This window comes from Hahella sp. CCB-MM4, from assembly GCF_002260525.1.
GTDB lineage: Bacteria > Pseudomonadota > Gammaproteobacteria > Pseudomonadales > Oleiphilaceae > Hahella.
The window spans coordinates 173,015-230,685 of record NZ_MRYI01000005.1 but is presented as its reverse complement, the minus strand read 5'-3'; the positions used below and the strand labels follow the sequence as shown (position 1 = coordinate 230,685).

Genomic DNA, 57,671 nt, shown 5'->3' with positions numbered 1-57,671 from the left:
ACCCCTCCCCGGATTGATGCCAAAACTGTGGATTTCTCTGTCATGCAGGCTCAACCTGGGGATTCACCTACTCCTGTTATGTCATTTCTGGGATCTTTGGATATGCATCCACAGCAGGTGCCATGCTATATCACCCGAACCAATACCCAGACCCATGACATTATTCGCAGCGGTATGGACAGGTCCCCAATGTACACCGGAAAAATTGAGGGTGTAGGACCTCGTTACTGTCCTTCGATTGAAGACAAGGTTAATCGCTTTGCGGACAAGGATTCCCATCAGATATTCATTGAGCCGGAAGGTTTGAGTACCCATGAGCTTTATCCTAACGGGATATCCACAAGTCTCCCGTTCGATGTTCAGTTGGACTTGGTGCACTCAATCCCTGGTTTGGAAAATGCGCACATTACCCGTCCTGGATACGCCATCGAGTATGATTACTTCAATCCTCAGGACTTGAAGCACAGCTTGGAAACCAAGTTTGTGCATAATCTGTTCTTCGCAGGTCAGATTAATGGCACCACCGGCTATGAAGAAGCAGCGGCTCAAGGACTATTGGCCGGTATGAATGCGGCTCTTCGGGCACAGGACAAAGAGGTCTGGACACCAAAACGGGATGAAGCATATATCGGCGTGTTGGTGGATGATCTGATTACCATGGGCACCCGCGAGCCTTATCGAATGTTTACCAGTCGTGCGGAATACCGTTTGCTGTTGCGTGAAGACAATGCAGATCTGCGCCTGACCGAAAAAGGCCGCGAACTGGGACTGGTTGATGATGAGCGTTGGACAGCGTTTAGCGAGAAACGTGAAGCGATTACCCGTGAACAACAGCGTCTTAAAAGTACATGGGTGCAGCCTGGTTCCGATAAAGGACAGCAGGCTGAAAAAGTTCTGGGAATGGAGCTGGCACGTGAGTACTCATTGCATGACTTATTGAAGCGGCCTGAGATGGATTGGGCTCGCCTGGGTGAAGTGGACAGTTCGATTAATGAAGTTCCACCGGACGTTGCTGAACAGGTTGAAATTCAGGTCAAATATGCGGGTTACATCGATCGGCAGCAGGATGAGATTGCCCGGATGCGCCGACACGAAAATACAGTATTACCCGCAGATCTGGACTACAGTGTGATTCAGGGTCTATCAAATGAGATTAAACAGAAGCTGTCTGAAGTCAGACCGGAAACTCTGGCTCAGGCTTCCCGAATTCCGGGAGTGACGCCTGCAGCAGTTTCTTTGCTCCTGGTGTATTTGAAAAAGAGAGGCGCTGTGCAGAGGCAAAGTGCCTGATATGGAAAATACTCTAAGAGCATTGCAGAAACAGCAGCTTCAGTCTGGCTTGGGTTCACTTGAGTTAAGCCTGGATGAAAAACAGCAGGAACGCCTGTTGGACTATCTTGAGCTTCTTCATAAATGGAACAAGGCCTATAATTTAACGGCAGTCCGGGATCCGGAATTGCATGTCAGTCGTCATATATTGGATGCTTTGGCGGTGATACCACATATTGAGGGAAAGTATTTTCTGGATGTTGGTACTGGGCCCGGTATTCCTGGTATACCTCTAGCTATTGCCCTGCCGGAAACCCAATGGGTTCTATTGGATAGTAATGGCAAGAAAACCCGATTTTTGACGCAATGCAAGATGTCGCTCGGTTTGTCCAACGTTGAAGTGGTGCAGTCCCGGATTGAACAGTATCGTCCTGCTACAGAGCAGTCCTTTGACGGCATTACTTCACGGGCGTTTGCAACATTGGCTGATATGGTAACGGGTTGCCAGGACTTATTTGGGCCGGAAACCAAGGCCTATGCCCTGAAAGGAGTATCTCCGGTAGAGGAAATTGAAGCGTTGCCGGAAAATTTTATTGTTATTCAAAATCATAGACTGAGTGTTCCGGCTTGTGACGGGGAAAGGCATTTGCTTATCCTTGGTAAAAGTTGAGCAGATTCGGGAACCGACGGGAGAAATTGACTATGGCGCGCACTTTTGCAGTCACCAACCAGAAAGGCGGAGTTGGAAAAACAACCACCTGCGTCAATTTGGCCGCTTCGTTGGCTGCTACCCGTCGTAAAGTTCTACTTATTGATACCGACCCTCAAGGCAATGCCACCATGGGGAGCGGTGTTGATAAAAATGCCTGCGAAAAGACCGTTTATGATCTTTTGACCAAGCGAGCAGAAGCCAAAGAAGTCATCGTGACTTCAGAAGAGGCCGGATACGATGTCATGCCTGCCAATAGTGATGTCACAGCCGCAGAAGTAGAGCTGATGAATGAAATTGGCCGCGAGTACCGCATGCGCAATGCATTGAAATCGGTGCTGGATGATTACGACTATATTTTGATCGACTGTCCCCCCTCCCTGAATATGCTGACAGTGAATGCTCTTGTTGCAGCTGACGGCGTATTGATTCCAATGCAGTGTGAGTATTATGCCCTGGAAGGTTTGGCGGCATTGATGAATACTGTGGAACAAATTCAGGAAACGGTTAACCCGGGCCTGGAAATAGAGGGTTTGCTGCGCACGATGTTTGATCCGCGCAATAGTTTGACCACGGATGTTTCCAGGCAGATCATCGACTACTTCGGTGACAAGGTATACCGCACAATCATTCCACGGAACGTGAGACTAGCTGAAGCCCCATCATATGGAGTACCGGCGTTGAAGTATGATAAATCCTCACGTGGGGCAATTGCATACCTGGCCCTGGCGGGAGAAATCATTCGTAAGAGCAAGACAACCGCTAAAACGACCGTACCCGCCTGACCGGCAATAATAAGAACATCCCCAAACATCCCTGGACTAAACACCGGGATGCGTCAGCAACACATCGGTGTATGTCTCTGGCGATATAAAAGAATAGAAACTACGAAACATTTGGAACTACAACGAAATGAAAAAGAGAGGATTGGGTGATCGCGGACTGAATGCATTGTTAGCCGGTTCAAAGGCTCGCATGCAGGAAGAAGGTTCCGTGTCCCAGGATAAGGTTCTGAAAGAAATGCCTGTGGATATGATCCAGCGTGGTCAATATCAGCCGCGTCGGGATATGGATCCGGAGGCGTTGGAAGAGCTGGCCCAGTCCATCAGGCAACAGGGTGTCATGCAGCCGATTGTGGTGCGTGAGATCAGTAAGAATCGATACGAGATCATCGCAGGCGAGCGTCGTTGGAGAGCCTCCCAGCTTGCCGGGATGGATAAGATCCCGGTCATCATCCGGGATGTTCCCGACGAAGCGGCCATTGCCATGGCTCTGATCGAGAATATCCAACGGGAGAACCTGAACCCGGTTGAGGAAGCTATTGCACTGCAGCGTTTGCAGAGCGAGTTTGAACTAACCCAGTCCCAGGTGGCAGAAGCGGTTGGTAAATCCCGTTCCACAATTACGAATTTGTTGCGGCTCTTATCACTGAAAGATGATGTGAAAACCATGCTGGAGCGTGGTGACATGGAAATGGGTCATGCCAGGGCCTTGTTAACACTGGAACCTGACCTCCAATCTGAGACCGCCCGGGTAATCGTAGGTAAAGGATTGTCTGTTCGCCAAACTGAAGCGTTGGTACGCAGAATTCAAACGGAAAAAGAAAATCCGAAAACTGCTGCCAAAAAGACTGTTGATGCGGATGTTAAGAGATTGCAAGACAAATTGGCTGACAAACTTGGCTCTCCAGTCAAGATTGACTACAACGCCAAGGGAAAGGGAAAACTTGTGATTCAGTACAATTCCCTCGATGAGCTGGATGGAATTTTAGCCCACATTCAGTAATTTTCTCCTCTGGGAAATTGGTTGTGGAATCGAGGATATATCCATATCTGGTGCCAATATTAAAAATTGTCCACAATTTATGCCATAAATAGAAATATCTCCTAAAAAGAAACATTCTTTTCTGGTTGTAAAATAGACAGTTTTACCTATCAGGCAGTTGAATGCGCCCACCCGACACAATATAATCTCCGACGCCTTAAGCTATGGAAGATTTCCTAGCTGCGAGGGCGGGGGTAACTAGGTAGACGTAACTACGTAGTAAAAATAAATAGCAGGCTTTCCTTGCGGGAAAAGTTGGTCCTAAAGTTCTGTGAAGTAATGTCACAGTAACGGAAATATCAAAAAATGGGGATCAACTGAAAGGAAATGCTCGGGACAGAAAACCGTTGGATAGTGCGTTGCACTCACATATAAAGCGGCCGCCGGTTTATCGCGTTGTCATAGCCCAGATGCTGGTGACAGTGATAGCAATGATAGTTGGATGGTCTATAAGCAACGTACACGGTTATTCGGCATTAATGGGTGGTTTGATCTGTGCCCTACCCAATAGCTATTTTGTCTATCGATCCTTCGCCTTTCGGGGAGCTCAGGCTGCCCGGCACATTGTAAAGAATTTCTATAGAGCGGAAGCCGTAAAACTGGGATTGACAGCCTTGCTTTTTGGGTTGGTTTTCAAGTTTGTGCAGCCGCTGGAGCCAGCGAGTTTATTCCTGGCCTTTTTTATTGTGCAGATAGTGCACTGGTTTGCGCCTCTGATCATGGCCGGGACTAAAAGTCCGACGGCTGGCAGCTGATCAAAAGACGTAAATCGTACCGATTTATCAAAAAAATTAAGGTTTGAGATAGTATCATGGCAGCAGGCGAAACCCTTACCGCATCGTCCTATATTCAGCACCACTTACAAAACCTCGTGTTCGGGAAACATCCTGATCATGGTTGGGGTTTTGCACATTCCGCACAAGAAGCCAGCGATATGGGTTTTTGGGCGATTCATGTGGATTCAATGGCCTGGTCCATTGGTCTGGGGGCGCTTTTCCTATGGTTGTTCCGCAAAGCCGCGCTAAAAGCAAGTAGCGGTGTACCCAGCGGACTGCAAAACTTCGTCGAAGTAATGGTGGAGTTTGTGGATAACAGCGTCAAAGAGACCTTCCACGGCAAGAATGTTGTTATCGCACCACTGGCACTCACTATTTTCTGCTGGATATTCCTGATGAACCTGATGGATCTGGTTCCTGTGGATTTCCTTCCGTTTCTCTTTCACGCCGCAGGCGTAAGCTACATGAAAGTCGTTCCCACCACTGACGTGAACGTGACTTTCGGTATGTCTCTTTCCGTTTTCTTCCTGATCATCTACTACAGCGTCAAAATTAAAGGTGTGGGTGGATTCGTTGGCGAATTGACGTTGCAACCGTTTGGTAAATGGATGATTCCTTTCAACCTGTTGTTGGAAGGGGTTGGCATGATCGCCAAGCCGATTTCTCTGGCGCTGCGTCTTTTCGGTAACCTGTACGCAGGCGAGCTGATCTTCATTCTGATTGCGCTATTGCCCTTCTGGGCTCAATGGGCACTGTCGGTACCCTGGGCAATCTTCCACATTCTGGTTATTACACTGCAGGCATTCATTTTCATGATGCTGACCATCGTGTACCTGAGTATGGCGCATGAAGATCACTAAGAAGAAGTAGTTTTACAAAATCAAAATCTTAAATAACTGAAACTAAACCATTAACTTAACTTAAATATTAGGAGTCACAATGGAAACTGTAGTTGGAATGACCGCGATTGCTGTTGCTCTGCTTATCGGTATGGGCGCACTGGGTACTGCGATTGGTTTTGGTCTGCTGGGTGGTAAGTTCCTGGAAGGTGCTGCCCGTCAACCAGAAATGGTCCCCATGCTTCAGGTTAAAATGTTCATCGTTGCAGGTCTGCTCGACGCCGTAACCATGATCGGTGTTGGTATCGCTCTGTTCTTCACGTTCGCTAATCCGTTTGTTAATCAGCTTTAATTAGACCCTGAATAGCAACCAGTCACTTTTAAGACTAATTAGCGAGGGGTGTTAACGTGAACCTTAACCTAACGATGATCGGGCAGGCGATTGCCTTTGCCATCTTCGTCGTGTTCTGCATGAAGTATGTATGGCCTCCGGTCATTCAGGCACTTCGTGAGCGCGAAAAGAAGATTGCAGATGGTTTGCAGGCTGCGGAACGTGCTTCCAAAGATCTGGAGTTGGCGCAGGAAAAAGCCTCTGCCGAACTCAAGGAAGCCAAGCAGCAAGCCCAGGAAATAATTGAACAAGCCAATCGTCGTGCGAATCAGATGGTAGAAGAAGCCAAAGATTCCGCACGTACAGAAGGCGAACGTTTGATTGCTGCAGCGAAAGCTGAAATCGAACAGGAAAAGAACCGCGCCAAGGAAGAGTTGCGTGCCCAGGTGGCAGCGCTGGCTCTGGCTGGAGCGGAGAAAATCCTGGCGACCTCTGTGGATGCACAGGCGCACAGCCAAATGCTAGATAAACTAGCAGCAGAATTATAGGGGTCAGCATTATGGCGGAAAGCATTACATTAGCCCGGCCATATGCCAAAGCTGCTTTTGAATTAGCTCGCGATGCCAACCAATTGAGTGAATGGTCAGAGCAATTGGCTCTTACCGCAGCGTTGGCTGGCGATAAGGATATGGTGAGAGTTCTTGCTCACCCTACCCTGACCAGTGACCAGAAAGCACAGGTCATGATTGACGTGTGCGAAGGCAAACTTTCGGAAGGCCCTCAGAACTTCGTAAAAGTCCTGTCGGAAAACACCCGTTTGGTATTGCTGCCTGAGATCGCTGAATTGTTCGAGCAATTGAAAAGTCAGCAGGAAGCGACGGTGGATGTCACCGTTGAGACAGCTTTCGAACTTAATTCAGAGCAGGAAGAGAAACTTGCTCAATCACTGAAATCAAAATTGTCACGCAATATTAATCTCCAATCCCAGGTTAACTCGGATCTGATTGGTGGTGTCGTTGTGCGTGCCGGTGACATGGTGATTGATGCCTCTGTCCGTGGTCGTCTGGCAAAACTTGCCGAGACAGTCGGTTCCTGATCTAACACAAGGTTTTTGAGGATTAAAGGCATGCAGCAATTGAATCCATCTGAGATCAGCGAAATCATCAAGAAGCGCATTGAAAAGCTCGATATTTCTTCTGAAGCAAAAACAGAAGGTACTATCGTAAGCGTTTCCGACGGTATCGTATTGATCCACGGTCTTGCCGACGTCATGTACGGTGAGATGATTGAATTTGAAGGCGGTGTTTATGGTCTGGCGCTCAACCTTGAGCGTGATTCCGTAGGTGCCGTTGTATTAGGTGACTACAAATCTCTGGCCGAAGGTCAGAAGGTTAAAGTTACCGGTCGTATTCTGGAAGTACCTGTAGGTGAAGCTTTGTTGGGTCGCGTTGTTGACTCACTGGGTAATCCTATCGACGGTAAAGGTGCATTGGATACCAATCTGACCGATCCAATTGAAAAGATCGCTCCTGGGGTTATTGCCCGTCAGTCCGTTGGCCAGCCTCTGCAGACCGGTTATAAATCTGTAGACACCATGGTACCGGTTGGTCGTGGTCAGCGTGAGTTGATCATCGGTGACCGTCAGACGGGTAAAACCGCTCTGGCGATCGACGCCATCATCAACCAGAAAGGTACTGGTGTTAAGTGTATCTACGTTGCTGTTGGTCAGAAGCAGTCTTCTATTGCCAACGTGGTACGCAAGCTGGAAGAACACGGCGCGATGGATCACACCATCGTTGTTGCAGCCGGTGCGGCGGATCCTGCATCCATGCAGTTCCTGGCTCCGTTCTCTGGTTCCACCATGGGTGAATACTTCCGTGACCGCGGTCAGGATGCCCTGATTGTATTCGATGACCTGTCCAAACAGGCTGTTGCATATCGTCAGATCTCCCTGTTGCTGCGTCGTCCACCAGGTCGTGAAGCATACCCAGGTGACGTATTCTATCTGCACTCACGTTTGTTGGAGCGTGCCTCACGGGTTAACGCTGACTACGTAGAGAAATTCACTAATGGTGAAGTGAAAGGGCAGACCGGTTCTCTGACCGCCCTGCCTATCATTGAAACCCAGGCTGGTGACGTTTCTGCATTCGTACCGACCAACGTTATCTCCATTACCGATGGTCAGATCTTCCTGGAAACCAACCTGTTCAACTCCGGTATCCGTCCTGCGATGAACGCAGGTATCTCGGTATCGCGGGTTGGTGGTGCGGCCCAGACCAAGATCATGAAGAAACTTGGTGGTGGTATTCGTCTGGCTCTGGCTCAGTATCGTGAACTGGCAGCATTTGCTCAGTTTGCCTCTGACCTGGACGAAGCAACTCGTAAGCAATTGGAACACGGTCAGCGCGTTACCGAACTGATGAAGCAGAAGCAGTATTCCCCAATGTCCGTTGCGGAAATGGGTATGGTACTGTTCGCTGCGAACGAAGGTTTTATTGACGATGTTCCGGCTAAAGATATTGTGGCGTTTGAAGCGGCACTGTTGTCTTTCGCACGTAGCGAGTTTTCCGATTTGCTGGCCAAGATCAACGAAGCAGGCGATTACAATGATGAAATCGCTGGCGGTTTGAAATCTTGCATTGAGAAATTCAAATCCACTCAAACCTGGTAATCCAGACAGGCCGGTTTTTGCCGGCCTGAATGAACCGGTTTTTGGATGAATTCAATAAAGGCAGAAGAAAATGGCCGTCGGAAAAGAGATTAAAACCCAGATCGCAAGTGTTAAGAGCACGCAGAAAATTACCAGCGCAATGGAACTCGTTGCTGCCAGTAAGATGCGTAAAGCTCAACAACGCATGGCAAAGGGTCGTCCCTATGCCGATCGTATTCGAAGCGTTGTGAGCCATATCGCCACTGCGAACCCGGAATATCGACACCTGTATCTGCAAGAACGTGAAGCGAAGCGAGTCGGCTATATTGTCGTCTCTACCGACCGCGGACTTTGTGGTGGCCTGAACGTCAACGCGTTTCGGGAAACTGCAAGCTCTGTAAAAAAATGGCGTGAGCAAGGTGTGGAAGTTGATTTCTGCGCTGTCGGCAGCAAGGCCATGGCATTTTTCCGTAGCTACGGTGGTAACGTGGTTGCGGCATTGAACCATTTGGGGGATGAACCCTCAGCGGCGAAAATCGTTGGTTCAGTAAAAGTCATGCTGGATGCATATGCCGAAGGCAAAATCGACCGTCTTTACCTGGTACACAACCGCTTTGTAAACACCATGACACAGAAGCCGACTGTGGCTCAGCTGTTACCTCTTCCTCCTTCGGAAGATGATGAAATGCAGCGTCGTCATTGGGATTACATTTACGAGCCGGATGCCAAACAACTACTCGATGGCCTGTTGACCCGTTTTATCGAGTCCCAGGTTTATCAGGCAGTAGTTGAAAACAACGCCTGTGAACAGGCCGCGCGGATGATTGCGATGAAAAGCGCAACTGATAACGCGGGCGAGATTATCGGCGATCTTGAATTGGCATACAACAAAGCTCGTCAGGCAGCTATTACCCAGGAGATTTCTGAAATCGTGGGCGGCGCTGCAGCGGTATAGAGCGCCAACGCTGAAATTTAGGTCGACAGTGTTTCAGACGACCGGTAAACAATCCGGCGTTATGCAGAACAGTTTTAAGATTCAGTGAGGAACTGACAATGAGTAGCGGACAAATAGTGCAAATTATCGGAGCGGTAATCGACGTCGAATTCCCGCGCGATACCGTGCCAAAAGTCTACGACGCTTTGAAAGTGGAAGGTGGGGAAACCACACTGGAAGTCCAGCAACAGCTGGGTGACGGTGTTGTACGTACCATCGCCATGGGTAGTACAGAAGGTCTGCGTCGTGGTCTTCAAGTAGAAAATACCAATGCACCTATTTCTATTCCTGTGGGTACTGAGACCCTGGGACGGATCATGGATGTATTGGGTAACCCAATTGACGAACAGGGCCCTATCGGTGAAAAGGATCGTGCTCCTATCCACCGTGAAGCACCTGGATATGCTGACCAGTCAGCTTCTACCGAGCTGCTGGAAACCGGTATCAAGGTAATCGATCTGGTTTGTCCTTTTGCCAAGGGTGGTAAAGTTGGTCTGTTCGGTGGTGCCGGTGTTGGTAAAACCGTAAACATGATGGAACTTATCAACAACATCGCGAAAGAGCACTCTGGTCTCTCCGTATTCGCCGGTGTTGGTGAGCGGACTCGTGAAGGTAATGACTTCTATTACGAGATGAAAGAGTCCAACGTACTGGACAAGGTAGCGATGGTTTACGGGCAGATGAATGAGCCCCCAGGAAACCGTCTGCGTGTTGCTTTGACCGGTCTGACCATGGCTGAGAAATTCCGTGACGAAGGTCGTGACGTACTGTTGTTCGTTGACAACATCTACCGTTACACCCTGGCTGGTACCGAGGTATCTGCACTGTTGGGTCGTATGCCTTCTGCGGTAGGTTATCAGCCGACTCTGGCTGAGGAAATGGGTGTTCTTCAGGAGCGTATTACTTCTACCCGTACCGGTTCTATCACTTCGGTACAGGCGGTATACGTACCTGCGGATGACTTGACTGACCCATCTCCTGCAACCACGTTCTCTCACTTGGACGCAACTGTTGTATTGAGCCGGGATATCGCTTCTAAAGGTATCTACCCTGCGATCGATCCACTGGATTCTACCAGCCGTCAGCTGGACCCACTGGTTATCGGCCAGGAGCACTATGAAGTGGCTCGTGGTGTGCAGACTGTACTGCAGCGCTATAAAGAGCTGAAAGATATCATCGCGATTCTGGGTATGGACGAACTGTCTGACGAAGACAAGCAAGTTGTATCCCGTGCGCGTAAGATCGAGCGTTTCCTGTCTCAGCCATTCCACGTTGCGGAAGTATTCACCGGTTCTCCCGGTAAGTACGTATCTCTGAAAGACACAATTCGTGGCTTCCAGGGTATCCTGAATGGTGAATACGACGACCTGCCAGAACAAGCGTTCTACATGGTCGGCGGCATCGAAGAAGCGATCGAAAAAGCCAAGAAGTCCAAGTAATATCCGTTAAGGATATTACTTGAGCAAGGCATAGAGGCCTACATATATGGGTATTAGTGTGCATTGCGATATTGTAAGTGCAGAACAGGAAATCTTCTCCGGTCTGGTCGAAATGATCATCGCCGCGGGAAGCGAGGGTGATCTGGGTATTACTCCAGGCCATACTCCTCTCCTGACTGCTCTAAACCCCGGCCCGGTAAGAGTGATCAAACAAGGTGGTGAAGAGGAAGTATTCTTTGTCACCGGCGGCTTCCTGGAAGTTCAGCCAAATATTGTGACCATTCTTTCTGACAGTGCAGAGCGTGCAGCTGATGTTGATGAAGCCGCTGCTATTGAGGCGAAGAAAGAGGCTGAAAAAGCCCTCGCCAACAAAAGCGGTGAATTCGATTATGCTAGTGCTGCAAGCCAGTTGGCTGAAGCTGCTGCCCGTCTGCGGACGATCCAGCAGCTCAAGAAGAAAATTCAGCGCTAAGCCGGTTCCAGATTGCAAAATCCTGAAGGGGAAGCTCCATGCTTCCCCTTTTTTGTTGGTTTCCAGAAAGTCAGCTACATAAAATTCACTCATAAATTAGAGATGAATACTCTGGGATCATCCGAAATTAATAGGAATCATTGCAGTCGAGCCAAATCTGCGAAAACGTTATACTGGCGGTTTTTAACCAGCCCATGTCCATGGAGTCTGATATGAGCTTGCATATCGTTATTCTAGCTGCGGGTCAGGGCACCCGTATGCGTTCTGAGCTTCCTAAGGTGATGCACCGGCTGGCCGGTAAACCTCTGGTTCAGCATGTTATTGATACAGCATCAACCCTTTCCCCCGCAGGCATGCATTTGGTATATGGCCACAAGGGCGAGGTTGTAAAAGAAGGTGTTCAAGGTAGCCACTTGCATTGGGCACATCAGAAAGAACAGCTTGGAACCGGACATGCTGTTGCCCAGGCTCTTCCTGAAATACCGGAAAATAGCCAGGTATTGGTGTTGTATGGTGATGTACCCCTGACATCCAGTGCTACGTTACAGTCATTTTTTCAGTTATCCACAGGCCGGTTGGGGATTCTGACTGTCGAACTGGAAGATGCCACTGGTTATGGGCGGATTGTGCGCAATGATCAGGGCAATGTGGTTGAAATAGTTGAGCAAAAAGACGCCAATGAAGTTCAGCGAAAAATCCGGGAAATCAACACTGGCATCATGTCGATCCCTGCTGGGAAGCTCAAGGAGTGGCTACCAAAACTATCCAATAGTAACGCTCAGGGTGAGTACTACCTGACCGATGTGGTTGCGATGGCGGTAGCGGATGGTACAGAGATAGTTACCAGTGGCCCCGAGTTCCTCCACGAAGTGGAAGGGGTGAATAACCGAATCCAGTTGGCAGCGCTTGAGCGGGCCTATCAACGTCAGATTGCTCATCAACTGATGATCAACGGTGCAACGCTGAGAGATCCGGAGAGAATAGACGTTCGTGGAGAGTTATCCACAGGACAGGATGTGGAAATCGATGTCAATTGCATATTTGAAGGTGAAGTCTCTATAGGTGACCGTGTTTCTATAGGCGCAAATTGCATTATCCGGAATGCGCAAATTGCGGATGACGTGGTGATCGAGGCTAATAGTATTATTGAAGACAGCGTTGTTGGTGAAAGTGCTACGATTGGTCCTTTTGCACGGCTTCGCCCGGGAACCGAACTCGGCCCTAAAGCCAAGATAGGTAACTTTGTGGAAACCAAAAAGGCCAAAATAGGCGAGGGAAGCAAGGTTAACCATTTAAGCTACGTCGGCGATGCCTTCGTAGGGCAGAAAGTAAATGTTGGTGCAGGCACCATTACCTGTAACTATGATGGTGTTAATAAGTTCCAGACGACTATCGGGGACAATGTCTTTGTAGGTTCAAATACCGCCCTGGTAGCGCCTGTTGATATTGCTGAAGGCGCGACCATTGGTGCCGGATCTACGGTTACCAAAAATGTGGATAAAGACCAGTTGGCGATCGCGAGAGGCAAGCAGCGCAATATCGATGGCTGGCAGCGACCTGTGAAAAAATCTTAAACTGTTTTCATTTTAATTTGGTTACCTTTAACTGTAAGTTGCAGTTAATCAGCAGCAGGAAGGAAATTTTATGTGTGGCATAGTCGGTGCAATTGCGCAGCGCGATGTATCTCCCATATTGTTGGAAGGCCTTAAACGGCTGGAGTATCGCGGTTATGACTCTGCGGGAATGGCGGTTCTGGATGATCAGAATACACTTCAGCGGCAACGTGAGGTGGGTAAAGTGGCAGCCCTGGAGGAGGCCATAACCAAGTATCCGTTACCTGGTAAGCTGGGTATTGCTCATACCCGTTGGGCAACGCATGGTCAGCCGACTAAAACCAATGCTCACCCACATATGTCCGGTGGGGACCTGGCGATTGTCCATAACGGCATTATTGAAAACTACGAAACCCTGCGTCAGGAACTCAAGGATCAGGGATACGAGTTCACATCAGAAACTGATACCGAAGTGGTTGCGCATCTGATTCATCGCTGCTTACAAACGACGGCGGATCTGACAGTCGCCGTTAAGGAAGCGATCAAACACCTGCACGGTGCCTATGCGCTGGCGGTCGTTCAGACTTCCAATCCAGATCGAATCGTTGCGGCCAGGCAAGGTAGCCCGTTAGTTGTGGGTGTCGGAATGGGAGAGAATTTCCTTGCTTCTGACCCGTTGGCTCTGCTGCAGGTAACTGATCGTTTCATCTATCTGGAAGAAGGTGATCTGGCGGAACTGTCTCTATCAACGATCACAATCTGGGATAAGTCCAACCAGAAAGTGGAAAGGCCCGTTATTCGCTTCGAGCATGGTATTGATACTGCTGATAAGGGCGAGTTCCGTCATTACATGCTGAAGGAAATATATGAGCAGCCGAAGGTTGTAAAAGCAACACTGGAAGGTCGTATCAGTGGCGACCATATCCTTGAACAGGTATTGGGATCGGAAGCTTCCAACGTTTTCGATGGTGTTGGTTCAGTTCAGATTGTCGCCTGCGGAACCAGCTTCCATTCGGGACTTGTCGCGCGTTATTGGATTGAAGAACTGGTAGGTATCCCCTGTCAGGTGGAAGTCGCCAGTGAGTATCGCTATCGCAAGCATGTTGTACAGTCAGATATGTTGTTTATCACCATTTCCCAATCTGGAGAAACAGCAGATACTCTGGCGGCGTTGCGTCAGGCCAAAGAAGCGGGATTCAAATCAGCCATCTCTATCTGTAACGTACCCGGAAGCTCCCTGGTCCGGGAATCCGACCTGACGGTGATGACCCACGCCGGACCTGAAATTGGAGTGGCATCCACCAAAGCCTTCACCACTCAGTTGGTGGCATTGCTTATTATCACTATTGCTCTGGGCCGTCGCCACGGGCTCGATAAGGAAAAAGAGGCCGAGTTGGTAGAAGCGCTTAAAGCGCTGCCGGATCTGATCCAAAAGGCTCTGGATCTTGATGACATCATTAAAGAGGTCTCGGAAAGGTTCGCAGAAAAACACCATTCATTATTCCTGGGTAGAGGTTCGCTTTATCCTGTGGCAATGGAAGGTGCGCTAAAGCTGAAAGAGATTTCCTATATTCACGCGGAAGCCTACCCGGCTGGCGAACTGAAGCACGGTCCTCTGGCACTGGTGGATAAGGATATGCCGGTAATTACCGTTGCACCTAACAACGAACTGCTGGAAAAGCTGAAGTCTAACCTCCAGGAAGTTCGCGCGCGGGGCGGAGAACTTTACGTGTTTGCTGATGCTGAAGCCGCTATGGAAGAAGACGAAGACGTGCATGTGATCCAGGTACCGGAAGTTCACGATATACTCGCACCGATCGTGTATACCATTCCATTGCAGCTACTGTCATACCATGTGGCAGTTCTCAAAGGGACCGACGTGGACCAGCCTCGTAACCTGGCAAAATCCGTTACGGTCGAGTAGGTATTCCAATTCCAAGATTAAGGATGTTGGTGAACAATAAAGTCGTTAACTCGACAATATAGTCATTAACTAAAACCACCTGAGATAACTTAGAAATAAGTTGGCAAAGGTGGTTTTTTTATGGGAAGGAAGAAATACTGGAATTTGGAAGCTAAGAATGCTCGCTGGATAAAAGAGTGTCGAGGGGTAGGGTTACCATGCCACCTCTTGTTCCATGGCTCGAATGATCCGGGGTACCTGCAGGCCTTCCTACCTTGGCGACGCTGATGTGCAGCCTGCCTTTTTCTACTGGGAATGAAGGATATTTAAAGTGATTAATATAGAGCCCTTTCTTCCTATTGAAAGTACAGCCTTCCGGGCTTTATTTCTTCATGACGGGTAAAAATTCCCATCAGGTTAGTTCGGGTCGTATTTTCAAGTTGCGGAACTTGTAGATTTCAGCCAGATACAATCCCCAATTATCAGCATTATTGAGAGGTGTATTTTTGTCAGGTGCTAATAAGGCCAGACGTTGGCTGGCACGCGCGCCATACGCGATATCAATTGTATCCAGAATGCGATGGCTAAGTTCATGGGCGACACAGCGGAATTTGAACCAAAGCTCGTCATTCGGATCATTCTGGTCAAAGTTCCCGCTGAAGTAGGCCGGTGTTAAGTAGATTCTCAGGCCGCTTTGAACGTTGACGTAACCGCAATTTTCCCTAAATGTTTTGGCGGTTTGCTTGGGTATGACGATTTGCTTATGCCGAGGTGCGTTGTCATTGATTCTATGGATAGCGTTATCATTATGGCGGTGGCCATGATGATTGCCATTTTCAAAGCTTTGATCAAACGGGTTCAGGCCGGTTTTCACCATTGGCTTAACATATCCAATAAATCCCTGGGGATGATTGGGGGCTGAAACAAAGGTCAGACTCGTGCATCTTCGAGTCAGATATTTATGCATGTTGTTCAAGCCTTCCGAAACGGCCTTGATGTTCCCTCGGCCGAACCAATTCTTAATCATCTTGCATTTGGGATTGGACAGGTTCTCTGCAAGGATGGTTTCCAGAAGTCCCAACGCAGTTCTGATTTTCTGCTGCTCAGCAATGTTGAAAGCCGTAGCATTTCCGCTAGTATCGAATCTAAGTGTGTAAGCCATCATGTTTTCCTCATGACAAATAAATTCCAATTTACTGCTTATTTGGATTAGGCGGTGTTGAGCAACACTTACCTTCTTAGTATTCATACTTATTTGCTTCAGCGATCGATAGGGTCGGCCATTCCTGGAATGGGATGGTCGTGACCACCATGGACAAGTCTAGATCTTCCGGGGTAACGGTAATTACAGAGTTTTAGAATAGACCGTGAGTCTGGTATCAAGCTACTTAGTAGTCCTGAATTTTATCCACTCTCACTCTATCTACGATAGTATAACGCGGTAGGTAAGTGGTGATGTCGAGTGAATTGATGAATACAGCATTTCTCACAATAGGGAATATTTCAAATAATCAGGTGATTTAATGTCACAGGAGGGATCCGCCATGCTCAAGAAAATAGCTGCGTTGTTATTGATACATGCGGCGTTATGGATTAGCGGACATGCTTATGCGGACAGCTCTGGCGAACAGAGCCCGTCTATGTCTGATGGCTGTGACAGCCCCGGCGATACCCCCATCGAGCGAAATGGCCAGTTGCACGTCTGTGGTACGAAGCTATGCGACCAACGGAATCAACCTGTGCAATTGCGAGGCATGAGTACCCATGGAATCCAATGGTACGGCTGGGGAAGCTGCCTGACCGACGAATCTTTGGACGTGCTTGCGAATGACTGGAAGGCAGACATATTACGGATTTCACTCTATGTGCAGGAAGACGGTTATGAAACCGATCCTGAGGGATATACGGAACAGGTTTCCCGGTTGATTGACGAAGCAACCCTGCGAGGTATGTATGCATTGGTCGACTGGCATCAACTGGATCCTGGCGATCCTAACGAGAACCTTGAAAATGCACGTGCTTTTTTTACCGACATAGCAAACCGGCACAAAGACAACGTCAACATCATTTATGATGTCGCCAATGAACCCAATGGAGTTTCCTGGTCATCCATTAAGAGTTATGCAGAGAAAATCATTCCTGTTATTCGTAAAATTGACGAAGACGCTCCCATATTTATAGGCACCCATGGGTGGGGGTCTCTCGGTATCTCCGACGGTCGTTCAGCGAGAGATATTGTGAACAACCCAATCAGTTATTCCAACATCATGTATACCTTTCACTTTTATGCGGCCTCTCATCAGGATGAATATCTGCATGAACTGGACTGGGCTTCCGATCGGCTTCCGATATTTGTGACAGAATGGGGGTCTCAAACCTATACCGGAGACGGTGACAATGATTTTGTCATGGCCCAGCGGTATCACGATCTGATGAATGCCAAGCAGATCGGTTGGACCAACTGGAACTACTCCGATGATTTCCGGTCCGGGGCGGTATGGAAGAGCGGTTCCTGTGACAGCAGTTCCTGGACGACCGATCACTTAAAATCCGCGGGTGTATGGGTGCGAGATAAGCTCCGTTATCGATAAAGTTATCCACAAGAATGCATTAGGAGATATAAACAGGACCTATTCCATAAAAGGTAAATGGTTCACCAATAGTTTCTCCGGCTTGCTGTTTAGCTGTTCAAGCCGGACAGGAGCGCTGAACAGGTAGCCTTGCATGTGATAGCAACCAAGTTTCTCCAGCATCTCCAGCTGCTTGGTATTTTCCACCCCTTCAGCGATGACTGACAGATTCATGATCTCTGCCAGAGAGAGAATGGTCTTAACAATTTTCATGTTGATACCGTAGCTGTCGCCACCGGAAATAAAGCTACGATCTATTTTTATCCTGTTGACGGGGAGGTCCTTCAGTCGGCTAAGAGACGAATACCCGGTTCCAAAGTCATCCAGGGCGATACTGATTCCCAATTGGCGCAACTGAAAAAGGTTATTGCTGCAGATACTGAAATCCCGGCTGACAATGGTTTCTGTCAACTCCAGCTCAAGGCTTGATGGTGGGAATCCAGTCTCCTTTAACATCTCCTTAATGTCAGTAACAAAGTCGTTCCGCAGAATTTGTTTGGGGGAAATATTGACCGCCAGGATCATATCCTTATCCAGTAAGTGATTCATATCGGTCATTGCAGAATGTATAACCCAGCAACCTATCTTATTGATAAGACCGATATCTTCTGCAATTTCGATGAATACTTCCGGCGGAATTTCCCGACCATTATGGTTCCATCGGCATAACGCCTCATAACCACAAATTCTGTTTTGTTGGATGTCTATCTGGGGTTGATAGACCAGGTAAAGTTCCTGTCGATCAATGGCTTTTTTGAGCCCCCTTTCCAGGGTATATCTCTCCGAGAGTCTGGAGCCAATATCCTCCGAGTAAAACAAAAACTGACTTTTCCCCTGCTTCTTTGACTGGTACATAGCCATATCGGCAGCTTTTAGTAAGTCTTCGGGAGACTGGGCATCTTTAGGGTATAAAGCAATGCCGATACTGAAGTTTACCGTGACCTCTGTGTTTGCCAACGTATATGGCTCACTTTGGGACTCCAGAATTCTGTGTACAGTCGGCAGAATAGCGCAGGTAGAGTCGCCGGAGTGCAGTAATATCACAAACTCATCACCCCCCAGTCGAGCGACCGTTTCTTCCTGCCGTATTTTTTTAGAAAGTCTTTCACCTACCTTTTTGATTAGTAGGTCACCATTGGCATGTCCGTAGTTGTCGTTAATCGTTTTGAAGTTATCAAAATCAAGAAACAGAACTGCAATCGTTTGATTTTGCCTTTTTGCACCGGCCAGCAACTGCTTCAGTCTGTCTATGGCCAGAATGCGGTTAGGTAATTCAGTCAATGGATCGTAGTAGGCATTAGCGACAATTTCTTGATTGAGCGTTTTGATATCAGATAAACGGCGTGCTCCGTAAATGATGGAGACGATGCTGATCCAGACGACTCCCATAAAGATTTCATCTATTTCCCAACTCTCGTGCAGACGGGTAAAAGTATAGAGTTCTTCCAATAGATCTATTTCAAGGAGAATGGTCGCTGAAGTAAGAATGCTGACTAGCAGAACAGCCGCAAGAATATCCACACGGGCGGACTTGCGGAGCCTTTTTGAAGTGCTTGTTTGGGCCATAGCTTTGTTTTTTCTGGACATGTTCCTACATTCCAAACTGAAAGCTGTATCCGTTGGGCCAATCGAATTGGGGATAAGTGAAGTTATGTTCTCAAGTTAATTAGTACAAACTTGGACAATTTGCCAGCTTTGCAGGCAATGATGTTACTCAAGCCAGCAGCGTTCGTAGTGTTCATCGGTCATCAGAATAGGCCTATCCGGTGACTGAAGTTTATGATGATCAGCTACGAAATCAGGTAATTTCTTTGCTTCCAGGAAGCCCATTGAAGTGGCCAGGTTTTTCCCGGCAGTGATGGCAATCAGATCGTTCGAATCAGATTGGCAGGGAAGTACCATCAATATCCCGGAGAGTATTGACAGTAAAGACGTCCGGAAACTGGAAATCGACGATCTGTTGTTTCGATCCCTTTGACTTAGCTGATCATTAATCAATGCCCCCATATTTGGGTGGACAGGCGTTGTCCAGACCTGGGTTTGATCATTCACTTCATTGAATGCCACATAGGTGGGAGCGGTCTTTTTAAACAGAATTCTTGCCTTCCAACGCTCCCTTACCTGACTTTTTTGATAACTTCTGAGACATTCCTCAGCCAGCTTTCTAATGTCTTGTGCGCGGGACAATCTTTCCTGTGGAATCTTGTCCATCAGGCCTTCGAGTAATGACTGGAATTTTGCCAGTGAACCTGTGAGTTTTGGGGTAGGGCAATTCAAATGGTTCATCAAGAGTGAAACACTGGAGTCACCGTGGAAAGGGGTATGACCCATCAGCATTTCATGGAGGATAATTCCCAGACTGTAAAAATCTGACTCGGCAGTAACAGGAAGACCCTGAGCCTGCTCCGGACTCATATATCTGGGAGTTCCAATAACGGTGCCAATGACGGTGCGGGTATTGTCTTCGTCTAGGGTTTTTACGACGCCGAAGTCTGCAATGGCCGGGGAGCCATCGTAACGAAACAGGATGTTTTCCGGTTTTATATCCCGATGGATACAGCCGTTAACGTGAGCATAATTCAGGGTTTCTGCGAGCGTGATGACGTAGGAAACAGCGGTCTCAGGATCAATTCCCTGTCGGATTTGCCTTTTCATGTCGCCACTGGGTAGATATTCCATTGCCATGAACGGCAATCCGTCGACCACGCCAACATCATAAACGGTCACGATATTTGGGTGATTCAACTTCGCGACCGTGCGACATTCGGTTTCAAAGCGTTTACAGAATTCAGGATCTGATGCGCAGAAAGGTGACATGACTTTCAATGCCACCAGCCGGCCCAGGTTGATGTGTTTAGCCAGAAAGACTGTCGACATGCCGCCCTGACCTAATACACGGTAGACTTCATATCCCGGTACTGTTAACACGATGATAAATCCTTTCGTTGGTCATCCATAACCCGGCATCCAAACAAGGGCAAATAAAGCGAGTTACAACCTGACATATCAGAGGTCGTGTAGTCTAAGGTTTGGGTGAGGGCTTTCCCATAGGCGAAGTGAAACGCGTATTGTAAGAAATTTCCTACATGATAGACACTCGGGTTTTCCCTAGGGTCCCCTGATTGGAATTAGATCCTCCTATCGTCCATCTCTTTAAATTGACTCTTTATCGAATTAGTTGCACCTGAATTGAAATTGGTCTTTATTTATACAATGCGAGAATCGTTCTCATTTATTTCTCGCATTCCTCGCCTGTCTTGGAGTCACCAGGGCGAATCAACCGGCCGAATTCAGATTGCCGCGTCTAAACAATCAACATTTAAAGGGATTTAATATGAAAAGCACGATTGGATATGTTGTTGTCTGTGTTTTAGTTGTTCTTACCCCGATAACCCAGGCAATAGAGAATCTCATTACTGACGAGCAGTTTATATACACTCCCCGGGAAATGCTGACGTTTGATGTTCCAGCGTATTTGAAACGACATGCGCCTCATATGCTTGATCAAGCAGAGGTAATAACCCACTGGTCCGGCTACTACGGTATCAGCCCAAAACTACTGATGACCATCATGGAAATGAAAACCGGGGTTTTGAGCCAGCAGAACCTGAATAACCAGCCCTATCCTTTTGGTGATCTATCTACCAGATCGGGGTTTAGTGCTCAGGTAGAGGACATTGCGAGACGCCTGGCTGACGCATACTACAGCAAGGTGGAGGACGAGAAGGCGAATCTTGTTTTTGTGGGTAGCGACATTGCCTCCGAGAGTCTTGCTCAATTGTTGAATGGAAATGATCAGAACGATTTTGGAGAGACATATCAATCGTTATTCCCAGACCAGCCTATCAGCGCCAGCGCCTCCGGCATTAGAAAGTTCATGGCATACGGTAGTGAACTAGTCCCTCCGGAAAACCTTCTGCAACTTCCATTTCCGGTTGGGCAGGACTGGTATTTCGGTGGCGCCCATACCAATACAGGAAGTGGTAATTATCCCTTATCTTCATTGGATATGAATGATGGAGGTTATTGGGGATCAGATACCTCCAATAAGTGGGCGGTGGCCTCAGCAGCAGGTACTGCGATCAGGCACTCGTCCTGTTTCGTAGAAGTTTTGCATGACGGCGGTTGGTCGACGACCTACTATCATTTGGATAATGTTCAATTCCAGAATCGTCAGGAAGTCGCTCAGAATCAACGTTTGGCTAACTATGCCAATAACCGGTCACAAGCACTGTGCAATGGTGGCAGTTCGACCGGTCCTCATCAGCACTTCAGCGTAAAGTATGACGGAAGTTTCTATCATCTGGATGGTGTGTACCTTTCCGGTTATAAGGTGAAGACTGGGCGCTACAGCTACGACAGTAACTGTAATTACTTTTGGATGAGTAAAAACGGTTCGAAGTACTGTACCAGTAACAAGCTCTATAATCCGGGGACATCCGATCCAGGTACACCGGATGTTGAATTGCAGAATGGCGATGTCATTCGTGATCTCAATGCCGACCAGGGCGATATGAAATATTATGTGCTGGCCGTTCCGGTAGGATCGAGAAATCTTTCTTTTGGTATTTCAGGCGGGTCAGGCGATATGGATATGTATGTCGACAGGAATAACCGGCCAACATTAAACGACTATGACTGCCGTCCATACAAAACCACCCAGGAAGAAACCTGCAGCTATGCGACACCGCAAGGTGGCGATTATTACGTAATGCTGCATGCGTTTTCCGACTATTCCGGAATCACCTTTAAAGTCGGGTATGAGTATGACCCGGAGAAGAACCCGGAATTGGTCAATGGCCAGGTCGAACCAGACCTGTCGGCGAGCAAGGACAATAAAGCCTACTATCACATGGAAGTTCCCGCAGGTGCCAGAGAACTAAAAATTGAGATATCCGGCGGTCAGGGCGATTCTGATATGTATGTGAGCGCCAACAAGCAACCAACACTGAACAGTTGGGATTGTCGTCCATATAAAACCACCCAGCAGGAAGTATGTTCATATGATGAACCGGAGCAGGGTACCTACCATGTGATGCTGCATGCCTTTGAATCGTACTCAGGTATCAGTCTGTCTGCGTCATATAACGACAAACTGACAGGGCAGACAGTAGTGCTCAAGATGGCCCGGTAACGAGTGCTCAAGCTGACCCAGTGAGAGGACTCGGATCGAGCACAGTGAAAAAACAAGGCCTGTTCGATGGAGGACCTAAGGTTCTCCGGACAGGCTTTGTTATAAATCCTTGAAGTACTTATTCAACAACTCGGAAAGCTGACCGTTTCCTTTTAATCGGGTGATTCCGTTATTAACCAATTCCACCAGTCTGGCAGACTGGGGGTGATTACGGGAGATCAAAAAGTGAAAAGGGTCGCCCGAATTTCCGGGGACTTTGGAGTGCGAAAGGTCCGGATCCATCGGAAAATTTTGCCCGATCCAACGAAACCCCATAAAGATCTCAAACCGTGCCAGGAAGTAGTCACAACGTCCTCGATGGGTCATCTTTATGACTTGCTCAAAATTATTGGCACTGGTGTTGATCAGCTCATTGGTGATTCCAAATCCGGCGTAGTTATATCCCAACAATCCACAGCCTTTATAGTTATATAGGTCTGTGACTTTATCCACCCGAAGTCCATTCGGATATTGCATTTTGGAATAAAAATAATGAGGGGTGGTTTCATAGTAGGGGAGCGACAAATGGAATATCAGATCCCGTGAATTGTTGAATGAGGAGCTCATTGCAATTTGGAACTGTTCACCTTTGCTCACCTCAAACATGCAACGTTTCCAGGGAGGGAGAAAGAAGGTTAGCGTATAGCCCTCAGGCTCCAGAATTGCCCGAAGTACGTCCACATCGTAGCCGACTATATTGGAGGTAACCTTACCATCGTCCCGCTGGAAATAGTGATAAGGAGGCCATTCAGCCCCATCTCCACAAATGTTGATATTGGGTAGGTTATCGAGAGCTCTGGAGGCGGAGGGTATTACACTAAGAATTGCAACAACCCCCAGTGCCCAGAGCCTGAAATTGCGGACTTTGGCTTTCATGACGAGCGCCTTCCACTAATCTTTGTAGTGGCTGTTAATTGCTATAGTCGCAGCAAAAGCATTCTTATAAGCCAGTTCCGCCAGGGAGATACTTCTTGTAGATAGTCTCGGCTTCGCCGTTTTCCTGAAGCTGGCGGATGCCCTGGTTTACCTTTTCCAGCAAGTCCTCTGCTCTGGAGGACTTTCTGGAAACCCAAAGATAGAATTTGGTCGGCTCGATACCTGGCACGGGTTCATGGGACAAGTTGGCATCCAGCTGGTATTGACCTATCGCCACTGCGCCGAAAATCGGCTCAATAATGCTTAGAAATATATCGCACCGGCCACTGAGCACCTTGGAAAGCGTTGCCTGCGCATTATCGGTGCCCATGTCTACTTCATCTTTAACCCCGGCTTTTAAATACATCTCATAGTTGTAACCTCTTATGCCACATAATTTATATTGATTGAGGTCTTTTGCCCCACTTAGCTTCACACCTTGGGGGAATTTGGTTTTGGAAAAGAACACCCCTGGGGTGGTGGAATAAATTGCCAGGCTTCGGTGGTAATTCTCCATGCGCTCCGGATTGGACCCGGCATTACTCAGCATTTCATAGCGGGAGCCGCTCTTAACCTCATTGAGGCATCGATTCCAGGGGATCAATTCAACGGTGTATTCGAGTCCGGCAATGGAAAAAATCCGGTCCATCAGATCCTTGGTCGCGCCTGTCAGCTGTTCCTTGTTGATGGTATTGTTGTCGCGTTGGTAGTAGATGTAGGGTGGCCATTCGGCACCGTCGTCACATACTTGGACTGGTTTGGCGATGGCGGAGTTGACAAAAGCAACGGAAAGAATTTGAATCCCTATGATTATTAGTCCCTTGGTTACAATCCCAGGCATAACGACACCTTCTATATTGGATTTAGGGTACTGTTTAACGGAATCTTCTAGTTCTTAGGTATAGCAAACACTGGTTAAAATTCAATCAGAGTGTGAGTATAAATTTACCATCGTGTTTATGCTGATAAGGATATTATTTAGAGCAGAGATGTATCGCGGTGATGGGTAAAAGGCTCAAATAACGCTATGCCAGATAACAGGCTGAAATCATCTAGTAAAAAGGTGTAGAACTTTCCTGTCTATGAAGAGACAGGGAGTGACGCTAAAGACTCTCTTGCTAAGTGCATTGCCGAGAATGATGGAAATTAATCAAGCAATGGTTGTCGTTACGCTCTTTTAAGAAGAACAATTTTGAAGATAGGAATCATCATGGAAATACTCAAGAGAGTCTCCTTAGTTCTGCCTATATTTTTGTTGAGTGCTTTTGCAGAGGCTACCGCACCAGTTGCTGTGGATGACAATGCTACAACGGATCCGGGTCAATCGGTCAAAATCGAATTGTTGGCTAATGATACCGACGCAGAGGGTGATCCAATTTCCATTCAATTTGTCGGCGGCGCTGACAACGGATCTGTGGACTGGGTTGAGGGTTCTTCCTTTGCAACATACACCCCCAATAGCGGCTTTGCTAACGATACGGATACCTTTACCTATACCATCGTATCTATAGATAGCATTACTGAAGCAACCGAAACAGATATCGCAACTGTAACAGTAACTGTTAATGCAATAACGGAAGAACCCTCTTCTCAGACGATAGAAAACGAAGTCACCGGCACCAATAACAAAAAGGTGGCCGGACAGCTGGATCTCGCCTGTGATGATCTAATTGCTGACGAGGGTTCACCAAAAAACCTGAGAGATCGCTGCCTGGCTCTGGCAAAGCTGGCTGAGGAATCTCCGGAGAAACTCAATGACATACTGAGAATGATCTCACCTGAAGAAATGCTCGCATTGAAACGGGTAAGCTCTGAATCTACCAGAATGCAGATGGATAAAGTCAGCCATCGCATGCAACAACGCAAGGTTGGCGGTTCCAACGTTGCATTCTCATTAAACGGCTATGATCTCCCCATCAATGGCGGAGCTGCCGGTGATAGTTCATTTCCTGAGTACGGCGTATTTGCCAGTGCTCATTATTCCGATGTAGAGCGCGATTCCACCTCCTTGGAAGCGGGATACGAGTATTCCGCTACCGGTGTCACCATGGGGGTGGATCGCCGCTTTACGCCAGCGTTGCTAGCTGGGGTAGCTGTCGGCTGGACCAAGCACGACCTTGATTATGACGGTTCTGGTGGTTCAACCAACTCAGATCTATATTCTGTTACCCTCTATACAACCAGCAACTGGCGTGGGCTTAACCTGGATGTTCAGGCAGGAACCGAACGGGGATCATTCGATACCCAGCGCAACATTCAATACGATGAATCCGGCACGACCTTTGATGCAAAGATCAAAGGGAATACAGATGCCGCTCAATACTTCGCCAGCCTGCAGGCGGATTATCCAATATCTCTGGATGCTCTGAGTCTCACACCTTATGTTCGGGCCGACTATATCACCATGGATATCGATGCCTTTGAAGAGACCGGAGGCGAGGGATATGAAATGGCGGTGGATGAACAGACTCTCAAGCAATACACCTTTAAAGCGGGCTTGGATGCATCCTATGCTATCAGCCAGGATTGGGGCGTACTGCTACCATACGTCGGCCTTAGTGTGGTCAATGAAACCAGCAACAATTACGGTTCAGTGTCTTTTGTATTTGTTCAGGATCCTAACCAGCAAAGTTTCGAACTGGGCTCCGAGGGAGAAGAAAACCTGTTCTATCAATTGAGAGTGGGCAGTTCTGCTGTGCTGGCGCGTGGCTGGTCGGTGTTTGGAGACTACAGTCAGATCCTGGGATACGAGAATACCACCGCTTTCCAGGTCAATGTTGGCCTGCGTTACGAGTTGTAGACAACATCCATGTCGTCCGGAGAGCCCTGAATATCAGGCTCTCCCATTCAATGTGTCCAGACGAAGCGCGGATCGGTACCGTGATAGGGTGAATCAGGCTGCATTGATGCACTGATCTGGCCCTTCTTGGTATTGGCCATGAGTTGGGCAAATTGTTCTTTCCCCATATGCATGACATTCTGATGATCTCCACATTCCAGATAGATATCCGGGTGGCTCAGGAGTGATTCATCAAGATAGGTTTCCATCCTGTACGCCGGGCCAATAGCGGGAATGGCGCCAGGTTCGCAATCGTCAAAAATATCGAATAACAGGCTTTCGGAAGCCAGATGAAGTCCTCTTTGGGTCAGTTTTTCCAGTGCTCTGAGTTTCAACTTGTGGTTGGAAGGTATCACTGCCATCAGACAGTGACCGTCATGATCCTGGAGAATGATCGCTTTAGCCATGTTAGCTAGTGGTATCTGTGCAGATATGGCGGTCTGGATCGCCCCTTCACTGTATGGATGATGGACAATGTCGTAGCGAATATTATGTTCGTTCAGAAATGTGCGAACGTGGTAGGCAATAGTCATGATGTTCACCTCCGGCATTCTGAAATCAACCCTTGAACTGCCAAAGCAGGGTTAGGTGTCTGGCCCTATAATTATAGCTGCCCAGCCTTTGAGCGATGATACTTTACGGGTATAAGGGAAGTGTTGAAGTGAGGGAAAGGAGCATAATGAATTTTGTGTGTTAGGTATCGGTGACACAATTATTTGGTACAGGTGACACTATTGTTTGCTACAGGTGATACTGCGGTTTGGCACAGGTGACACATATGGACAATATGTTGAAGTGGGTCGTTTTCATTTTTTTTGGGATCGTTTTCCTGACGATATTTGGCGTATTACGTCGCAAGATTCGAGCGGCCAGACTCGACCAATTTCAATTTCCCCAGGTGTTGTCGCGCAAGGTAAAACAGAAATATCCCCACCTTGATGACCTCCAGTGCTATCAGGTAATGGAAGGCCTGCGGGAGTATTTTCATCTTTGCAATCAATCTCACAGGCGAATGGTCAGTATGCCTTCTCAGGTCGTTGATGTGGCGTGGCATGAGTTTATATTGTTCACCAGAGCCTATGATGCATTCTGCCGACGACATTTGGGTAGATTTTTGCACCATACCCCTGCTGAGGCGATGAAATCCCCAACCCAGGCACAGGAAGGAATCAGGCGTGCGTGGCGATTGTCTTGTGTCCGCGAGAAAATTAACCGTAAAGCACCTGAAAAGCTTCCCTTGCTATTTGCCATAGATAGCAATCTTTCCATTCCTGATGGATTTACTTATGCCATCGACTGCACTACTCCTGGCGCAGAGAAATATTGTGCGGGTCATATTGGCTGCGCGTCGGGTTGTGGAGGTGATAGCGGTTGCGGTGGTGACAGTGGAGGCGACAGCGGTTGTGGCGGTGGCTGTGGCGGCGATTGAAACCATGTCAAAAAACCACGCCTATCAATCCAAGCTATTTTCTTTCCGTTCCACAAAAGCTTTTCTACACTAAATATCCAGACAGCATCAATTTCTGACAATAAAACTGATTCGTCATTGTTATCAGTACCAGCCTGGTAAGCAGTCGGTGACCCTCTGTAACAACAAGGCGGACTTAACATGAAACATCAACCTCTCTGTTCCTGCAGGACATTCAGGGGCATTCGACTTCTCAGTGCTGTTTTCATACTTGTCGGCATGGTAGTTCTACCCTCCGGTGTTCAGGCCGCGACAGGTGTGGCCGACAGCTATACCATCAACTCCAGTGAAGGCTCAGAAACCCTCGTTGTTACGGCCAATGATCGTCTGGAAGTCTCGACACAGGAAGCCATTGATTATATTAAAATTGTCTCCGTCAGTGCTTTATCGGACTCTGGTGCCGGTACGGTCCAGGCTGATCCGGATGATAATTTCTCAGTTAACGTTAACCCCATCGATGGCTACACAGGGATGGTCACTTTTACCTATGTGGTGCGTGACATCAGAGGGGAAAGTTCTCCGACAACTGTCAGCCTGAATATCGTAACCAGTACATCAACATTGGAAGCTGTTGATGATGAGTATGTGAGTAGCGGTGATGTGATCAATCTGTATCCGGCGGAAAACGACATACGCCCGAGTTCCGGCGTTAGCCTGGAAATATTGACTCAACCAGGCATAGGGAAACTGTCTACCACAGGAGTGAGTGGGCTCTATGCATATACTCCTCCAGATGACCTGGGTGATGGAGGTACCACCAGCTTTACCTACCGTCTGGTGTCAGGCAGCTCTACCAGTACGGCAGCGACGGTTACCATTACGCTTGATCCGACTTTGGATCCCATTGCCAACGGCGGAGATGACGATGCTCAAAGCAGTTTAGCCAATGTGTTACAGACCGCCTGTGAAGCCAATAACGAAGGTACATTAGGCCCAACTGATACCGATTTGGCTCAAACCTGTAGTGTGCTCTTAAGTCTTACCGGTTCGGAGCTTGATAGTGCACTCGAAGAAATACTTCTACGACAAATAGGTGCCCAAGCCCGGTCCATGAAAGGCATGGCGGAAGGCCAGATTAAAAGCATCGGAGCTCGTCTGCAGGAATTGCGTACCGGGGTTCCAGGTGTCAGCCTGAGCGGGCTTCGTGCCGATATCAATGGTGAGAATGTCAATCTCGGCGGATTGATAGACGGATATATGCAGGGTGGAAATGCGGGGGAAGAAGGAAGCTCCGGAAGACTGGGAGGATTCATTACCGGAACTCTCAGCTATGGTGACGGTGATGCCAGGAACAAGGAAAACAGTTTTGAAGTGGATGGGCAGGAAATCCTCGCTGGGGTGGACTATCGGTTTACCAACAAGATCGTCATGGGGGCTGCACTGGGTTATAACACATCAGAAACCAAGGAAGATGGCGGTGGTACCGAGCTGGATGTGGATGGTTGGAATCTATCCTTATATGGTAACTACTACCCTACTGACAAATGGTATATCGACTGGTTGCTCGGATATGGCCAGTCATCCATTGAAACCCGGCGTACTATCAGTTTTTCCAGTATCTCGACGGAGGCCCGTGGGGATACCGATGGTGACAGCCTGAGTGGAGCCGTTGGCACGGGCTATACCTATGCCTACCAAGCCTGGTCCTTTGATGCCTATACCAACTTTGAGTATCGTTCGGGAACCGTGGATGGCTATCGGGAAACCAATGATGCGGGTCTGGATCTGAACATATTCGAGACTTCCACTGATACTTTTACCGGACGGTTTGGGGGGCGTGCGAGTAATGCGATCAGTCTCGATTTCGGTGTATTGATACCCCAGTTCGAACTGGAGTACGTCAAGGATTTCAAAAATGAAGCCCCGGTCATAGAAGCTGAACTTGCCCTATTACCACAGGCAGGGACTTTCACCCTGATCAACGAAGATCCTGATAAAAGTTATGTCAACGCCGGACTATCTGTCACCGGCGTATTCAAAAACGGAACCTCCGGATTCCTCCGTTATGGCACCATGCTGGCCAAAGACGATGTATCTTTCGACACTTGGCAATTGGGCGCGCGTATGGAATTTGGCGGGCCATCGCAGGATATTAACCTGTTTCAGACCATGGAGAATCAGGGCATAGGTGCGGGGGCTTTCCTGGGCACAACCGGTGTTGGTGTTGCGGTCACCTTCCCCTTGAGAAACGAAAGTCTGAACTTCCGCGCTTTGGTTGCCACACTTCCCTACGATACCGACAAAAAGCTGGATGATGTGGAATACAACATTGATCTTGATCTGCTGTCTCTCGGATTCCTGCTTGATTGGCATCCTATGGACGGTGGATTCAGGGTGAGTGGTGGTTTCTTCTCACTGCAGCATGATATCACTGGTTCTGCGACACCCACCGAAAATGTCGAAATTGGTAACAGCACCTTTACGCCGGAAGAAGTGGGCACTTTGAACGCTAAACTTGATTACAGCCGGGCCTTTGCGCCCTATATCGGGGTGGGCTGGGGCAATGCGGTCAAACCGGACTCCAAGTTATCCTTCAGCGCGGATTTTGGCGTCATGTTTACTGATAATCCAACGGTTTCACTGGATGCAGACAGTCCTTTGGCGGATTCCAATCCGGCGCTTAGGGCGCAGTTGAATTCTGAAATTGAAGTGGAAGAGGACCGCATCAATCGTGAAGATCTGGAGGATATTAAATACTGGCCTGTGCTGAGTTTTGGTGTGGCCTATCATTTCTAGATTTCAGCCCGGACCCCGCACGCTAGCCGGGGTCCGGCGAATCATCAGTTGAACCTGCACTAGCTGTGTGGACAGTTCCTAGCAGGATTCAACCATTTCACGGGCAGTCTTGTGTTCCCGCCGAATCAGAAGCAGACCGCTTACGACAATCAGGCTTCCTCCGATAATGGCCGGTATTGCCGGCCACTCGTTCCAGATTAAAGCCCCCAGCAACATTCCCCAGATCAGCTGGGAATACTGCATGCTGCTGATGGTGCTGGGCGATCCACGATGAAATGCGGAAAGAACAAAGGCGGTTGCCAGCGCATAGCAGAAGCCTCCACCGGCACTAATCAGGTAGGCCGTACCTGAAAACTCTGTGATAGACCAACCGGGCCATAGTCCTGTAACCAGAACCATAAATGCCATGCCGTAAAATGCGAAGGCGAGGGGATGTTCACGTTCCTTGTGCTTCACAATCATCAGAAAGCTGAAGGATTCGATGATGGCGCTGGCCAGTGCTGCCAGAAGAGCGAAGTGAAAATTGCCGAATGCGGGGGACAGGACAATACAGACACCGGAAAATCCAAGCAGTGCGAGGCTTAACCGATGGAAGTCGAAATGTTCATAGCGGAATAGCATGGCCAGCACGGCGGTGAACAACGGCATCGTCAGGATCAGGGTATAAGCTTCAGCCAACGGGAGCTCTCCATAGCTGTAAAATGCGAGCGCATCGATGATCAGCAAAAGAAATGCCCGTTGTAAATGAAGCGCCGGCTGCCGCGTATACAATATCTGACGTTTGGGCAGGATCCAGACCAGAAGGCCGATCAAAGCAAACAAGCCGTTAAAGAAGATGACTTGAACCAGAGAGTAATCCTGCAGTAACCACTTGATGGATAAATCCATCAGGGTGAAGCTGAAGAAGCCCAGCAAGGCCAGCATAATTGCACTCATAAGAGTTTCCTGAAGCAAATGTATAGCAGAGCTTAAGAGCAGCCCTGGAGAAAAACTGGTTGACGAAAATATGGTGCTGGAACCATCATCATTTGTGAAACGAGTTTATTTAAACAAATAAATTAAAATTCTTTATGTATTTGTCTCATCACCTGATCGGCCATCTGCCTTTCCTGGCAGCCGTGGCGCGCTGTCAAAGCTTCACCCTGGCGGCAGAATCCATGCATGTCTCCCAGGCTGCTGTGAGTTATCAGATTCGACAGCTGGAGCAGAAGCTTGGACTTCTGTTGGTTGTTCGTCAGTCCGGTAGCCGGATACATCTGACGAGTGCCGGTCAAACGCTGGTGGAGGAATATCTGGATTGCGAAAAGCGCCTGCAGTTGACCCTGGAAAACCTTGGCAGTGAGGAGCCGAAAGGTACGTTACATATGACGGTACCTGTGGATTTCGGCAGCGCCATTATGCCTGCCGTCATGGCGAGGCTTGCCAATACTGCGCCTCAGCTAGAGGTTAATTTGCACGTCAGCGATGAAATGGTCGATATGGTTGCGAATCAGTTTGATCTGGCTGTACGTAGCCAACCCGGAGCCACTGGCCTTGAATATCAACCTTTGGTCAGGTCTAGAAAACAATTGGTGGCCAGCCAGGCCTATCTCGACCGCTATGGGATTCCCGGATCCATAGAAGAATTATCCCATCACCGTCTGTTGGTTCGGGGGACGCAGACGTCGTTTAGCTGGCAACAAATGCTGGGACAGGTAGGACTCTCAGAAAAAGATATCCCCAACAAAAGCAGTCTTGGAAATACCTTTGCTCTGGCAGAAGGCGTCAGACAAGGGCTTGGACTAGCGATTCTGCCCAGATTTATCCTGGTATCTGAACTACAGCGTGGAGAAGTGGTTCCGCTGCTGGAAGAATTCAGCCAGCCTCTGATTACAGACTTCTTTCTGGTCCATTTGTCTGCTCCTCAAATTGGACGGTTCGCCAATCTGATTACAACAGCCCTTCAGGAAGTCATCCATACTTCACAGTTTAAAGGGTGTTTCGTCCTGGACTAGGTGCTCCTTACAAAGGACACTTCGGAAGCTGTGGACAGTTTTGCGGGTTTTCTTCAGGGTAATTCGACAATATTGAGCGAACTTCAATGGATGTGGAACTGAACTGGGTCAGCATATCCTGTTGCTCGTTTTTTCCGGCAATGGCGAGCGCGCAGGCTGCCGCGCGAATTGCTTGTGGACAGCCCCGTTGAGCCATTGCATATGACAGATTATTCCAGCCCTGTGGATTGTCAGGATGTTGATTAACCAGCGAGGAAAAAGACTCTACGGCCTGCTCATACTGCTGTTGCTGATAGGCAAGATTGCCCTGGCCAAACTGAATCAAAGCCGCTTGAGGCCAACGAATACGAGCGGCCTCGTAACCCTTTTGGGCGGCTTCCAGCTGGTCGGTAACGACCAAGTCCTCCAGGCTTTTAACATACCCGGGAACATCAGCTGTCGCCGGTGTATTCTCGGCGGTTAATACCACAACCGCCCAGGGTTGTGGATAACTCCAGCTGCGCTCGAACGTACCGAAGTTCATGGTTTGGCGGAATTCAGTTCCTGACCGCAATATTATCTCGGCAGCTTCCAGGTCGTACCCTATTACAACCGCATAGTGCCAGGCTGGTGTCCAGGATAAGCCGAGATTCTGTAATACCAACACAGGATGCCCCGCTGATAACTCCAGCAGAATATTTTTCATGTCGGGTTTCAGAGGATAAACGACTCTGCCGAAACTGCGGGCGGTGGCGGTCATCTCCAACTGAAAGCTACCTTGCCGGTCCGGAACATAAACATATTTTGTCAGCTGTTCTGGCCGGGTATCTGCACCGCTGCTGTTCAACATCGTTGCCAGGGAGGCAGGTCCGCAATGGTATTTGGTCTGTGGAAAAAAAGGGGTATCCGAAAGCTCGACTGCCATTGGCAGATCTGCTGGAGGATTTTGAAGCAGGGAATTGGATTGGGGATAAAGTGCGCAACCAGAGACCCACAAACTACACAGTAAACAGCTTAGTTGCAGGACTCTGGTCAATAGCATGACTAATCAGACAGCGTTATCTGATGGGTTTGATAACCGGGAATATATTGGTTGTGCCCAACAGATCCAGAACGATCAGGATCACGAATATCAATAAGATGACTCCGACAACTCCTGCTCCGGCAGGCATGTCATTCATTTGCTGGTTAAACTGAGCCAGCTCCTCCTGGGTCATATGATTGATTCGCTTCTCCACGTCATCAGGACTGACTCCCATAGACAACAGAATGTCTTTGGCTTCGTCTGTCTGAGTCAGTTGTAGCAGCTGTTCACGATCATATTGCAGCTGTTCACTTTGCAGTTGGGATTCGGTACTGATCATGGCTGCCCGTGATACTGAACTCTGAAGGCCCAGAAGTAGGGTGAATATAGCCAGAACCACTGAAACCGGCCGTTTCAATCTGTGTATAAAATCCATGATGTTTACCCCTGTGATTTAAGATGTTTTTAATTGCATACGCACCTGTATACAGAAGCCTCCTGGTCTAGATACTGAGTCCGATTCATCAATTACCTGTGCGTCACAGGGGGAAGAATCCCCCTGTTTAAGACTAGCAGATTTTTATCGGGTGAAATCCCGTATCAGCTGTCGCCGTTTTGTGCCTGCTCTTCAGGAGAAGTCACCATACCAAGGGTATCGCTCTTTTCTTCTGGAATAACCACTTCAACACGACGGTTCTGATGACGCCCCTGTTCTGTGGCGTTATCCGCTACCGGGTCAGTTTCACCGTGAGCCACTTCCGAAATTTCGATGGGGTGATCGACCAGACCTTTCAATGCTTCAGCCGTGTTATAGGCGCGTTTGGCAGACAGCTTCTGGTTGTAGTTGTCGGTGCCTACAGCGTCTGCATGTCCGTGAATTTCTATCCGGTTAATCATCAGATCATTCAGATAGGTGGCCCAGGCTTGAAGGTCTGCTTTCTCGGCATCACTCAGGTCTGCAGAGTCAAATGCGAATTCGATCCTGGCGGAAGGTGCTGGTGGTGGGGTGAATACTTCTGGCTCTTCAACCACCGGCTCTGGCTCTACAGGAGCGACGACTACCGGCTCTGGAGTTTGCTCAACCGGTGCTGGTTCAGGATTCTGGTTGGAGGCACAGGCTGAAACCAACATGACGGAAGCGACCAGTGCTGCGTTGCGTGTCAAAGTTAACATAGGAATCTCCTTGGTATTCGCTATTTCTGTTGTTTATGGATGACTACCGGCCTGATTCAACTGGATGAAGAATCCAGTTCGACCAGGTTGTGTACTTCTTTAACGCTTTTAATATTTTGGGCAATGTAAAAGGCAAGGTCTTTTTGTGCTTCAGTGGCAACCTCACCCTTCAGTTCTACAACTCCTTTATGAGTGGAGACGCTGATATCCAATGGGTTTAAATGTGGACTGGCCAGGTAGCGGGCCTTAATCGTTGTGGTGATTAAGGCGTCTCTCACGGAACTAGAGGTGTCAGGTGCGACTGTCTCTGGGGATTCTGTCTCTTTGGGGGCAACCGTTAGCTGGTTATCCACTTCCTCAATTCCCGACACTGAAAGGGCGACCTCTTTTGCCAGTTGTTTTTCAACGTTGCTCGAGACCGTACCACTCAAGATAGCCTTGGAGCCTTTCACCACAACATCGATGGTGCTGGCGGATAGTGAGTCGGTCATCAGGTAACGGGTTTCAATGACACCTTCCCGCCAGCCTTCTACAAACATGTCTTCAACGCTTTCGTTTTTTACACTTTGCATGCCGCCGGTATCAGCAGCGGCTTCAGCGGTGGTGCCCGTAGGCTGATCACCGAGTTCTTCCGAATAAGCTGTAAATGAGCAAAATACGCTTGAAATGGAGAGCAAAATTGCAACCAGTGTCCATTTCAGGTATTCGCTGGGCTCTACAATATTCATTGCTAACCTCCTTACTCTTTCCAACACTCTTTCCAACATAAACTCGTACTTGCCAACGTAAACTCGTGGTTTGAAGGTGACTTAAACGTTGGCGTTTTTCGCAGGATTAATGCCGGCTTTATCCATGCCGGATTGGCCACTATGCGCTGTTCTGCGGGACTTTGGTGCAGCAATTAATGCCGCTGTAAACAATGCCAGCAGTGTGAACAGGAAGCTTAGAGTCGATTTCATGTGGTCTCTCCTTTTACATAACCAAACACGGTTCTCATGACTTCTTCAGGACAGTCGTGACCTTCATTGAAGTAATCTATGTCAAAACCTATGCCAGTAATAAATAATCCTTTTAAAACATATGGATATGGGCTTTTGCACAGTGACACTGAGGTAGTTCTCTCAGGTGTATGTTGCATATGTGCAACGGAGTAAAAATTGGGCAATTTTAAAATTCGTTAACTTTCAAAGAGTTAATGTGTTGCAAAAATGAAACCATGGTACAGCGCTTTTGAAATCGGTAAGGTGAGAAAAGAATGTGGATAAGTAATGTCTGATCAGGTTATCAATGAAATCAGTTCTTAATTCCATGCCTCTTGCACGTCAGTGGGCATTGGGAACATTGTTGGCAGGTTTACCGCTAATTGCGGCAGTCGCGTATGCAATCTGGTCCATGGAGCAGCATAACCGGAAGCAGCAGGAGCTTGTGGAAACCGCTGTTGTGGTGAATCGGCAGTTGGTGGGACTGCAGGATCAGGTGAAGGAACTGGAGCGTTCGGCACGACAGTTTGCGGTGCTGAGAGATGAGCGGTTTGGTGCCATCTACCAGGAGAAATACAACAATCTGCGAGACCTGGTATTGACCTTCAAAAGTGCGGCGGCTTCCGAGCAGTTACAGCAGAGCCTGGATCGTCTGTTACTGCTTTTGCGGTCATCCAAATTGGAACCACTGGCACAGGAGCCGTCCCAGGCAAAAGCACTGGGCCAACTGACGGAAACCTTTAATCAGGCAACAGATATTCTTTCCAGGATCAGTGACCTCACCCATACATTGGTCAGTGAGGGGCTGCAAAGTCAAAAGGATGCCTTTGAGAATACCCAGTGGTATCTGGCTTTACTGGGTTTGTTGGCGCTCCCTGCTTCCATTACGTTTCAGTTCTTTTGGACCTATATGATCGCCAAACCCATGAACCGGCTGTCCACGATTATCGGCCAGATCGGTCGTGGTGATCTGGAGCACTCAACCTCAATGGAAGGCCCTCAGGAACTTAAAATTCTGGGTGAACGACTGGATTGGTTGAGGGTGACTCTGAAGACAATTGAAAGCCAGAAAAATACGTTTCTACGGCATGTGACCCATGAGTTGAAAACTCCTTTGGCCGCAATGTTTGAGGCCAGTGCGCTCCTGCAGGAGGAGGTTCCGGGGCCTTTGACAGATGAACAGCGCAGTGTGGTGGCAATACTTTCTGAAAATGCGGCCAGACTTCAGGATATGATCCATCAGTTGCTGAACTTCAACAGCGTGCGGCTTGCTGCTGGTGGTAATACTGAAATGGTGGCGTTGGGACCTCTGTTACAGCAAGTCAGGCAGAATTATGACACGCTGATCCGCTCGCGGCAGCTGGAGGTTCTGCTCGAGGGAGAAGACCTGGATGTTGAAACAGACGCCATGCTGTTACAGATGGTGGCGGCTAACTTGCTGAGTAACGCGTTGCACTTTTCCCCGACGGGAGGAAGGGTCAGTGTGCGTTGGGGACGAAATCAGCAACACTGGTGGATGGAAATCGCGGATCAGGGGCCCGGAATTCCGCCTCAGGAGCGGGATAAGATATTTGCCCCGTTTTATCAGGGAACCAATAAACGTGAGGGATCTACCAAGGGAAGCGGCCTTGGATTGGCCATTGTAGGCGAGTGCGTCAATCAGTTGGATGGTGCGATTGAAATACAGGACCATGAACCCTGCGGTACTCGAATCAGAATTGCCTTTTAGCAGTGGATAACCGGCCAGAGTAATGGTTCGTTGGCCCTAATTGTGCATAAACATCGGCTTTGGGCTAATCAGGGGAGCAGAAGGTATCCAGGTATCGATGTCTCCCGCTTGAGGAACTGACTTGCCAAGCCCAGATCGGAATGAAGGTTAAATGATAGAAAATTTATTGAATATTCATCGGAATAGAAGGCTATGGATGGCCAAAATATGTTTACTGACCGGGCTGTTGATGACTCTCAGTGCCTGTCAGGTGACGAGGACGAAAGTATCCCTTGAGCCTTCGTCACAGCCATTGCTGGCCAGAAATCATAATCCTGATACGGATACGATACTGGCCTATCGTGATCGCTGGTGCGGCGTCTCTGATAAGGCGCGCCATCAGGCAATGGAAAACTTTGATCAGGATACGGTTCCCAGTCGCTTTGAACAATTGCTGATTGCCAGTTGTGAACCGGAACTCTATCCAGGAAAGATGGCGATTGCCGTCAAGAGCTTACAGCAGGAAGGAAGAGAAATGCCCACTTCAGTGGAAAACTTCACCTCCCTATTGGCAGTTTTTTCTGAGAGCCAGCAATTTCATCTGAATGAAATCGGCAAGTTGCAGAAGAAACTCGATCAGACCATACAGGCGATCAGTGATATCGAAGAAGGTATCAGTCAACGTAAGGAGGAGGTTAAGCCATGACAGAGACTGCACAATACGCGGATGTTCTGGTCGTGGATGACGATACGGGATTGCTACAGCTAATGTCCATGAGGCTGAAAGCTCTGGGATACAGCAATCGGCAGGTGACCAGCGGAGAGGAAGCGTTGGTGGAAATCCGTCGCAAGCCCCCGGCAGTGGTGATTTCCGATCTGCGCATGGAAGAAATGGATGGGCTGGGCTTACTGGACCAGATTCAGAAGCAACACCCGGGGCTGCCTGTCATCATGCTGACAGCGCATGGTTCCATCCGGGATGCGGTGGTAGCGACCCAGAAGGGGGCTTTTGCATTTCTGACCAAGCCTGTGGATCGCGAGGAATTGCGCGCTACTCTGGAAAAAGCTGTGGCATCCCAGAAGGGTGTTGAATCCGCAGGAAGCGGACTACCGGGATTTATTACCCGTAGTAGCAAAATGTTCCAGATTCTGGAACAGGCAAGACTGGTCGCCCAAAGCGATGTGAATGTAATGATTCAGGGCGAGAGTGGAACCGGGAAGGAAGTGTTGGCCAAAGCCATACACGAATTCAGTGCACGGCACAGTAAGCCTTTTATTGCCATCAACTGTGGGGCGATTCCGGAAGAGTTACTTGAGTCTGAGCTGTTCGGCCACGTCAAGGGGGCCTTTACCGGCGCTAGCCGGGACCATAAAGGTTTATTCCTGGCGGCTGAAGGAGGGACCCTGTTCCTGGATGAAATTGGTGATATGCCGATTCATCTGCAGGTGAAGCTGCTGAGGGTGTTGCAGGAGCGTCAGATCAAGCCGGTAGGTTCCACGGAATATGTGGACGTGAATATCAGGGTGATTTCCGCAACGCACAAAAATCTGCTCGAAATGATCGAGGAAAACTGTTTCCGGGAAGATCTTTATTACCGTCTTAACGTGGTGAATTTTGAGCTTCCCGCACTTCGTGAGCGAAGGGAAGACGTGCCTTTGCTGCTCAACCACTTTCTTGAGCAACTGGGGCAGCGATACAACCAGTCTGCCAAACGTGTAGCGCCGGAGGCGCTGGAGTGTCTGTTGGCATATCCCTGGCCAGGTAATGTTCGGGAATTGATGAACTTCAGTGAAAAATGTCATGCGTTGTCCGCCAGCCAGGTAATCTCCCGGGAGCTGGTATCACAAACCCTGCCGCAAAAGCAGAAGGTTCAGGATACACAGGTCAGTTTGTCCGAAGCCAAACGTCGATTTGAGCGTGAGTATGTAGAGCGTCTGCTCAATCAAGCCAGTGGGAGTATTCCCGAGGCGGCGCGACTGGCCGACCGGAATCGATCAGATTTCTTCAAGATCGTGAAAAAGCATGGGATTGATCCCGAACTGTATAAAAATAAGTCTGATGTCTCCTGATTTGGGATACCAACCACCATGATGACGATTACCACGCCGGCATTGCTGTTTCCGGCGATTTCTCTTTTGTTGCTGGCATACACCAATCGGTTTCTGGTCTTGGCACAGTTGATTCGGTCGCTTTACCGTCAACTTAATGAAACCAAAGAACACCACATGAAGGAGCAGATTCTTCATTTACGCAAACGCATAGTGCTGATTCGCTGGATGCAGACCATGGGTGTACTGGCATTTATCTGTTGTACCCTGAGTATGGGAACTCTCATGCTGGAATGGGAAATCGCAGGAGGCTGGTTATTGGGCATCAGCCTTGCCCTGCTATTTATCTCTCTGGTCATCAGTCTGGTAGAAATCCATATTTCGGGGATCGCACTGAGTATCCAGTTGAATAATCTGGAAGAGTTTTAGCACTGGGTCAGTTGTACCCTTGCAGATTCCGTCTTTCAGCTTAGGTTAAGGTTGACCGGCTATGCTGTGATCAGTAAGGCCAAAGCTTGATATATGGTTCCCCTCCATTTTTTTGTTTGGAAAAGAGAGGGGAGCCTGGAAAGGAGGATTGAGCTAGGAATAGAAGCTTTGAGTCTGGAATAGAGGAAGGATGGACGTGTTCAAAATCAACTTACAACGCCGTATTTCAAATCCGCTCATATGGTTAATACTGGGCTGCCTCTCTATATGTCCCGGCGCTTCCCAGGCTGTGGATAACCTTCCGATCCAACCGGAAAAGTTGAGATCCGCTGACCTTCAATATCAGGCCAGAAAGCTGTTTATTACTGCCAATACTCGCGTTCAGTTATCCTGGCAGAGCCTTCCCCAGGCACGCGAAAATCTTCTTGGCGTTGCCGATTTGATGCCGTTGCAACCCGACTCCGAAAAAGTGGCCTTAACCCAAATTGAAACCAGTGTGCTGGGCAGGAATACCCAGATTGATGCCTGGATGAATCCGAATGGCGGTATTTTACAGATAAGTTCCCTGCGTACCGGCCGTAAAGAGCGCTACCGGCGCTATCGTTATCTGCAGGATCAGGTGTATTCCATCAAACGTTTTCCTTCCAACAATCAGGAATCACAACAGGATTGGAGCCACTGGAGCAAAATTGGGGAAGACTATTATTCATTGCCGGGTGACAAACCCTCCGTCCCCTTGATGGAACCAGAGGGGCTGTTTTATCTGCTGAATATACTGGACTGGTCAAAAGTGGATTCTCAGCACAGGCTTTACCTGTTTGACCCTGACGGAATTGTGGAACTTACCCTGAAGTTTCTCGGGGATTCCCAGACCGAAGTGGATTATCAGCAAAAGTTACCGGATGGGTCTGCGCAACGTATCAAGGGAAAGGTAGCGACGCAGGAAATTTTGATGTCGGCGTCCCCATGGAAAGGAACAGGTCAGGCGGAAAATTTTGATTTTCTTGGTTTCAAGGGAACGGTCAGGCTGTTTGTTGATCCACAGAAGCAGGTAGTTGTGCTGATGAGGGGCGACATCGACGTCATCGGTGAAGTCGATGTCAGATTAAAGAACGCGGACTTCAAGTAGCCGGGACCCTATAGCGGATAACTTTGGAGAGTAACATGAAGGTAATAGCTGGCTGTTGCTTAACAATATTCATGATCCTGGGCGGCTGTGCCGGTCCCAAAGTCCTTGTCGATTATCAGCCGGGAACGAGTTTTCAGGGCCTGGACCGTTACGCGATAAATTTGAATGACGACACGACGTCATCCATGTCGCTGACGGATGAGCGGGTAAAAAATGCCGTTATGCTGTTCATGAGAAACAAGGGTTATACCCTGGTAGAGCCGACTGAGGCGGAAATTATCACTAGCTGGCATATCAAGAAAGATAAGGAAATCCGGCGTGAAGGCTTCAGCTATGGGATTGGTTATGGAATCGCCAGCGGTCACACCGGTGTGGGTATATCCATGCAAACCAGGCCTCCTGCCACAGAAGTGATACGTGGACGTTTGGTGTTGGAAATGATCGATCCTGCGACTTCCAGAGTGATATGGAGCGCGGAATCCACCGAACAGTTAAGTGAAGATGAAACACCCTCTGCAAGGGAAGCTGAAATTCGCCGTATTGTGGGGGAAATGTTGAAAGAGTTTCCACAGGCTTCCTGAGGCGATGTATTTCAAACTTGTGCTTCCAAAAGAGGAACATGGGTGAAGAACAGGAGCATAGGCGAAGAAAAGTGAAATAGGCGAAGAAAAGTGAAATAGGTGAAGAGAAGGGGAATAGATGAACAAGGGGGAATATATGCAGACTCTACCAAAGCTGATATTCATTAGTCTGACCTGTCTTCTCGTTACGGCGTGCGCCGGCGTTCAAGTACGGCAGGACTACGCCCCGGATTACGACTTTTCTTCTGTTAACACCTATGCCTGGGATACGGGGATGAATACGTCGGCCGGCACCTCCCAACCTGTTCCTCTGCAGACGCAACGAATTCATGCGGCGATTAAGCGTGCCTTGTCCGATCGGGGGCTTGTGGAATCAGACTCCAATCCCGATGTGAAGATTAAATCCAGCTACCGTATTGAGCAGCGAACCGAGTACCGTAGCTATCCTTCGCTGGGATTCTGGCATCGGGATCCCTTTGACCATGAGATAGTGTCTCACGATTATGAAGTGGGAATTCTGTCGGTGCAGATGGTCGATCCTTCCAGTAACAGAGTCATCTGGCAGTCTGAGGCCATTGAGCGGGTGGACAGTTACATGACCCCGGAAGAGCGAGATGAATCTGTCAGGCTGTCAATTCAGGCGATATTTAAAACATTTCCACCGTCAGGCGAGAAAAATTAGGGGATACAAAAATAGCCAACACAAAAGTTGAATGTTTGTTTCTTTTTGAGCTCTATATAATTTCACATCCATTTTGCTAACAGGCAGAATTTAAATAGACAGGGATGGTCGAGGTTGCTGTATCTGAAACAACCTTCCCGTAAGTTTTTCAGAGTCTCCTTATAATTCGGGGGGAGTAACCATGAGACAGGTGATCAGGGTTTTCTTGATCTTATCGATGATTGCTGTGGCCGGCTGTACCAGCCAGGGGTATCAAGACCCGGAACTGGTGGCATCCACGGAGTGCAGCACTATGTGGAGTGAGTTTCAGCAACGGGTGATTGCTGCCGGTGTGTTTGAAGCTCAGGATTGGCCCCTTCCCAAGTACCCTTTTCTACGTGTCGACCGAAATGCCAGCTACGCTTCCCGCCAGGGTCTTTCTTCCCAACAGCAGTACCGTTGGCTGCTAAAAGCCTACGAGAGAGGGCGTTTTGCCCGGGTGATCGAAAATGGCAAACTGGATCAGCCAATGGAGCTTGAGCCATTGGAAACCTGTCTTCGTCATGCGTTACCGACACTGATTGATAATCAGGATTTCTGGGACTATGTCCGTCAGCATCCGCGTCCGGATGCCTATTCGACTGCCCGCCGCCGGGCAGGTTTATTCCCGTTGTTCCAACCTATCATCAGCTGGCGGGTGGATGTCCTGAATGAAGAACTTTCGAAGGTCTTCCAGCACTATCAGAAAGATGATAGTGCTGTCTGGCAGCGATATGTGCATGGACAAAGGCCTGATTGGGAGCAAATTGTCGATATCTTCGATGAAAGTCAGCACCAGGACGAGCTTGGATTTCCAATATTCAGTGTACCGGAGAGTGATCTGCTTCTGGCTTATTACAGCCCCATCATAGAGCAGGAAAACGGCCATCCTCAGGATCGTATCGGAGCGCCTTACCTGAGTGATGGACATTGGAAAGTGGATGAACAGCCTAACCTTTACACATTAGTAACGGCGACCCGCTGGGAGGGCGAGTGGGTGCCCCAGTTGGTGTATGTCTGGTGGTATGCGGGTCGTCCCAAACGACATCCCTTTGATATTCTCGGCGGTGAACTGGATGGTTTGATGTGGCGGGTCACATTGAACTGGAAAGGCGAGGCGCTCTTTTACGATTCGGTACATCCATGTGGTTGTTATAACAAGTGGTTTCCAGCCCAGGAAGATATTCACTTTGAAGGCAGCCCCAAATCTGAAGAGGCGCTTGCCGTTTTCCCTGTGCAGTCTCCCGGACCTGATTACCGGCCTGTGGTGCGATTGAATAGCCGACAACACTATGTGGTTGGCTTAGAGTTTGAGAAGGGGCCTCAGATCAAGCCGGGGCAGGGTTACCAATTAATACCTTATGACAACCTGCGTCTGGAGCCGGCAGGTGAAGATTATCTGTTCGGACCGGACGGACTGGTTCCGGGCACAGAGCGGTTGGAGCGCTGGTTTATCTGGAACATGGGAGTTGTGGCCGCCGGTTCCATGCGCCAATGGGGAAATCATGCCACCGCTTTTGCCAGCCGGCGGCATTTTGATGACCCGGAATTGTTCGAACATTATTTCGTATGGCAGCCTCAAATACCGGAATAGTTATTTTGTTAACAGAACTGCCACTCGATTAATAGAACTGCTACCCGGGCACAAGAACAGCTAATACCTGATCGGCTACTCAGGCAACGGTTCTTTTTCCACGTATTTCCAGGCGGCCATCAGCAGGCTTGCGGTCCAGGGAGTAAAGAGCAGTACATTGGCCAGAATTCTCTGACTGTATCCAGGCCAATCATGTAACCAACCGAATTGCATGATACCGACAAAACACAGCGAGCCGATGACTCCTGTAACAATGGAAAGCGGGACCCATTGAGACAACAGTACACGGTCTGACCAGGTGTCATTGAAATAAGGAGTAAGCGCTGCAGTGACAGCGAGCACCCCTAATACTGAAGCACCGACAATAGAGCCCCAGAACAGCGGGGCCGATTGGTGGGAACTCCAGCTCAGCAGAGGGACAATCAATGCCCATCCCAGGGTAACCTTGAACATTACGGATATTCGTTCGCGGGACGTCAATTGATGATGAGCCTGAAGCCAAAAGATCATCAAAGCGCCGAGAATGATACCTGGACCAAAGCGGGCGATATAGTTAATGAGCGGCCCCGGTTTCATAAGCTCATGGATGACGAAGCAAGCGGTTCCGTCTCCAATGCCACCGATCAGGGCAAGCATGATAGATGTCTGTATATTTGAGAATGGGCTGGCGACTGCTTCTCTGCCGGCTGGGAACGAACGTGCAATCAGCATGTCAAGGCTCCTCCGCAGGTGCATGACGGGAGGACAGAAGAGTTGTCCTCCCGTCATGCATTATACGCCTGCAATGAGAAGCCTGTCTGTGGCCGCTACAAGTTTTTAAGTTCGCGTTTGAGTATCTTGCCTGTGGCTGTCATGGGCAGGGAATCGCGGATTTCGACCACCCGGGGATATTTATAGGCAGCCATACGTTCCTTGCACCAACTGATCAGTTCTTCTTCTGTCAGGCGCGCCCCTTCATTGAGGATGACAAAGGCTTTTACTTCTTCGCCGTATTGGTCGTCAGCGATACCGACCACGGCAACCAATGAAATGGCCGGGTGCTCCAGAATGGTTTCCTCCAATTCCCGGGGATAGACGTTGTACCCTCCCCGTATGATCATGTCTTTTACCCGATCGACGACAAAAATGTAGCCTTCATCGTCCATATAACCGATATCTCCGCTATGGAACCAGCCGTTGCGAATGGCATCTGCGGTCGCATCGGGGCGGTTAAGGTAGCCTTTCATGACATTGTGGCCGCGAATCGTAATTTCGCCTTTTTCTCCCCTGGGTAATTCCTCGCCATTGTGGTCTACGATTTTGATATCCACCCCCCAGATGGGTAGCCCTATGGATCCGGGTTTACGTGGTTTGTCCAGCAGATTGAAAGACGCCACCGGTGAGGTTTCCGACAATCCGTAGCCTTCCAGAATGGGAACATGAAATTTCGCTTCAAATCCTTTAAGAATCTCCAGCGGCAGTGAAGAGCCACCCGCGCCGCACAGGCGCAGGGTTAAGCGTATTTTCTCGACTTGCTCTTCACTCAGTTCCACATTGTGCAGCAGCGCCCAATACATGGTGGGCACTCCACAGAAAACAGTGATCTCTTCTGTCAGCATCGCTTGTACCACTGCCTGAGGATCGAAGCGGGGTATCAGGACCATCTTATTGCCGTTATAGAGGCTGCCGCACATTTGCACCGTTTGACCAAAGGTATGAAAGAGCGGCAGTACGACCAGCTGATTGTCATCGGTCCGGGCGTTACTCAAGCGGGCAAACTGGACGACGTTCAGGAAGATATTGGCGTGGGTGAGTTCCGCTCCCTTGGGCTTGCCGGTGGTACCGGATGTATACAGGACAACAACGGTATCGTCCGCTTGGGTGACCACATCCAGTGGAGTAGGAGGGGATTCAAGCAATGTGGAGAAATGGCCCACTGAGCCGGAATCTACCAGATTGGCTCCGCTGTCGATCAGCCAGAAGTGCTGGCAGTCCGGCGTGTTGTTGAACGCCTCCCAGCCTCTTGGGCCGAAAGGCAGCTCCTGATTGCCTTCGAAACAGATATAGCCTTTGGCTTCGGAATCTTTCAGATGGTAGATGATCTCCTGGGCACTGAGCAGAATATTCAGTGGTACGACGACTGCACCGGCTTTGACTATACCGAAATAGACCAATGGAAAATAATGCAGATTGGGGCAACTAAGGGCAATACGGTCACCGGGCTGGATGCCGGCGGTAATCAATCCATTGGCGATTTGATTAGTCATGTCACGAAGCTGGGCGAAGGTCAGGCGAACATCTCCGCAGACGACGGCTTCCTTGTCCGGGAGATTCTTGGCACTCTCTTCTAATATCGTGGCAAGGTTAAGCATCGATGGACTCCTTTCATTATTATCTTTATGTGGCGCTCCGCTGGGAGCGGTCAGAATTACAAATACTCGCTTTGTCCAGGATATGGAAGAGTGAAAGGTAAAATTCACGATAGATTGGCGAAAATCGCCAATCTTATAAATCGCACGCGATGAAGTGTTATCACACGGGCCTGAGAGAGGTGGGAAAAAGCTGTTGGCCCGTGAATGAAAAAGCTCGTAACAGAAAGGCTTGTAACAAATTAAGGCTTGTCACAAATTCGGAAGAAGAGCCAAAGCCCTAAGCCCGTACTGAGAGTCTCCTAACTAAATAAGCTATCCGGTTCGGGCGGCAGTGAGCCTCAGTTGATACTGACGAAGTCGCTGCCACCCCCCCAGAGCAATGGAATTTCCTGCAAGCACCAGGAACAATCCGGTAAAGCTCATCGTGTTCCATTGGTAGTTTTCCACCCAGGACGAAATGGTCAGGGCCACAACGGGAAACATGACAGTGGCATAGGCTGCCTGGTTGGCTCCCAGACGTGCCACCAGACTAAGGTAAGTGGTAAAGCCGATAATGGACCCAGGGATTGCCAGATAGAGCAGACTCCCCAGGTAAACCGGTTCCCGGCTGATTGACCAGGGGGTGCCGGTCACCACAATACAAACCAGCAGAATCAGTGCACCGTAGATCATCGCGTAAGCGTTGGTTGTCCAGGGTTTCAATCCGTTGCGGGTGTGTCGTACGGACACCATATTCCCCAGGGAAAACAGGAATGTGCCGACAGCGCAAAGGCCCAGGCCGAGCAGGGTCTGACGATCAAAACTGTCGCCCAGAATGCTGTCCCAGAACAACATGATGAGTCCTGCCAGACCGAACAGGGTGGCGACGATGACCGCAGGAGCGATCTTCTGTTTCCAGATCAGGCGATTGTTAAAGGCATTAAATAAGGTCGCCAGTGAAAATACGACTGAAATCAACCCGCTGACAATATAGCCGCTGGCGTAATAAAAGCAGATAAAATTAAACGAAAACAGACAGGCTCCCTGTAGGAGAAAAAAACCATGATCCTTTAAGCTGGTGGTCTGTCTCTTATTCAACAGCATCAGGAGTGGTAAGAACAGCATTCCTGCGAGGGCGAATCGATAAAAAATGGATATAAGCACTGGAACTTCGCCTACCTGGAAATGAATGGCCAGCCAGGTCGTTCCCCAGATAAACACAGTGGTAAGGTATAAAGCTAAATTCATCGTTTGGATTCCGTTCAATACAGGATAAAGAGCCCCAATCAGGTAGATTGATCCCGGGAGTTATCAGCGTACTGCGGGAGTCAGGTATATTACGCGCAGGAAATTGCGGAAATTAGCAAAATCTTGCGGTTTTCTTCGAAACGATAGAATTTACCGGGTTGTACAACGCGACGATTCGACATATTTTGGCTCTATGCAAAGAACTCAACTAAACAATGTCAGAGATGCCCTGAATGGCTCAAAAGCCACGCAGTTGGATTACTGTGTCCTGAATCAGGATCTGTCATTGGCCCATTGGAGTAATCAGCGGGACAGAGTCAGCTACCATAAGGTCGGACATCACACGGTAAGCCTTTATTTGACTGGGGGGAATGATACCCACCGGCTGGATATGCCGAGTGCAGGTAAGGGCAGCCCCGGGAAACTTTGCCTGATGCCGGCGACACAGGATTCTGAGTGGGTGGTGGGTGAAGGGCAGGAGTTTGTTCATTTCTACGTTTCTGACGCCGCGCTAAAGTTCTTTGCCCTGGAATCATTTGATATCGACCCCCGTCTGGTCAGACTCCCCGATCTGACATTCGCAGATCATCCGGAACTCGCACGACTCTGCCATTCTGTGATGAATGTTCCCTGGCATGCTGTCAGTGAGCGTTTACATCTCCAGCAGGCATTTTACGGCGTCATGGGGTGTTTGATTCAGGCCTTTGTTCGCCATCAGCCGGTAACTGAAGCACTCAGGGGAGGGTTGAGTCGCCGCCAGCTAACGTCGGTGATGGAATATATTCATGCCCACGCCGGCGAAGAGATACATCTGGAAAAGCTGGCCACTGTCAGCGGCCTGAGTCTTTTCCATTTTGCCCGGATGTTTAAGCAGAGTACCGGTCTGACGCCCCACCAGTATGTCAGTAAAATCCGTGTACGGAAGGGAATGGAAATGCTCCAGAAAGGATATGGCCAGGCATATGTGGCTGCTGCCTGCGGTTTCTCCCACCAGAGCCACTTTGCTGCCCAGTTCAAACGGGAGTACGGCGTGACCCCTGCCAGATTGATACGTGAACTGTGTTGATATGTGAGCTGTATTGATACGTGGGCCATATTGTTACGGGAACTCCTGTTGCTATACGTGAACTACCACTATTACTGGTAGTACGATCTATATTCCATTCTTACAGGTAAAACTCCTTTCTGATCAAAAAAAACACGAACATGTCGTAGCCTCTCCCAATTAATTGGCTTATCCTTACCCTATAAAGGGCAACATTCTTTCATCTATTCTGTATTGGAAATGCGGGTCATGAGAGATGCCGGTAAAGGTTTATCGCTATTACTGATTGAATAAAAAGTTAAAAACTCCCAGGGAAAGATTAGAACTACATAATAATTATTAGGCTCTTGTTGTATTTCTCAGAATCTTCAGAGCCATTCCACCGCAAGTTTTTGGGTTGGGAAATTGATCAAGACCCTGCAAAACGATGGTGAAAGATAGCTTGATTGAATTATTGAGACCAGCCAGTGAAACGGCGCTTGCTATTCCGGGCTCCGCCCTGGAGACAACGTTGGAAGCTGCTCTGGACTACATTCCTGATATGGTCTTTGTTAAGGACCAGAATTTCGTTGTGCGCTTGGTGAACAAGGCATTCTGCGAAAAAACCGGTATTCCCCGTCACGAAATCATCGGAAAAACCGCTGCTGAATTGTTTGATCCCGATATGGCCGAAACCTATCAGAGGACTGACGATGAAATCCTGGCGACCGGTAAATCTGTGCGGGCTGAAGTGTGGGTGGTGCATCGGGGAAGTCGGCGCAAGTGGCTGCTGGATACGATGAAGATGCCTATTTTTGATTCGCAGAATAATTTCCAGGGTATTTTTGCCGTCAGCAGGGATATCACCCAGCAGAAGCAAAGGGAAATGGAGCGTGACTCGTTGATCACCAGTCTCCGGGATACACTGGAGATGCTGCAGAAACAGAGTGAAGCTCTGAAGAAAATCAATGAACAGCTGAATGATATGGCGATTACGGACGCCCTGACCCAGGTCGCCAATCGACGCTTCTTTGATCGCCAGTATGATATTGAGTGGCGCCGCTGCCGCCGGGAAAAGTCACCTTTGGCTTTGTTGCTGATTGATGTTGATCAGTTCAAGATCTATAACGACAATTTCGGGCATACCGCGGGAGATGAGTGCCTGCGCCGGGTGGCAAACGTACTAAGCAAGCAGATCGGCCGACCGGGGGATATCCTGGCTCGTTTCGGGGGAGAGGAGTTTGTGGCCGTGCTGCCCAATACCAAGGATCACCTCGGGGAAATGGCAAAGCGTTGTCTGGAAGCGGTGCAGAAAGAGAAGATACCCCACGCCAAGGCGGCAATTCATCCGGTAGTGACTATCAGCATTGGCGGTATTGTCGGTTATCCCCATCATTTGGATTCACCTCTGGAATTGCTGGATCTGGCGGATCAACACCTTTATCTGGCAAAGCAGCGAGGGCGTAATACCTACACGCTGATGGAAGAGTAGAGTTACTCCGTTATCCCTGGATCAGGATAGGAAAATGGGAAGGATCCTGAAGCGGCCATAGCTAATGCAGCAACAAACATCCCGCTAAATTCCGCGCGACGGAAGCGGAATAAATTCCAGATTATCCCCAGGGATCTCAGGAAACTCGCCGTTCTCCCAACGTTCTCTCGCTTCGTTGATTTTTTCTCGGCTATAAGCAACAAAGTTCCAGTGGATATAGGGGGTTTTATCGAACTTTTCACCTCCCATCATGATCAGGCGCGCACAACTGTTTACTTCTATGCCGGGTTCGGAATCCAGCAATACGAAATCGCCTGGACGATATACTTGTCCGCCAATGGTGATTTCACCGTATTGGATATAAACAGCTGCCTCTAAAGCCGGGTCCGGGTGCTCAATGTTGACCCCACTTTCAGCCAGAATATCCAGATAGAACATCTCGGAAAATGTTTTAACCGGCGCTGAGTGCCCAAAGGCATTTCCAGCGATCAGGCGCATCATCAGGCCTTCTTTCATGATATGGGGGAGCGCTTCTTTTTTGACGTGAGTAAAGCCTGGATCGATATCCGCCTTCTCTTCGGGAAGAGCCACCCAGCACTGGAGTCCGTTCAGGTTATGGTTGTTGGCTCTGACTTCGAGCGTTTCGCGCTCGGAGTGGACAATGCCTTTTCCTGCCGTCATCCAGTTGACATCGCCGGGATAGATTTCCTGGACATTCCCCAGGCTGTCCCGGTGCAGAATGCTGCCTTCAAACAGATAGGTGATCGTCGCCAGGCCAATATGGGGGTGTGGTCTTACATTAACGCCTTTACCTGCAGGGAAGTCGGCCGGCCCCATGTGATCGACAAATATAAATGGCCCCACCATTTTCTTTTCAGCGTGAGGGAGTATGCGTTGAACCGTAAATTCCCCTAGATCCGCTTCCTTGGCTTTTAATAGTGTAGCCATGTTGGTCTCCTTTGATGTCGATAGACTCTAAAGGTTAGGGCTGGGTACCTCGTCCTCGAGTGGTTCCGGCCGGGTCGACTTGCGATCAATGAAGTGACGCACCAGATAGTAGAACACTGGTGTCAGCAACAAACCGAAGAAGGTTACCCCAATCATACCTGAAAATACGGCGGTACCCATGGCCTGACGCATCTCAGCCCCGGCCCCGGTGGAGATGACCAGGGGAACAACGCCCATGATGAATGCCAGGGAGGTCATGAGAATGGGCCGTAATCTTAAATGGCAGGCTTCCTTGACGGCCTCAATGAGACTCATACCTTCCAATTCTTTATCTTTGGCAAACTCGACGATCAAGATCGCGTTTTTGGTAGCGAGACCCACCAGAACGATCAGTCCTATCTGGGTGAAGATGTTGTTGTCGCCTCCGGAGAGAATGACGCCGGTCATCGCTGACATCAGTGTCATCGGCACAATCAGGATTATCGACAGCGGTAGCGTCCAGCTTTCGTATTGCGCGGCCAGCACCAGAAATACCAGCAGAACTACCAGGGGGAAAATGTACACAGCCGTGTTACCCGCCAAAATCTGTTGGTAGGTCAGGTCTGTCCATTCAAAGCCGAAGCCATTGCCCAGCTCTTCTTCGAGAATCCTGGTGATTACCGCTTCAGCCTGTCCGGAGCTATAGCCTGGGGCGGGTCCGCCATTAATGTCGGCAGCGGTATAGCCGTTATAGTGCTGTACCATGTCCGGCCCGGCGGTGTGCCGAATCGTGACAAAGCTTCCCAGGGGAATCATCTCTCCATCCGCATTGCGAACTTTGAGCCGGGTAATCTGTTCTGCTTCCTCCCGAAAACGTGCTTCCGCCTGGACTTTCACCTGATAGGTACGGCCAAACTCGTTGAAGTCGTTTACATATAAGGAGCCCAGGTACACCTGCATGGTGGCAAAGGCATCGTTGAGGGACACGCCGTGAGACTTGGCTTTCTCCCGGTCCACATCGACTTCGATCTGCGGGACCTTCACCTGGTATCCCGAGAAGACCTGCGTCAGCTCCGGACTCTGCCAGGCCCTCTGCAATACCCGTTGAGTCTGTGCATAGAGTGCTTCATAACCCTGGTTAGCGCGGTCTTCTATTTGCAGCTTGAATCCGCCGATGGTGCCTAATCCCAATACCGGAGGTGGAGGAAAAATGGCAAGGAAGGCTTCCTGTATACCGAACAGTTTCTGGTTCAGGGCACCGGCGATTGCCCCGGCGGAAAGACTTGGATCTTTTCGTTGATCAAAGGGCTTCAGGGTGACGAACACAATCCCTGCATTGGGGGCAGCAACAAAACCGTTAATGGAAAGACCTGGAAATGCCACCGCAGATTCCACACCCGGATGTTCCAGAATAATCGAGGACATGCGGCGAATGACTTCTTCGGTACGGTCCAGAGTTGCTGCATCAGGCAGTTGCGCAAATGAAATCAGGTACTGCTTGTCCTGTTGTGGAACAAAACCAGTGGGTGTGGTGGTGAACTGATGGTATCCCAGGTAAATCAATCCACCATAGATCAGCAGAATGATGGCACTGCCCCGAATGACCTTGTGAACGGACCAGGTATATCCATGCGATAACCTGCTGAAAAAGGCATTAAACGGACGGAACAGCCAAAATCCGAAAACACCGTCCAGCAACCTGGTCAACAGGTCTTTCTTGGCATCATGTGGTTTCAGCAGTAATGCTGAAAGAGCCGGGCTCAGCGTCAGCGAGTTGATGGTTGAGATAATGGTCGAGATCGCAATAGTCAGAGCAAACTGCTTATAGAATTGACCTGTCAGCCCGGAGATAAATGCTGTAGGGATAAAGACGGCGCTCAACACCAGTGAAGTGGCGATAATTGGTCCGGTCACCTCGCGCATGGCTTGCTTGGTCGCTTCAATCGGCGGCTTGCCAAGGTGGATATTTCGCTCGACATTTTCCACCACCACGATAGCGTCATCCACCACGATCCCGATCGCCAGAACCAGCCCGAACAATGACAATGCATTCAGGGAAAACCCAAACAGTTGCATGATGGCAAAAGTCCCGATCAGGGAAACCGGCACCGCGACAAGGGGAATGATGGACGCCCGCCAGGTCTGCAGGAACAGGACCACCACGATCACCACCAGCATGATGGCTTCAAGCAGTGTTTTCACCACGGCTTCAATAGAGCCGCGAACGAATATAGTCGGGTCATAGACAATGTTGTAATCCACCCCTTCCGGGAAAGAGGCTTTGAGCTCTTCCATTTTGGCTCGTACATTGTCGGAAATTTCAATGGCATTGGAGCCGGGGCTTTGGAAGATCGCGATGGCTGCCGCGGGCTTGTTGTCCAATAGGGAGCGCATGGCATAGCTGCTGGAGCCAAGCTCCACTCTGGCAATATCCTTGAGGCGGGTGACGGCTCCGTCATCACTTACCCGGACAACGATATTCTCGAATTCTTCCACATTATCCAGCCGTCCTTTCACACTGACGGTCAGAGTAAAGTCACTGGCGGTGGTTGCCGGGGGAGCGCCGATTGTACCTGCGGCAACCTGCCGGTTCTGTTCCTGGACGGCGGCGATCACATCCGTGGTTGCCAGATTCAGGGCGGCCACTTTTTCAGGATCAAGCCAGATTCGCAGCGCATATTCCCCTGCGCCGAAAACCAGTGACTGGCCGACTCCCTCTATCCTGGCTAGCTCGTCTTTGACGTAGAGCTCGGCATAGTTGGACAGATACAGCATGTCGTAGCGGTTATCCGGTGCCAGTAAATGGACCACCATGGAAAGATCAGGAGAGGATTTTTCCGTCACCACGCCCAGACGCTGAACTTCCTCAGGTAGTCGAGGCAACGCCCGGCTGACCCTGTTCTGGACGGCCACCTGTGCATCATCCAGATTAGTGCCCAGAGCGAAGGTCACCGTAATTCCCAGAGCACCATCAGAGGTGGACTGGGAGGACATGTACAGCATGTTTTCCACGCCGTTGATTGCCTGTTCCAAAGGAGAGGCGACGGTTTCAGCGATGACTTCAGGGCTGGCTCCGGGATAGTTGGCACGTACAACCACCGTCGGGGGGACAACTTCCGGATATTCCGTAATGGGGAGTTGAAACATGGAGATCAAACCGGCGATCAGAATCAGAAACGATAATACGCTGGCGAAGATCGGCCGCTGAATAAAAAATTGTGAGAAGTTCATCGTCCTTTAACTCTCAGTTGCTTCCGTGGTCGCTTTGCCGGCCACAGGTGAATTTGCCAGGTGGTTGTCAGCTCTCAGGGCATCCAGAACTTCAGGCTCCGCCATAGGAGCGTCTTCCGGTTGCACCTGACTGCCAGGGAACACCCGCTGCAGTCCTTTGATCACGATTTTGTCATCCGGATTAAGGCCGGAACGTACCACTCTCAGGCCGCTGACCTTGGGCCCCAACTTGATGGCCCGGTATTCCAGGGTATTACCTTCCCCCAGGACCAGTACGAACTTGTTATTCAGGTCCGTGCCGACCGCACGGTCATTAATCAGAATGGCCTGATAGCGGTCACTGCTCACCAGTCTTAAGCGAGCGAACAGGCCCGGAGTGAACTGGTTATTCTGGTTCTCGAAAACCGCCCGTACACGGATAGTGCCGGTTTGTGGATTGACCTGGTTATCCACAAAATCCAGTTTTCCGACATGGGGGTAACCCTGTTCATTGGCTAACTGCATTTGCACTGAACGGTTTGCCTGTCCGCTTTGGTTATGAAAGCGCAGGTAAGCCTGTTCGTCCACATCGAAGTAGGCATAGACCTTGTCCATTGAAACCAGCGATGTCAGTTCGGTCTCGCCATCGGAGACGTAGTTTCCTGCGGTAACCTGGGCACGGGAAACACGGCCGCTGATGGGGGCGGTGACGCGGGTAAAACTCAGGTTGAGCTTGGCCACATCCAGCGCTGCTTTAATCGACTCTACGTTGGCCTGGGCCTGATCCAGATCGGCGCTGCGTGCTTCCACCTGTTCGATGGCAATAGCACTCTGTTTCCGCAGGCTTTGGGCACGGTTTAAATCGCTGTTGGCCAGTTTGAGCCGGGCTTCTGCACTTTTAAGCTCAGCATTGAGCCGGTTAACTTCCGCCTGATACTGGCGGGGATCAATGAGGAATAACAGATCGCCCTGTTTGACGATAGAGCCTTCGGTAAACAATACCTTGTCGATATAACCGGAAACCCGAGGTCTCAACTCAACCGTCTGGGGAGCCTCCAGGCGGCCGGTATACTCGTCCCATTCACTGATGGTCTCATACAGCACTTTCGCCACTGTCACCGGCATAGGTGGCATTTTCCCGCCGGCAGTTTGTGGTGGAGGCGAGGACTCATTACAGGCCGAGAGCAATAGCAGAGCCAAGGAGAGCAGCGCTCCTTTCAGTCCTTTGCTTAACATAATTAACCTATCAGTGTATTTGGAGAGATCGGGGGACTTTAAGAATAAGACTCTCGTTGTGGAGATACCAGTGACAGTTAGTGATTTATCTGTCATGGCAAGCACTTGGGTCTGGTGGGGAGAGGCTGTCAATTCAGTGTGAACAGACCCTGAGTGTGGGATATGTTGAAGTGAGAGTTTTGGAACTGTTATTAAATAGGTGATAGCCCTGCAGCTTTGACGACACCAACGGGAGCTTGTGAGGGTACGCCGGTGAAATACTGACTGCAGGGCTATCATGACACGCTACTTTCAGGATTCGCTGGAATCCGCCGGACCTTTATCCGGACGTTCCAGTCGGTGAGTCGATGCAATGGAGGATGAGGCCTGCCAGCCACCTCCCAACGATCGGTAAATTTCTGCAATGCCCTGGAAAACCTGAAGCTCGGCCTGGGCCACGGCGTCCTCCGCTGATAGCCGGGTACGTTCAGTATCCAGGACATCCAACAGGTCTATGACACCGGCTTTATAGCGGGCCTGGGCAAGCGCCTGGGCTCTTGCACTGCTTTTCTCCCGCTCCAGTAAATAGCGGAAACGTTGCTGATCCAGATCATAACTGACCAGGGCGTTGCGGGTTTCCTCCAACGCGCCCAGCACTGCCTGCTGATAGCTGGCAAGAGCCAGGTCCGTATTGGCTTCCGATACCCGAACTCGCGCACGGAGTGAGGCCAGATCAAGAACCTGCCACTTTAAGGTGGGTGCAATAGACCATGCCTTGGATGTGGAGCTGCCGAGATCTGCTCCCGAGGCGGAGATAAAGCCCAGAAATCCGCTGACTTCCACCTGGGGAAACAGATCCGCCGTGGCCACGCCGATTTCTGCCGTAGCTGCCGCCAGTTCGCGCTCCGCCTGTTGAATATCAGGACGACGCTGTAACAGATCGGAGGGATTGCCGATCGGCAAGGCGGTATTGATGGCCGGTATCTTTTTCGGAGTGACTAAGCCCGCCAGTTGGTCGGGAGTCTGGCCGGTTAATGCCAGCAGACGGTTGATGGAACGCTGGATCTGCGCCTGAAGCGGCGGGATACTGGCCTGATTGCCTGCGTATTCCGCACGTGTACGGGCCACATCAAGTTCTGAACCAACACCTGTTTCAAAACGCAATTGAGTCAGTTTCAGCACCTCGTGCAGATTTTCCAGGTTAGCCTCCGCCACCTGAACCCGGTGCTGTGCTGCCCTGAGCTCCCCGTAGGATTTCACCACGGCAGCCACGATTTCCACCTGAACCCCGCGCAAGGCAGATTCCTGGCTTTGGGCGTTGGCTTCCGCCGCTTCAATAGCTCGTTGAACCCGGCCAAACAGATCAAGGGTCCAGCCAGCGCTGACACCTGTGTTGAAATGATCAGACTTGACCCGGCTATCGTAGGAGGGAGCGACGGGGGCTTTGGCAGCCTCGTAGCCAAAATCCACAGAGCCTTTGGGGTAAAGGTCGTCACTGGTGTCATCAAACACGGCTCTGGCCGCCTTCACCCTGGCCTGCGCAGCATTGATCGAGGGGCTGCCGTTCAGCGCTGCTTGCACCAGACGATTCAGGTCGGAATCGTTGAATTGTTGCCACCACTCGATCTCCAGCTGATTTGTGCTGACAACTGTCTGCGCGGGTACGTCGACCGTCAGATCCTCCGGAGTCGGAGCCTGATAGTCAGGCCCCACGGTGATACAGCCAATAAGGCTGGTTGATAGGGAAAAAGTCAGTGCTAATTTGAGTCTCTGCATGGTGTGATTTTGCCTGCTATCAGCCATGGACCACCTCCGCATTCACGGGCTCATCTGAAGAGGGGGCCGGTGAGCGGCGCTTCGCGAGGAAGCGACGCACGAGGTAATAAAATACCGGGGTCAACAACAGGCCGAACAGAGTCACCCCGATCATGCCGGAGAACACGGCAATGCCCATTGCCTGGCGCATTTCGGCACCGGCACCGGAAGAGAATACCAGTGGGACAACCCCCATGATGAAGGCCAGTGACGTCATCAATATGGGACGCAGACGCAACTTGCTGGCTTCTATAATGGCATCCAGGAGCGGCAAGCCTTCGTCTTCTTTCTCCTTGGCGAATTCCACGATCAGAATGGCGTTTTTAGTCGCCAGGCCCACCAGTACGATCAGGCCGATCTGAGTGAATATGTTGTTGTCTCCACCCTTGAGTATCACACCGGTCATGGCGGACAACAGGGTCATCGGGACAATCAGGATAATTGCCAGAGGAAGCGACCAGCTTTCATACTGGGCGGCCAGAACCAGGAATACCAGAAGTACGACCAGCGGGAAGACGTAGGCTGCAGTGTTACCGGCCAGAATCTGCTG

51 protein-coding genes (2 of these 51 running past the window's edge) are annotated in these 57,671 nt (G+C 49.5%); 31 read left to right on the top strand and 20 right to left on the bottom strand.

What is annotated here, in order from left to right; all coding sequences use genetic code 11:
- From mnmG to glmS, 15 genes are all read left to right on the top strand, one after another.
- Nucleotides 1-1,290, top strand: the 3' portion of a protein-coding gene (gene mnmG / locus BTA51_RS12145; RefSeq protein WP_094707724.1) for a tRNA uridine-5-carboxymethylaminomethyl(34) synthesis enzyme MnmG. Its footprint begins 600 nt before the window's first position; 1,290 of the gene's 1,890 nt are visible here — the last part of the coding sequence; the start codon falls outside the window, past its left edge; the stop codon is at nucleotides 1,288-1,290.
- A 1-nt stretch (nucleotide 1,291) separates the two neighbouring features.
- Nucleotides 1,292-1,939, top strand: coding sequence for a 16S rRNA (guanine(527)-N(7))-methyltransferase RsmG (gene rsmG / locus BTA51_RS12140; RefSeq protein ID WP_094707723.1), 648 nt, complete (start codon nucleotides 1,292-1,294; stop codon nucleotides 1,937-1,939).
- 32 nt (nucleotides 1,940-1,971) lie between these two features.
- On the top strand, nucleotides 1,972-2,763 hold the full coding sequence (locus BTA51_RS12135; RefSeq protein WP_094707722.1) for a ParA family protein: 792 nt from the start codon (nucleotides 1,972-1,974) through the stop codon (nucleotides 2,761-2,763).
- A gap of 127 nt (nucleotides 2,764-2,890) precedes the next feature.
- Nucleotides 2,891-3,763 carry a ParB/RepB/Spo0J family partition protein gene (locus BTA51_RS12130; RefSeq protein WP_094707721.1) on the top strand — a complete coding sequence of 291 codons (873 nt, stop codon included), beginning with the start codon at nucleotides 2,891-2,893 and terminating at the stop codon, nucleotides 3,761-3,763.
- Between the two features lie 386 nt (nucleotides 3,764-4,149).
- Nucleotides 4,150-4,557 (top strand): F0F1 ATP synthase subunit I, encoded by a 408-nt coding sequence (locus BTA51_RS12125; protein WP_371333185.1) that lies wholly within the window; start codon nucleotides 4,150-4,152, stop codon nucleotides 4,555-4,557.
- Nucleotides 4,558-4,613: 56 nt separating this feature from the next.
- Complete coding sequence (atpB, locus tag BTA51_RS12120; protein WP_094707719.1) at nucleotides 4,614-5,438, top strand: F0F1 ATP synthase subunit A; 825 nt, start codon at nucleotides 4,614-4,616, stop codon at nucleotides 5,436-5,438.
- A 79-nt stretch (nucleotides 5,439-5,517) separates the two neighbouring features.
- Nucleotides 5,518-5,769: a F0F1 ATP synthase subunit C gene (gene atpE / locus BTA51_RS12115; RefSeq protein WP_094707718.1), complete on the top strand. Its 252-nt coding sequence runs from the start codon at nucleotides 5,518-5,520 to the stop codon at nucleotides 5,767-5,769.
- 56 nt (nucleotides 5,770-5,825) lie between these two features.
- Nucleotides 5,826-6,296, top strand: a complete 471-nt coding sequence (locus tag BTA51_RS12110; protein WP_210404822.1) for a F0F1 ATP synthase subunit B — start codon at nucleotides 5,826-5,828, stop codon at nucleotides 6,294-6,296.
- Nucleotides 6,297-6,307: 11 nt separating this feature from the next.
- On the top strand, nucleotides 6,308-6,844 hold the full coding sequence (locus BTA51_RS12105; RefSeq protein WP_094707716.1) for a F0F1 ATP synthase subunit delta: 537 nt from the start codon (nucleotides 6,308-6,310) through the stop codon (nucleotides 6,842-6,844).
- A gap of 30 nt (nucleotides 6,845-6,874) precedes the next feature.
- Nucleotides 6,875-8,419, top strand: coding sequence for a F0F1 ATP synthase subunit alpha (gene atpA / locus BTA51_RS12100; RefSeq protein WP_094707715.1), 1,545 nt, complete (start codon nucleotides 6,875-6,877; stop codon nucleotides 8,417-8,419).
- A gap of 70 nt (nucleotides 8,420-8,489) precedes the next feature.
- Nucleotides 8,490-9,353, top strand: coding sequence for a F0F1 ATP synthase subunit gamma (gene atpG, locus BTA51_RS12095; protein WP_094707714.1), 864 nt, complete (start codon nucleotides 8,490-8,492; stop codon nucleotides 9,351-9,353).
- Between the two features lie 98 nt (nucleotides 9,354-9,451).
- The gene (gene atpD, locus BTA51_RS12090; protein ID WP_094707713.1) at nucleotides 9,452-10,831 is read left to right on the top strand and encodes a F0F1 ATP synthase subunit beta; all 1,380 of its coding nucleotides are present in this window, start codon (nucleotides 9,452-9,454) and stop codon (nucleotides 10,829-10,831) included.
- A gap of 46 nt (nucleotides 10,832-10,877) precedes the next feature.
- Nucleotides 10,878-11,303: a F0F1 ATP synthase subunit epsilon gene (locus tag BTA51_RS12085; RefSeq protein ID WP_094707712.1), complete on the top strand. Its 426-nt coding sequence runs from the start codon at nucleotides 10,878-10,880 to the stop codon at nucleotides 11,301-11,303.
- Nucleotides 11,304-11,515: 212 nt separating this feature from the next.
- Entirely contained in the window at nucleotides 11,516-12,877 is a 1,362-nt protein-coding gene (gene glmU / locus BTA51_RS12080; protein WP_094707711.1) for a bifunctional UDP-N-acetylglucosamine diphosphorylase/glucosamine-1-phosphate N-acetyltransferase GlmU, read from the top strand.
- A 70-nt stretch (nucleotides 12,878-12,947) separates the two neighbouring features.
- A complete protein-coding gene (gene glmS, locus BTA51_RS12075) occupies nucleotides 12,948-14,780 on the top strand; it encodes a glutamine--fructose-6-phosphate transaminase (isomerizing) (protein WP_094707710.1) in 1,833 nt (610 codons plus the stop codon).
- 391 nt (nucleotides 14,781-15,171) lie between these two features.
- On the opposite strand, the gene BTA51_RS12070 is transcribed toward glmS, so the two are convergent.
- Complete coding sequence (locus BTA51_RS12070) at nucleotides 15,172-15,924, bottom strand: M35 family metallo-endopeptidase (protein ID WP_168188150.1); 753 nt, start codon at nucleotides 15,922-15,924, stop codon at nucleotides 15,172-15,174.
- A gap of 358 nt (nucleotides 15,925-16,282) precedes the next feature.
- Between BTA51_RS12070 and BTA51_RS12065 the strand changes: the two genes are divergently transcribed.
- Nucleotides 16,283-17,350, top strand: coding sequence for a glycoside hydrolase family 5 protein (locus BTA51_RS12065; RefSeq protein ID WP_246841019.1), 1,068 nt, complete (start codon nucleotides 16,283-16,285; stop codon nucleotides 17,348-17,350).
- A gap of 39 nt (nucleotides 17,351-17,389) precedes the next feature.
- Here BTA51_RS12065 and BTA51_RS12060 read toward each other — a convergent pair whose 3' ends face one another.
- Both BTA51_RS12060 and BTA51_RS12055 read right to left on the bottom strand, forming a co-directional pair.
- Nucleotides 17,390-18,976: a bifunctional diguanylate cyclase/phosphodiesterase gene (locus BTA51_RS12060; RefSeq protein WP_094707708.1), complete on the bottom strand. Its 1,587-nt coding sequence runs from the start codon at nucleotides 18,974-18,976 to the stop codon at nucleotides 17,390-17,392.
- A gap of 123 nt (nucleotides 18,977-19,099) precedes the next feature.
- A complete protein-coding gene (locus BTA51_RS12055; protein ID WP_094707707.1) occupies nucleotides 19,100-20,317 on the bottom strand; it encodes a serine/threonine-protein kinase in 1,218 nt (405 codons plus the stop codon).
- 406 nt (nucleotides 20,318-20,723) lie between these two features.
- Here BTA51_RS12055 and BTA51_RS12050 point away from each other — a divergent pair, with 406 nt between their 5' ends.
- Entirely contained in the window at nucleotides 20,724-22,523 is a 1,800-nt protein-coding gene (locus tag BTA51_RS12050; RefSeq protein ID WP_094707706.1) for a pre-peptidase C-terminal domain-containing protein, read from the top strand.
- 99 nt (nucleotides 22,524-22,622) lie between these two features.
- Here the strand turns inward: BTA51_RS12050 and BTA51_RS12045 are convergent, their stop codons facing one another.
- Together BTA51_RS12045 and BTA51_RS12040 are read right to left on the bottom strand one after the other, a co-directional pair.
- Nucleotides 22,623-23,438: an ABC transporter substrate-binding protein gene (locus tag BTA51_RS12045; protein WP_094707705.1), complete on the bottom strand. Its 816-nt coding sequence runs from the start codon at nucleotides 23,436-23,438 to the stop codon at nucleotides 22,623-22,625.
- A 64-nt stretch (nucleotides 23,439-23,502) separates the two neighbouring features.
- A complete protein-coding gene (locus BTA51_RS12040) occupies nucleotides 23,503-24,318 on the bottom strand; it encodes an ABC transporter substrate-binding protein (RefSeq protein WP_094707704.1) in 816 nt (271 codons plus the stop codon).
- Between the two features lie 369 nt (nucleotides 24,319-24,687).
- On the opposite strand from BTA51_RS12040, the gene BTA51_RS12035 reads away from it, so the two are divergent.
- On the top strand, nucleotides 24,688-26,277 hold the full coding sequence (locus BTA51_RS12035; RefSeq protein ID WP_094707703.1) for an autotransporter outer membrane beta-barrel domain-containing protein: 1,590 nt from the start codon (nucleotides 24,688-24,690) through the stop codon (nucleotides 26,275-26,277).
- 47 nt (nucleotides 26,278-26,324) lie between these two features.
- Here the strand turns inward: BTA51_RS12035 and BTA51_RS12030 are convergent, their stop codons facing one another.
- On the bottom strand, nucleotides 26,325-26,849 hold the full coding sequence (locus BTA51_RS12030; protein ID WP_094707811.1) for an aminoacyl-tRNA deacylase: 525 nt from the start codon (nucleotides 26,847-26,849) through the stop codon (nucleotides 26,325-26,327).
- 245 nt (nucleotides 26,850-27,094) lie between these two features.
- On the opposite strand from BTA51_RS12030, the gene BTA51_RS12025 reads away from it, so the two are divergent.
- Together BTA51_RS12025 and BTA51_RS12020 are read left to right on the top strand one after the other, a co-directional pair.
- A complete protein-coding gene (locus tag BTA51_RS12025) occupies nucleotides 27,095-27,745 on the top strand; it encodes a hypothetical protein (RefSeq protein ID WP_246841018.1) in 651 nt (216 codons plus the stop codon).
- Between the two features lie 180 nt (nucleotides 27,746-27,925).
- Nucleotides 27,926-30,520, top strand: a complete 2,595-nt coding sequence (locus tag BTA51_RS12020; protein ID WP_094707702.1) for an autotransporter domain-containing protein — start codon at nucleotides 27,926-27,928, stop codon at nucleotides 30,518-30,520.
- A gap of 78 nt (nucleotides 30,521-30,598) precedes the next feature.
- Here BTA51_RS12020 and BTA51_RS12015 read toward each other — a convergent pair whose 3' ends face one another.
- On the bottom strand, nucleotides 30,599-31,456 hold the full coding sequence (locus BTA51_RS12015; RefSeq protein WP_094707701.1) for a DMT family transporter: 858 nt from the start codon (nucleotides 31,454-31,456) through the stop codon (nucleotides 30,599-30,601).
- Between the two features lie 134 nt (nucleotides 31,457-31,590).
- Between BTA51_RS12015 and BTA51_RS12010 the strand changes: the two genes are divergently transcribed.
- Nucleotides 31,591-32,514, top strand: coding sequence for a LysR family transcriptional regulator (locus tag BTA51_RS12010; RefSeq protein WP_094707700.1), 924 nt, complete (start codon nucleotides 31,591-31,593; stop codon nucleotides 32,512-32,514).
- Nucleotides 32,515-32,521: 7 nt separating this feature from the next.
- Here BTA51_RS12010 and BTA51_RS12005 read toward each other — a convergent pair whose 3' ends face one another.
- The 5 genes from BTA51_RS12005 to BTA51_RS30165 all read right to left on the bottom strand — a co-directional run bounded on the left by BTA51_RS12005 (nucleotide 32,522) and on the right by BTA51_RS30165 (nucleotide 35,649).
- Nucleotides 32,522-33,418: a PA2778 family cysteine peptidase gene (locus BTA51_RS12005; RefSeq protein WP_168188149.1), complete on the bottom strand. Its 897-nt coding sequence runs from the start codon at nucleotides 33,416-33,418 to the stop codon at nucleotides 32,522-32,524.
- Between the two features lie 133 nt (nucleotides 33,419-33,551).
- Nucleotides 33,552-33,953: a PA2779 family protein gene (locus tag BTA51_RS12000; protein WP_094707698.1), complete on the bottom strand. Its 402-nt coding sequence runs from the start codon at nucleotides 33,951-33,953 to the stop codon at nucleotides 33,552-33,554.
- A 164-nt stretch (nucleotides 33,954-34,117) separates the two neighbouring features.
- Nucleotides 34,118-34,690 carry an OmpA family protein gene (locus BTA51_RS11995; protein ID WP_094707697.1) on the bottom strand — a complete coding sequence of 191 codons (573 nt, stop codon included), beginning with the start codon at nucleotides 34,688-34,690 and terminating at the stop codon, nucleotides 34,118-34,120.
- A gap of 56 nt (nucleotides 34,691-34,746) precedes the next feature.
- Complete coding sequence (locus tag BTA51_RS11990; protein ID WP_168188148.1) at nucleotides 34,747-35,418, bottom strand: BON domain-containing protein; 672 nt, start codon at nucleotides 35,416-35,418, stop codon at nucleotides 34,747-34,749.
- 81 nt (nucleotides 35,419-35,499) lie between these two features.
- Entirely contained in the window at nucleotides 35,500-35,649 is a 150-nt protein-coding gene (locus BTA51_RS30165; protein ID WP_168188147.1) for a hypothetical protein, read from the bottom strand.
- 328 nt (nucleotides 35,650-35,977) lie between these two features.
- Between BTA51_RS30165 and BTA51_RS11985 the strand changes: the two genes are divergently transcribed.
- The 8 genes from BTA51_RS11985 to BTA51_RS11950 all read left to right on the top strand — a co-directional run bounded on the left by BTA51_RS11985 (nucleotide 35,978) and on the right by BTA51_RS11950 (nucleotide 43,860).
- Nucleotides 35,978-37,399: a sensor histidine kinase KdpD gene (locus tag BTA51_RS11985; protein ID WP_246841017.1), complete on the top strand. Its 1,422-nt coding sequence runs from the start codon at nucleotides 35,978-35,980 to the stop codon at nucleotides 37,397-37,399.
- 196 nt (nucleotides 37,400-37,595) lie between these two features.
- On the top strand, nucleotides 37,596-38,084 hold the full coding sequence (locus BTA51_RS11980) for a hypothetical protein (RefSeq protein WP_094707695.1): 489 nt from the start codon (nucleotides 37,596-37,598) through the stop codon (nucleotides 38,082-38,084).
- Nucleotides 38,081-39,448 (top strand): sigma 54-interacting transcriptional regulator, encoded by a 1,368-nt coding sequence (locus BTA51_RS11975; protein ID WP_094707694.1) that lies wholly within the window; start codon nucleotides 38,081-38,083, stop codon nucleotides 39,446-39,448. Before BTA51_RS11980 ends, BTA51_RS11975 begins: the two co-directional genes overlap by 4 nt.
- 18 nt (nucleotides 39,449-39,466) lie before the next feature.
- On the top strand, nucleotides 39,467-39,856 hold the full coding sequence (locus tag BTA51_RS11970; RefSeq protein WP_210404821.1) for a DUF2721 domain-containing protein: 390 nt from the start codon (nucleotides 39,467-39,469) through the stop codon (nucleotides 39,854-39,856).
- A gap of 196 nt (nucleotides 39,857-40,052) precedes the next feature.
- A complete protein-coding gene (locus BTA51_RS11965) occupies nucleotides 40,053-40,985 on the top strand; it encodes a hypothetical protein (RefSeq protein WP_141215588.1) in 933 nt (310 codons plus the stop codon).
- 35 nt (nucleotides 40,986-41,020) lie between these two features.
- Nucleotides 41,021-41,566, top strand: a complete 546-nt coding sequence (locus BTA51_RS11960; protein WP_094707692.1) for a DUF4136 domain-containing protein — start codon at nucleotides 41,021-41,023, stop codon at nucleotides 41,564-41,566.
- A gap of 136 nt (nucleotides 41,567-41,702) precedes the next feature.
- On the top strand, nucleotides 41,703-42,248 hold the full coding sequence (locus BTA51_RS11955; protein ID WP_168188146.1) for a DUF4136 domain-containing protein: 546 nt from the start codon (nucleotides 41,703-41,705) through the stop codon (nucleotides 42,246-42,248).
- A 181-nt stretch (nucleotides 42,249-42,429) separates the two neighbouring features.
- Nucleotides 42,430-43,860 carry a hypothetical protein gene (locus BTA51_RS11950; RefSeq protein WP_094707690.1) on the top strand — a complete coding sequence of 477 codons (1,431 nt, stop codon included), beginning with the start codon at nucleotides 42,430-42,432 and terminating at the stop codon, nucleotides 43,858-43,860.
- Nucleotides 43,861-43,935: 75 nt separating this feature from the next.
- On the opposite strand, the gene BTA51_RS11945 is transcribed toward BTA51_RS11950, so the two are convergent.
- The 3 genes from BTA51_RS11945 to BTA51_RS11935 all read right to left on the bottom strand — a co-directional run bounded on the left by BTA51_RS11945 (nucleotide 43,936) and on the right by BTA51_RS11935 (nucleotide 47,438).
- Entirely contained in the window at nucleotides 43,936-44,571 is a 636-nt protein-coding gene (locus tag BTA51_RS11945; protein ID WP_094707689.1) for a hypothetical protein, read from the bottom strand.
- Nucleotides 44,572-44,666: 95 nt separating this feature from the next.
- Nucleotides 44,667-46,211 (bottom strand): long-chain fatty acid--CoA ligase, encoded by a 1,545-nt coding sequence (locus tag BTA51_RS11940; RefSeq protein WP_094707688.1) that lies wholly within the window; start codon nucleotides 46,209-46,211, stop codon nucleotides 44,667-44,669.
- 312 nt (nucleotides 46,212-46,523) lie between these two features.
- Nucleotides 46,524-47,438 (bottom strand): DMT family transporter, encoded by a 915-nt coding sequence (locus BTA51_RS11935; RefSeq protein ID WP_094707687.1) that lies wholly within the window; start codon nucleotides 47,436-47,438, stop codon nucleotides 46,524-46,526.
- 193 nt (nucleotides 47,439-47,631) lie between these two features.
- On the opposite strand from BTA51_RS11935, the gene BTA51_RS11930 reads away from it, so the two are divergent.
- Complete coding sequence (locus BTA51_RS11930) at nucleotides 47,632-48,504, top strand: helix-turn-helix domain-containing protein (RefSeq protein WP_094707686.1); 873 nt, start codon at nucleotides 47,632-47,634, stop codon at nucleotides 48,502-48,504.
- A gap of 421 nt (nucleotides 48,505-48,925) precedes the next feature.
- Nucleotides 48,926-49,954 carry a diguanylate cyclase domain-containing protein gene (locus tag BTA51_RS11925; protein ID WP_168188145.1) on the top strand — a complete coding sequence of 343 codons (1,029 nt, stop codon included), beginning with the start codon at nucleotides 48,926-48,928 and terminating at the stop codon, nucleotides 49,952-49,954.
- An 84-nt stretch (nucleotides 49,955-50,038) separates the two neighbouring features.
- Here BTA51_RS11925 and BTA51_RS11920 read toward each other — a convergent pair whose 3' ends face one another.
- The 5 genes from BTA51_RS11920 to BTA51_RS11900 all read right to left on the bottom strand — a co-directional run.
- Nucleotides 50,039-50,902, bottom strand: coding sequence for a pirin family protein (locus tag BTA51_RS11920; RefSeq protein ID WP_094707684.1), 864 nt, complete (start codon nucleotides 50,900-50,902; stop codon nucleotides 50,039-50,041).
- Between the two features lie 27 nt (nucleotides 50,903-50,929).
- Nucleotides 50,930-54,112 (bottom strand): efflux RND transporter permease subunit, encoded by a 3,183-nt coding sequence (locus BTA51_RS11915; RefSeq protein WP_094707683.1) that lies wholly within the window; start codon nucleotides 54,110-54,112, stop codon nucleotides 50,930-50,932.
- A 6-nt stretch (nucleotides 54,113-54,118) separates the two neighbouring features.
- The gene (locus tag BTA51_RS11910; RefSeq protein WP_141215587.1) at nucleotides 54,119-55,327 is read right to left on the bottom strand and encodes an efflux RND transporter periplasmic adaptor subunit; all 1,209 of its coding nucleotides are present in this window, start codon (nucleotides 55,325-55,327) and stop codon (nucleotides 54,119-54,121) included.
- Nucleotides 55,328-55,618: 291 nt separating this feature from the next.
- Nucleotides 55,619-57,109 carry an efflux transporter outer membrane subunit gene (locus tag BTA51_RS11905; protein ID WP_246841016.1) on the bottom strand — a complete coding sequence of 497 codons (1,491 nt, stop codon included), beginning with the start codon at nucleotides 57,107-57,109 and terminating at the stop codon, nucleotides 55,619-55,621.
- On the bottom strand, nucleotides 57,102-57,671 hold the 3' end of the coding sequence (locus BTA51_RS11900) for an efflux RND transporter permease subunit (protein WP_094707681.1). 2,619 nt of this gene lie beyond the right edge of the window; only the last 570 of its 3,189 coding nucleotides appear in the window; the start codon falls outside the window, past its right edge — the gene reads right to left on this strand; its stop codon occupies nucleotides 57,102-57,104. The genes BTA51_RS11905 and BTA51_RS11900 overlap by 8 nt, the downstream gene beginning before the upstream one ends.

Coding starts and splice junctions, on each gene's coding strand:
- rsmG (WP_094707723.1), top strand. CDS start 1,292: ATGGAAAATACTCTAAGAGCATTGCAGAAACAGCAGCTTCAGTCTGGC.
- BTA51_RS12135 (WP_094707722.1), top strand. CDS start 1,972: ATGGCGCGCACTTTTGCAGTCACCAACCAGAAAGGCGGAGTTGGAAAA.
- BTA51_RS12130 (WP_094707721.1), top strand. CDS start 2,891: ATGAAAAAGAGAGGATTGGGTGATCGCGGACTGAATGCATTGTTAGCC.
- atpB (WP_094707719.1), top strand. CDS start 4,614: ATGGCAGCAGGCGAAACCCTTACCGCATCGTCCTATATTCAGCACCAC.
- atpE (WP_094707718.1), top strand. CDS start 5,518: ATGGAAACTGTAGTTGGAATGACCGCGATTGCTGTTGCTCTGCTTATC.
- BTA51_RS12105 (WP_094707716.1), top strand. CDS start 6,308: ATGGCGGAAAGCATTACATTAGCCCGGCCATATGCCAAAGCTGCTTTT.
- atpA (WP_094707715.1), top strand. CDS start 6,875: ATGCAGCAATTGAATCCATCTGAGATCAGCGAAATCATCAAGAAGCGC.
- atpG (WP_094707714.1), top strand. CDS start 8,490: ATGGCCGTCGGAAAAGAGATTAAAACCCAGATCGCAAGTGTTAAGAGC.
- atpD (WP_094707713.1), top strand. CDS start 9,452: ATGAGTAGCGGACAAATAGTGCAAATTATCGGAGCGGTAATCGACGTC.
- BTA51_RS12085 (WP_094707712.1), top strand. CDS start 10,878: ATGGGTATTAGTGTGCATTGCGATATTGTAAGTGCAGAACAGGAAATC.
- glmU (WP_094707711.1), top strand. CDS start 11,516: ATGAGCTTGCATATCGTTATTCTAGCTGCGGGTCAGGGCACCCGTATG.
- glmS (WP_094707710.1), top strand. CDS start 12,948: ATGTGTGGCATAGTCGGTGCAATTGCGCAGCGCGATGTATCTCCCATA.
- BTA51_RS12070 (WP_168188150.1), bottom strand. CDS start 15,924: ATGATGGCTTACACACTTAGATTCGATACTAGCGGAAATGCTACGGCT.
- BTA51_RS12065 (WP_246841019.1), top strand. CDS start 16,283: ATGTCACAGGAGGGATCCGCCATGCTCAAGAAAATAGCTGCGTTGTTA.
- BTA51_RS12060 (WP_094707708.1), bottom strand. CDS start 18,976: ATGTCCAGAAAAAACAAAGCTATGGCCCAAACAAGCACTTCAAAAAGG.
- BTA51_RS12050 (WP_094707706.1), top strand. CDS start 20,724: ATGAAAAGCACGATTGGATATGTTGTTGTCTGTGTTTTAGTTGTTCTT.
- BTA51_RS12045 (WP_094707705.1), bottom strand. CDS start 23,438: ATGAAAGCCAAAGTCCGCAATTTCAGGCTCTGGGCACTGGGGGTTGTT.
- BTA51_RS12040 (WP_094707704.1), bottom strand. CDS start 24,318: ATGCCTGGGATTGTAACCAAGGGACTAATAATCATAGGGATTCAAATT.
- BTA51_RS12035 (WP_094707703.1), top strand. CDS start 24,688: ATGGAAATACTCAAGAGAGTCTCCTTAGTTCTGCCTATATTTTTGTTG.
- BTA51_RS12030 (WP_094707811.1), bottom strand. CDS start 26,849: ATGACTATTGCCTACCACGTTCGCACATTTCTGAACGAACATAATATT.
- BTA51_RS12025 (WP_246841018.1), top strand. CDS start 27,095: ATGGACAATATGTTGAAGTGGGTCGTTTTCATTTTTTTTGGGATCGTT.
- BTA51_RS12020 (WP_094707702.1), top strand. CDS start 27,926: ATGAAACATCAACCTCTCTGTTCCTGCAGGACATTCAGGGGCATTCGA.
- BTA51_RS12015 (WP_094707701.1), bottom strand. CDS start 31,456: ATGAGTGCAATTATGCTGGCCTTGCTGGGCTTCTTCAGCTTCACCCTG.
- BTA51_RS12010 (WP_094707700.1), top strand. CDS start 31,591: ATGTATTTGTCTCATCACCTGATCGGCCATCTGCCTTTCCTGGCAGCC.
- BTA51_RS12005 (WP_168188149.1), bottom strand. CDS start 33,418: ATGGCAGTCGAGCTTTCGGATACCCCTTTTTTTCCACAGACCAAATAC.
- BTA51_RS12000 (WP_094707698.1), bottom strand. CDS start 33,953: ATGGATTTTATACACAGATTGAAACGGCCGGTTTCAGTGGTTCTGGCT.
- BTA51_RS11995 (WP_094707697.1), bottom strand. CDS start 34,690: ATGTTAACTTTGACACGCAACGCAGCACTGGTCGCTTCCGTCATGTTG.
- BTA51_RS11990 (WP_168188148.1), bottom strand. CDS start 35,418: ATGAATATTGTAGAGCCCAGCGAATACCTGAAATGGACACTGGTTGCA.
- BTA51_RS30165 (WP_168188147.1), bottom strand. CDS start 35,649: ATGAAATCGACTCTAAGCTTCCTGTTCACACTGCTGGCATTGTTTACA.
- BTA51_RS11985 (WP_246841017.1), top strand. CDS start 35,978: ATGAAATCAGTTCTTAATTCCATGCCTCTTGCACGTCAGTGGGCATTG.
- BTA51_RS11980 (WP_094707695.1), top strand. CDS start 37,596: ATGGCCAAAATATGTTTACTGACCGGGCTGTTGATGACTCTCAGTGCC.
- BTA51_RS11975 (WP_094707694.1), top strand. CDS start 38,081: ATGACAGAGACTGCACAATACGCGGATGTTCTGGTCGTGGATGACGAT.
- BTA51_RS11970 (WP_210404821.1), top strand. CDS start 39,467: ATGATGACGATTACCACGCCGGCATTGCTGTTTCCGGCGATTTCTCTT.
- BTA51_RS11960 (WP_094707692.1), top strand. CDS start 41,021: ATGAAGGTAATAGCTGGCTGTTGCTTAACAATATTCATGATCCTGGGC.
- BTA51_RS11955 (WP_168188146.1), top strand. CDS start 41,703: ATGCAGACTCTACCAAAGCTGATATTCATTAGTCTGACCTGTCTTCTC.
- BTA51_RS11950 (WP_094707690.1), top strand. CDS start 42,430: ATGAGACAGGTGATCAGGGTTTTCTTGATCTTATCGATGATTGCTGTG.
- BTA51_RS11945 (WP_094707689.1), bottom strand. CDS start 44,571: ATGCTGATTGCACGTTCGTTCCCAGCCGGCAGAGAAGCAGTCGCCAGC.
- BTA51_RS11940 (WP_094707688.1), bottom strand. CDS start 46,211: ATGCTTAACCTTGCCACGATATTAGAAGAGAGTGCCAAGAATCTCCCG.
- BTA51_RS11935 (WP_094707687.1), bottom strand. CDS start 47,438: ATGAATTTAGCTTTATACCTTACCACTGTGTTTATCTGGGGAACGACC.
- BTA51_RS11930 (WP_094707686.1), top strand. CDS start 47,632: ATGCAAAGAACTCAACTAAACAATGTCAGAGATGCCCTGAATGGCTCA.
- BTA51_RS11920 (WP_094707684.1), bottom strand. CDS start 50,902: ATGGCTACACTATTAAAAGCCAAGGAAGCGGATCTAGGGGAATTTACG.
- BTA51_RS11915 (WP_094707683.1), bottom strand. CDS start 54,112: ATGAACTTCTCACAATTTTTTATTCAGCGGCCGATCTTCGCCAGCGTA.
- BTA51_RS11910 (WP_141215587.1), bottom strand. CDS start 55,327: ATGTTAAGCAAAGGACTGAAAGGAGCGCTGCTCTCCTTGGCTCTGCTA.
- BTA51_RS11905 (WP_246841016.1), bottom strand. CDS start 57,109: ATGGCTGATAGCAGGCAAAATCACACCATGCAGAGACTCAAATTAGCA.